The following is a 57,671-nucleotide window of genomic DNA, read 5'->3' on the forward strand; positions in this document are numbered from 1 at the left end:
TTTTTCTCACCAAAACTCTTCCTTAAATCCTGTAATACCAATTTCATTTATTCGTTCCTCGCTTTCGCACCATTTCGATTTTTGCAATTCGTTTGTATTCATATTCAATAGTAGTTTAGTTTTCATATAGATCCATCCCTTCGCATTTTTTCATAAAAGGATAATCAGACCAGAAACATCCCTTTATAATGTGAATCGTCTTACTTCGTGCTGAGAAGCTGCATGCGCTGCAGAAACCCAGACCAGATAGTCGATCTTGGGAAATAAGACAATCACTTTACTGGTATTCGATACGGATAGTTAATATACCTTGTTATATCTAGGAATAAAATCAGGACCACCCGTCCAACGGGTGGTCCTGATTCAACAGGTGTCTCCTGCTTATTTTCACAGACAAGCTTCTTGCTTAAGCAGTGCTGAACCAGCATCACTTACAGCTTTTGTACAACATAAATGATATTCATGCCAGCATCAAGAGTGCCGGGTAATTTGGTGAACTCGATTTCTTTTTCAACAATCAGCTTCCAAAATTCTCGATCCCTTCGGGCATTCTCCAAAGCAGCATCTCCCGCTTGTGTGTATAATCCGGCAGAGCTTCTCTCTTGAACACTAACCGGGAACGCAGCAAATAAAGCGTCCAGTTCACTGCTTCTCATCATATGAATGTAATGTTTGCTCGGAACGGGATAATGCTCCTCATCCTGTACACCTGTATCCATAATCCACCTTGAAGCTTCAAGACCGAACTGTTTTTTTTCATATCGGATGCCGTCAAGATAGTACAGTGAAGCACCGATGAAGCTCATGGAACCCACAATTAATGTGCCATTCGGTTTGAGAACTCTTAACATTTCTTGAATTCCATCCTTCTCTTTGTCGAGAAGATAATTGATTACACCGCCTATACATACAATGCAGTCGAATGAAGAATCCTCAAAAACACTCATGTCCAGCACATCCAAAACATGGTATGCCTTGATTCTGTGAATAAGGGATAGCTCGCGCATTTTGGATTTGTTAAATTCGATCTGATGACTGGATAAGTCAGCAGCGGTTAATTCAGCACACATGACTGCAAGATCTTTAGTATATCTTCCTGATCCCGCACCAATCTCTAGAACTCTGTCCGCAGATTTAACATAACGCTTCAAAATGTCCAGGTGGACCTGATATAGGAGTTCGCCTTGTCCATCTTTTTCAAGACGTGTCCATTCGTGATCACCATAATTGTCGTATCGGTTTCTTGGAATTTCGGGGTTGTAACTCATGAGAGCATCTCCCTTTCATTTCTAGTTTGAAAATCAAGATTGCGGCACTAATATCGCTAATATCGCTCTCGCTCATACAACCACCTCCTCCAAATCCGTCTGTACCTATTATACTAAGACCCATCCTGTTTATCATCCTGAATTTCCCAAAGTTAAATCGTTCTTGATTCATATCATCAATGCAGGACAAAGAACCGTTAATCCCTCTTAGCATTAACGGCCTCGCGTTTTTAATTTTGTTCAGTATGGTCCAATGCTTCGATGCCTAGAGCAAGTGCGCCGTATAAGCCTGCATGCTGCACCAAACCTGGCGGAACGATATATTGATCGATATTTTGCAGCTGTTCGGGTGCATTGGGCTTGCCTCCTGCAGATCGATCGGGCCGAAAGAACCAATGCCGATCGCAGCAACTCCTTGACCTCGAAAATATTCGATAACCTTAACGAGTGTGATCTCTGGGTGTTCTGTTGGGAAACTACACCAATCTTCTATGTGCCCTTGTGTATTCCTTATTCCGCATACAAATTTGGTTCCGCCGGCTTCAATCGCACCTATACGCATGATCTACCTTCCTCCACACAATTCGTAGATTTGGAGCGATGAGAAGATTAGGTCATCATGAACGCAAGCCATTGAAATTCCTTTCGCCTCCGCAGCCGGATAGATCAGGTCGGTAATGACGGCCTGACCATCATTGGCGAATACCTCGACCGATGAAGCGTCCACATAAATACGCAGGTGCTGCTCTCGATTCTGTGTTTGAATGTTTGCTGTATGACGTCCTTGAAAATGTTCGTGGAAATCGGCGATACCTGATCGGCTGCGATCAACGTAAACCACTTGTTTGCTGGCGTCCAGACCAATGACCGTTTGCTCCTTTTCACTACATCTCAATATAAATTCAACAGGCTGCTCCGAAGCCCATATAGCCTCCATTTCATAACTCTCTAATTCAAGTGTGCCGAGATAAGCCTGCGCCTCTTTTGCATTCACATTGTACAGAGACAGCTTTGGCGTTCGGGCTTGCTCCAGTTCACGAGCGGGACACTGTACCAATGTAATCTTCTCATGTATCGTTTCCAGGCGCAGTTCCCTAGGAATGGTCATGACGCCGCGGTAACCTTCGGTAGGCGTTTGATTGGCGTACATCCAATTGCTCATCCATCCCATAAACAGCCGCCTGCCGTCTTCTGCCGGAATGTCGGACCAACTGACTCCCGCATAGTTGTCACGGCCGTGGTCAAGCCAGCGCACAGTGAGGGAATCTTCATCGGGGGCAAAAGTCGAGCCATTGAAATTCCCGGTGAAATATTGCGTCCGGGACCCTTCCTTGAACGCAGGATCAGCACCAATGCTGACCAGCATGACCCATTTTTCCTGCTGTTTGTCCTCATCCACTGCCAGTGGGAAAAGGTCAGGACACTCCCACACACCGTCGTGTGAACCAATCCCTGCACCAAATTCACTCGCAAAAGTCCACTCCTTCAGATTGGGTGAGCGGTACAGACATACGGTCTGACCGCAGGCAATAATCATGACCCACGCCTTGGTCTGTTCATGCCAGAACACCTTCGGATCGCGAAAATCTACGAACGCTTCATGCTGCAGTACCGGATTCCCCTCGTATTTGTTCCATGTCCGGCCCTTGTCCTTGCTGTACGCGATGCTCTGCCGCTGCACTGGCTGATCGTTTGGCACTTCCATATGATGAGTGAAAATGGCGACCAGGCCCGGCTCCTCGTCAAAGAAACCGGATGTATTGTCCCAATCCACCACAGCACTGCCCGAAAAGATCATGCCATGCTCATCCGGCGCCAGAGCTACAGGAAGCTCTTCCCAGGTATACAGATCCTTGGTCACAGCGTGTCCCCAATGCATGGGGCCCCAAGTGTTACCATACGGATGATATTGATAGAACAGGTGGTACTCGCCTTGGAAATACACCATCCCGTTGGGATCATTCATCCACTTTTCTTTTGGTGAGAAATGATAGACACTGCGGTAATCGGTTGTTGAGATCGTAGACATGTGGTTTCTCTCCTCTGATCGAACGGTATGCGGTGACTTGATATCAAAACAGATGGTCTGTCTACAGCAAAGTCCCCGTGTTCGATTCGTTTATTGGGTATTATTGATTATTGCGGTCATATCCTGCCTGTTTAATTTGAAGCCATTCCTGCAGTCCAAGACGATCCAGCTCTTTCAGATAGGCATCCCACTCCTGCTCGATCTTTCCGTTTTGGTACCATTCCGTACGCATGCGCAGTACATAGGCGAACAGGTCAGTCTCAATGGTAGACAGACGGTCAAGCTCATCAATGGAGAAGAAGACGCTTGGGTAGACGTTATCTGCTTTCATATGCGGAACCATAACTCGATCCAGAAGTTCCATGCGCCATGCAGCATCTTCCGGTTTGGTTGTGTATTTGCCGTAATAACTGTCGAGAATCGCCAGCGGCCCGGCAATGCTGGTTTTTTGTCTCAGTTCGACCGGCGCGGCGCCTTCGAGCGGCAGATGTTTCAGCATGCCTTTGGCTTCATCCAGTTCAAAAATGTTCTGCTGTGTCTTGTCTCCGTACGTCCCCCAGTTATTTTGAATGGATTGGATTGGTTCGTACAGTTGGTCCACCCACTTAGCTGTGGATTCCAGATTTTTATTGCTGCTCGTGATGACCATACGTCCTCTGTCAAGTCCGATTCCATTCGTTCTTGTAACATTTTTTATTCCATCAGGACCGGCAAGCGGCGGCAAAACATCATACGTATCATTCATTCCTGTAATGTTGGCTTTATCCCAAGTGAAATACATACCGTACTTATGGTCCTTTCCTTTGGCCAGATAGGTATTCCAATCCTGCTGATAGGCTTCCACATCGACAAGACCTTCCTGGACAAGCTCGTGGATAAATTTCACGGCCTCCTTGTAGCCCTTATCCGCTGCCGTAAAGACCACTTTTCCATCGTCCGTCACTACCGTATGGTCCCAGTTCTCCCCAAGTCCAAATGCGGCAAAGAGAAAAGTCAGGTCTTCACCACCAGGTTTGTTAATAAAGGATAACGGAATTTCGTCTGCCTTCCCGTTCCCATTCGGGTCCTGCGTTTTGAATGCGATAAGCACTTTTTTTAATTCTTCTGTGGTCGTTGGCATCTTCAGCCCAAGCTTGTTCAGCCACTCTACATTGATCCAAGGCAAATTATCCACCGCTTGGATCCGCTGCTTGCCGCTTCCCAGTTCTTCGATCCAAGGAAAAGAGTAAATATGTCCATCCGGTGCTGTGATCATGCTTCTGTATTCCGGAGCTTCCTGAAGTACCTTTTGCAAATGGGGCATATATTGATCGATCAGATCTTCAAGTGGAATGATAGCTCCGTCTTTAGCCAGTTTCAGGAGGTCATAATCCCCGTAACCCGCGTCAAAAATGGCATCAGGCAAATCGCCGCTGGCTACCGCCAGATTTCTTTTCTCGGCAAACACATCGCTCGTATAATTTTTCCAGTTGATATGCACATTGGTCTTTTCCTCAAGTCTCTTGTTGATGAGTTTCTCGTTCGGATCGGCCGGAGCCAGTGGTGAACTCTGCGTTATAAAATTCAGCGTCACTTTCCCATCGGGAGACTGGGCTTCACTTGCAGCACCGCCCCCGCCTCCACCACAAGCCGAGAGCAGCAGTGCAGCAGACAGCATGGAAACGGACAGGGCTGTAACGGCTTTTTTGGACTTTTTCATTTTTTTCATGATGTGACCTCCACGTTATAGGATTGGATCTGGCTTGCGATATCTCAGGCTGTTCACTATTTGAGTGAACCTACCATGACACCCTTTTCGAAATACTTCTGAAAGAACGGATACATAATAATCAGCGGCAGACTTGAAATGACAATTGCAGCGTACTTGATCATCTCCGATAGCCGTTTGAGTTCTGCCATGGCAAGTTGGTCACTGATCATGCCTGGTGCAGCCTGATTCTGGATCAGAATCGAACGCAGCACGAGCTGCAGCGGATGCAGATTCGGATTGTCCAGATATATCATGGCATCGAAGTATGAGTTCCACTGCCCGACGAATGCATACAAGGCGAGCACAAATATGATTGGTTTGGATAACGGAATAACAATCTGGAAGAAAATCTTCATATCCGAAGCACCGTCCACGTTCGCAGCTTCTTTAAGTTCTCTGGGGATACCTTTGAAAAAAGTTCGCGATAAAATAATGTTCCATACGTTAACCGCTCCCGGAATAATGATTGCCCATACCGTATCCAGCATCCCGAGATTGCGTACGAGCAGATAGGTAGGAATGAGGCCGCCGCCGAAGAACATCGTGATGATAAATACAATCATGAAGAATCCTCTCCCTGCAAGCCTTTCCTCGGATAACGCATAACCTGCACAGATTGAAACTGCCACGGTCACGAAGGCAAACGATACGGAGTACAGGACCGCGTTGGCGAAGCCTCGAATCATGGCCGGATTGGATAAAATCATCTGATAGCCGTCCAGACTCCAGTCGGATACGTTAAAGGACAAGCCTTGGTTCAGCAGAACTGTTGGGTCCATAAAAGAAGCGATAACGATATAAATGAGTGGAACCACGACAACCAGTACGGCACACGTGAGAAAAATGGCATTCAGTGCGAGGATCAGACGATCCAGCCCTGTCGGTTTAATAGTCATGCGCAGCACTCCTTTCTAATAAAGGCCTTCGCCTTCGTTTAATTTCTTCACGATCAGATTGACGGTAACAAGCAGAATGACATTAATAATGGAGTTGAATAGTCCAACTGCGGCAGAATAGGCGTAATCACCGGATTGCAATCCCACCTTGTATACGTAGGTAGCAATAATTTCAGAAGATGGCAGATTCATGGATGTTTGCATGAGATACGCTTTCTCGAACCCGATGGACATAATTCCGCCCGCCGCAAGGATAAATACGATGGCCATAATCGGACGAATGGTCGGAAGATCGATGTGGCGAATGCGCTGAAGAAGATTGGCACCATCCAGATTGGCCGCATTGTGAAGCTCTGGGTCAACGTTGGCTAGTGCTGCAACATATATAATCGAAGCCCAGCCCGCCCCCGTCCAGATATCGGACAAAATGTAAATCCAGCGGAAATACTCCGGTTCGGACATAAACATGATCGGCTGCCCCGTAATCCATGTCGTTAATTGATTAATCGGACCTGTCGGCGATAAAAAGATAAATAACATACCCACAACCACGACAACGGATATGAAATTGGGCGCGTACAGAAACAATTGAATGTTCTTCTTCACGGCAGCTTTTCGCACCTGATTCAGCATGAGAGCCAGCAGAATAGGCACGGGGAAACTGAAGATTAATCCCAAAAAGCTGAGTTTAAGCGTATTCATCAAAATGACATCGAAATTGGGTGAAGCCAAAAACTTCTCGAAATGTTTCAAGCCCACCCACTCACTACCCATGATTCCCCTGATTGGACTGAAATCCTTGAAAGCGATGATTGCGCCATACATCGGAATGTATTTAAAGATCAAAGTCAGGATGAGAGCCGGAGCAAGCAATAGATACAAAAAATAATTCTTCTTCCACTGCTGCAGCGCTTGAACTATAGAGTTTCTCTCTTTGAGGCCTTTAACTATCCTCTTATTCGTGTTTGCTGTGTTATGCAATACATGACCTCCGTTCGTGATGAAATGTACAATTGCTCATCGTAAGGGCTTACAAAGTTTACAATTGCAATTTTTATACTTTACAATCTAACAACTAAAGACCGGTTTAGTCAATACGAAATGTAAAAATAAATTGTGCATTTGTTTGTTTATTTCAGTCCGAATAATCTGTTTATACCCTCATTTATTGCACATTAGATGAAATGAACAAATAGTAAAGTCTTGATGAATAAGGTCGTTAACATACACTTTGATTGATATTTTGCCGAATGTATTGGTATCGTTGTCGGTTCAAGAATCATAGAAAATGAGGAAACGCGAGTTTACAAATAAATATATAATTTGTGCATATGTAAATAACCAATTGCTATTTGCCTCAAAATACTATACATTGGATTAGAGCACTATTGAGATGATGAATTGACCATTAGAGGTGAGATAGGACATGGCAAAAGAGAAAGTGACGATACAGGATATCGCGGATGCTTTGGGCATCTCCAGAAATACAGCTTCCAAAGCACTTAATGATAGCGGAAACATTCCAGAAGAGACACGAAATCGGGTCATTAAAAAGGCGATTGAGTTAAAATATAAACAATTTGCATACGTGGAAAGCGAACAGGTCCTCGGCAAAACGCCCCGCAACATTGCCCTGCTGACGGAGAATCTGCCTAATACATCTCATTTTGGATCTTTATTGATCAGCGGCTTGGAGAAAAGAATCAGTTCGGAGGGGTATAACTTGTCCATCCATATCGTTCGTGAAGTGGATCAGAGTGACCTGGCACTGCCCAATAATTTTGATGCTGCTAAAGTGGACGGTATCATCTGCATCGAGTTATTTGATCCGGAATACACCCGTCTGATCACCGATCTTGGCATTCCTACGATCTTTATCGATTGTGCCGCGAACATTTGTTATCCGGATTTTCATGCGGACCTGTTACTGATGGAGAACGAACACAGTACCTATCAGCTAACCAAAAAGTTAATTGACAGCGGATGCAAAAGTATCGGATTCGTCGGGGATTACAATCACTGCAAAAGCTTCAATGAACGATGGGTGGGATATCACCGGGCTATGCTGGAATCAGGACTGCAGGTTGATCCGGCCCACTGCATTACAGACGATGATAAGCTCTTCTTTTCAAAGCCTGGTTGGATGATGGAACGAGTATCTGCGCTGGAGTCTCTTCCTTCCGCCTATGTATGCGCCAATGACTTCATTGCCGTCGAGCTGATCAGGGCTTTTCGATCGAGGCAGGTGGCGGTTCCGCAGCATCTTGTAATATGCGGCTTCGATAATGCGCCAGAATCCAGAATTATTGAGCCTCCGCTGACGACAGTTCATATCTACAGCAGCGAGATGGGCATCAAGGCGGCTGAAATGCTTTTATCCCGAATAGATAACCCCGCGCAGCCTTACCAGGTTTCGCATATCGCAACTACGCCTATTATTAGGGAATCAACTCCTGGCATCATGCCCGCCGACCCGGCGCTTGTAAGCAATTAAGAGTAAACGAAATGAAAACCGTTGATCATTCTTAGCCGACACCCACGTGATTTATCCATTTTTTTGGCACTGTGCGCAATAAAAAAGAAGTGGGCATTGTATAGATGGATGTCCCGCTTCTTAGTATTTTTTGTGGAGGGTTGTTCCTCGACAATTAAGATTAATTCAAATTCAGTATAGAGTATACATGGGTATTGAAAAAACTTCCGTTCTGATACATATAGTTCCTGAGAGTGCCTTCGTACTCAAATCCGAGATTCAAGAGCAAATGACTGGACGCTTCATTCTCGAGAAAAACGACTGCACCAATACGTGCCAATCTTAATTCTCTGAAGCCATAATGAAGGATCTCGGGAATGACTTCTGATGCATAACCTTGTCTCCAGTAGTCCGGGTGAATCTCAAATCCTAGTTCTGCCCGTTTGTATTTTTGAGACCACAGATTAAAACCGATCGTTCCAATGATACGCTCATTATCCTTAAGCTGTATTCCCCAACGTATCCCCTTCTTTTCCTGGTAGATCGTATGGAAGTGATTGATAAGGTTGGCTGCTTGTTCTCTCGTCGTAAAGAGATCTTGACCATAATATTTCATCATTTCTTGATTAGAAAAGAATTGATATATTTGTTCAACGTCTCCAAAATGTACTTCTCTTAAAATGGTCCTTTTTGTTGTGAGGATTGGGAACAATGTATATTCTCCTTTTGGCGCTTTTATGCACCGAATGTATTTTAGATATGTCTATTATTTCTTTTTTCTGAAAATATCAAATTTAATCACATGATCAAAAAGAAACGTGATTACTAGAGCTCCACCTCTTATTCACATATACGTTTGGAATACGTTATCTCCTCCAGTGCTTCCCTCATTCCACCACCATGCCCATATACCTCTTAAGATCATCTCTCGCGTGATCATGAATAGTCCAAGCTCCCAGATTCCAACTCATATACCTCAGTCCCAGATAGCGCGAGGCGATGGTATACATCTTATTAAAATACTGATCTGAAAAGATTATGCCTTTAGCAGCCAGCAGCTCCCGATATTTCTTCAATTGTTCCAGGGTACGACAGCGCAGGGGAATATCTAGAAACAAAGAGCCATATTTTGCTTCTTCCCAATCGATAAAGATGACTTCGGTATTGTTGTGAACCAGAACATTTCCTGGATTAAGGTCGTTATGAATTAAAGTTTGGCTGCGCTCATCATGTATTACACATGGGATGTCCTGCAGAATCGTACCAGCCGCAGCTTCTACTGCAGGTATGTATCCCCCAAAGACCTCTATAAATTCCGCGTTTTTCTTAGCTTCTTTCCACTGCGGCCTCCATCGCTCGCAGATCATTTTTTCGACATGGAAGATACCGGCTTCAGGTAACCATGAGAGCTGGCTTTTTTGATCAAAATTGGCGATATGAATGTGCGCCAAAGCCTCCATCTCATTCTCCTGAAGCAGACTAATGTTTATGTTGTTATAATTCGTTTCATAATCAACATCCTGTATACAGATAAGTGACCTCCCATCAACTTCCGAGCCATCAAAACCAGATGATAAACAAAAAGGCACGTTAGCTTTTTGAGCATAAAGCCATATCAGCACCTGTTGTTCGATTCTGGAAGCATATTTAGTAACGAGTGATACCGCCGATGTTTCGCCACATTTTTTAAGGAGTACACGGTGGCGCATCAATTCAATGGCCTGCGTGCCTGTATGGATTGGAGCAGCTTCAATACGTACAACTTCTGCTGCAGGATCTATCCATTTCTTAACCGTTCTTTGTATCAACATTTGAAGTTTTTGATCGTTCAACATGAATTCATCATCCAATCATATCGTATAATCCCTAATTATACCTCTTTAATAAAATTTATGTACCACTAAAGTGCAGATCGTTTGTATACTTAAAAAGCCGCTTAATGACAGCGGCAGTATCATAAAAGCTTATTGTTTCATTTCTTTACATCGATTATTTTCTTCGGGTGCCTAACACATCAAGATACTGTAAAATAAAGCATGGGGATTATGGTTCTTTGCAGCATAGGGGGGAAATGACATGTTGAAGGAAACGTTTTCAAAAGAAAATGCCTCTATTTTTCAGAAGCTGGCGCTTGGTCTGATTTTGATGTTTGTACTGATTATCTTGATCTTCTGGTGGATCTATCGATTAAACGTAGACGAAATTCAGCGTGAGCTGCAGAAGAATAAACTGGGCGAAGTACGCTTCATGTCTTCCCAGCTGTCTAATCAATTTGAGCAGGTATTAATGAATGCGCTGACATTATCCGAGGATCAGTCGGTTAGAGGGTATACGTATGCCCTCACTTACGGGAATGATTTTGCTAAATACAAAGCCAAGCTGGAGCTGATTGAGAAGCTGGCCCTTAACAGTGCCTCCACCGCATGGAACAATACGATCATTCTATACTATCCGGATGAGAAGGCTACTGTATCTTCGGATCGCAATTTTTCATTTCAGCCGTTCATCATGTCCGAAGATCCGTTGGATAAATGGATGTTACATATGAACAAGGATGGTACGGGGTATTATTCGCATCTTACCAAGGGACATCGAGGACCGATGTACATTGAGATCCGGATATCACTCGAAGTGCTGCAGAAAATGATGTCTGAATATACTTCCGGGACACCGATGCTGTATGATTCGCATTTTAAAACAGCCATTCGGGGAGCGGGTTCCTCACAACTTGCCGAAGCTGACACACAGGTTATTCCGCAGATCAGAGATGATAGCGGTTTCTTCGAAATCGCATTTCAGGATCAGAATTATTTCATTAGTTATATGAAAGCAAGTATTCTCGATTTGTACTTTATTGATTACCATCTCACCAATCAGCTGCAGCAGTCCATCTCACGTAACAATACGCTGTTTGTGCTGGCCCTTGCAGCGCTGCTCCTGCTCTCTCTGCTGTATACGCTGGCGCTGCGGAATCAGATCCAACAACCGATTATCCGTCTTCGCAAAGCAATCGATCGTTTTGACCGGGGAGATTTCTCCAGCCGTGTGGATGAAACACAGACTCTTGAATTTCGAATATTAGGGCGGTCATTTAATCGGATGGCCGAGAATACCCAAACGTTAATAGAGCAGGTGCTGCTTGGAGAGCTTTCGGTCAAAGAGGCCAGGTTGAAGCAGTATCAGGCCCAAATCAATCCACATTTTCTATACAACTGTCTGAACTATATTCAGAGCAAATCCAGTGTAAAAGACTATGAATCTGTGACCGCCATGACCCTGGAGCTGGCTGCCTATTGCCGTTACATTCACCGCATTGAAGATTTGGATTCTTCGCTGGGTGAAGAACTTCGGTTTGTGAATCATTACATGTCCATCATACATATGCGAAAAAAAAGTATTACCTGTGAGATTCATGTGCCCAAACAGCTTCTATCCATACGGATCCCTCGCATGATCCTGCAGCCGCTCGTTGAGAATGGTGTCAAACACGGGATAGAACCCTCCATGGGTCCCGGGAAAATTACGATTCGTGCAGAGCAGGATCAAGAGTTCATACGTATTACAGTTGCAGACAATGGCGTAGGCATGCCTGCAGAACGGCTTGCACTTATCAGCCAACATATGGATGAAATAACCCGTCCGGAAGAACAGATTGGAACAGGAGTCCGAAATGTGAATCAGCGATTGAAGCTCACCTACGGCAAACGGTCAGGGCTCTCGATAGAGTCCGGCTTATATGAAGGAACGGTGTGTATCATTACTATACATAAGGAGGATATTGCAGATGCATCAGATTCTGTTAGTTGACGACGAATCCTATGTGATTGACGATCTGGAGATCTCATTTCCATGGGATCAGTATCGTATTGAGCATATTCACAAAGCATACTCCGGCATGCATGCATTATCCATTCTGGAGGAACAAACGGTAGACATTGTGATCACGGATATTTCAATGCCTGTCATGAACGGACTTGAACTAATCCGGCAGATCAAGGCGGTAAAACCTAACCTGCCCTGCATTTTGCTTACTGGTTATGCCGAGTTTGAGTATGCCAAAGAAGCGACGAAATATGGTGTTGTCGAGTATCTATTGAAACCGCTGGATGTCGAAAAACTGGCCTCCTGTCTGAAAAAAACGGTACTGTCCATTGAAGAGCAAATCCGCAGGGCCTTGTCCTATGAACAGGCGATGAACTCATTTCGCGAACATCTTCCCTCACTCAAAGACAAGCTGCTGAATCACTTGCTGCAGGGGAATCGTTATACTGCAGATGTTCTTAACGACAAACTGGGCCGCTACCATCTACCCTTCCATGCGGAAGATGATGTGCAGCTCGTCCTGGTTCGGCTGGAAGAACAGTTTACGCGGCATACAACGAGAAGTCTGCAGTTGTTTGAATATGCGGTGACCAATATTGCCTGTGAGTTATTTAATACGGCTTTTCATACCTGGCACTGCAGGGATCATTACGATTATCTGGTCTTCATATTAAAGCCTGTTGGAGCTGGAGTCGATGAATCCAATGCTTCACCAGAGAGGAATCACAGCGAGCAGACCGTGAAGCAAAGTCAGGATCTTACACATCTTTCACTGCAGCTGCACCATAATGTCAACGAATATCTGAAAGGAGGCATTTCGGTCATCCTGAGCCATAAGGGCACATTCCAGTGTGATATCCGTGATATGTACGAGCAGGCCATATCGGCCCTTAAAAAGCAAGTAGGCAATGGTACCGGATACTTCCTCTCCCTTGAGGAAAATTACCGCTCTGTCTCTATACGTTCACTGCATATTTTGTATGAACCGCCAACCTTTAATCATCTGCTGGAAACAGGACAATGGGAGATGTTCAAGGAACGCCTGAACCGCATCAAGGCTGGGTACAGTGCGCTGCCTGAGCAAACCGAAGAACAACTGGACGAGATTCAGATTGTTTTGTTATCTGCCTATCATTACATTGCCCATAAAAATCATACGCTGTTATCCGATCTGGTTGGAAATGAGGCCATTCCTCGTGTCCCCTATCGTTCGGTATCCCAGCTTACGGATTGGGCTGAAAACATGCTTGATCGATTACAAGTGAAACTGGAAGAACAGTCTTTCGATGAACAGCATGACGTCATTCATCAGATCAAGTCGTTTGTCTCGGCTAATCTGCATTCTCTCAGTCTTCAATCGATTGCAGATCATGTATCGTTACATCCCGTCTATGTGTCCAAGCTGTTTAAACAATTTCAAGGCATAAGCTTAAGTGAGTATATTTTAAGTGTCAAAATGGATCTTGCTCTCTACCTGCTGAATCATTCGCAGGATAAAGTATATGAAATCTCCGACAAGCTGGGGTATGCCAACTCCCAATATTTCATCAAGGTGTTTCGCGATAAATTCGGCATGACACCGCAGGAGTACCGGGAGCAGTAAAGCGGAGTATCGTGAAGAAAGCCAACGTAAACAAACTAAAAAACCGCACTTCATGTACAAGGAGGTTCGTTTACCTCTGTACATGAGTGCGGTTCGTTTTTATTTTATCGTATCATACCAAGCATTGACTTCTTCCGTAATTTCTTTGCCTCCAGAAGACATGTACTGCTGCGCAAAAGTATCAAATTCATCAATCGGTGCCTGACCATAAATGATTTTGTTCAATACTTCTTTTTCCAGCTTGGTCAGCATATCGCCTCTGGAAACCTGTGTCTTTGTCGGAACCCCCGTGAACATTTGAGGCATTACAATATCTTTTTGATCAATAACAATTTTGGCCGCCTTAATCTGTTCAGGGATACGGTCCGCCAGGTTTTTCTCATATTGAGTGGTCGGCTCTTTACCATTCGCAAGGTCAGCTAGCGTATTCATCATCAGGTTAGGAATGATCGCTCCATCAAAGGTTAATGAATAACGGATCGCATCAATCCAGCCGCCCGGAATTTTATCGCTTTGCTGCTCTTTATATACCTCACCGTCAGGGCCAATATCATAATCATAACCTTTGGCAAACCCGTGTACGAACGTTGTGCTGTCCGGATTAGCCCAGTGATCAAACAGATAGTTCTGGTACACAAAGAAAGCGTCTTTGTGTTCCATATCTTTGTTAATCAGAACAGCACCCGTACTAATTGGTGTTCCGTGGCGTCCCATTTTACCGTCAGGACCAGCCGGAAGTGGATATGCTTTATATTCAGCATCCGGCACATTTTGCTGCAGATCCGGAATCGGCCAGCCTGTCATCCAATAAGGACCAACGATAATACCCGACTTGCCTGCAGTAAATGCTTCAGCGGCTTTGGGCTCATCATACAGCCCTGATTCTTTATCAATGTAACCTTTCTCCATCCACTCTTTCATCTTCTCCAGTGCCGGTTTCATCTCGGGCTGGATCGAACCGTATGCAAGTGTACCGTCGGCTGCTTTATTCCACTGATTCGGCATCGCTCCAAACATGCCGAAGATCCAGCCGGAGTCTGCCATCCATGTGTTCAAATTGTTTTTGAACCCTACAGAGAGAGCGACGGTATCCTTTTTCCCGTTTCCGTCCGGGTCTTGATTGACGAAGGCATCCATCACCGTTTCTAATTCATCTAATGTTGTTGGTGCCTTCAGGTTCAACTTCTTAAGCCAGTCTTCACGAATGTACATTACTGGATCATTATTGTAAGCGTTCTCCAGAATGGGGATTGCCATTCGTTTACCATCACGGATGTAAGGATTCCATACATTCGGATCTTCGGCCATCGCTTTCTTATACGTATCGGAAGCATATTTATCGAACAGTTCGCCCGCATCGATGAATTGACCAGATTCGATTAAATCACTGATTAATGTTTGGCTGCCGCGGAAAGAAATAATATCCGGCATTTTCTGACCCGATGTCAGCATGAGACGAAGTTTGGTCTGGTATGCATTATTTTGTTCACTGACCGTCCACAAATACTTGATGTCGATTCCAAGTGTGTCATGAGCCCATTTCGTGTGAACGTTATTTTCAATATTTTCTCCATTTTTAAACTTCAGACTGCTGGTGATCGGAAAAACAGTAGAGATGGTAACAGGTTCAACATACTTGCCGTTCTCAAACGGAGCGGAATAAAATTCGCTGCTGTCGCCGGACTTGGTTTCGGATGTGGAATCATTGCTGCACGCTGCGAGTACGCCAGATAACATTGCGGCAGCCATTAGAATGCGAAGCGGCTTTTTCCATGTTTTTAACATTTTCTCTCCCCCATATGGTTATATATTTGGCTAAATCTGAATTCGTGTTACTCCTTCACAGCACCCAGTACAATGCCTTTAACAAAAAAGCGCTGCAGCAGTGGGTACACAATCAAAATCGGAGCCATGCCAATGAAAATCTGGGCAGCTTTGATCGTGCGCTGTGAGATGTTCTCCAGATCCTCGGGACGCACAGACACTTTGCTGAAGTCCTGCTGTACGATAATGGTCTGCAGGAAGGTCGCAAGAGGATATTTTTCGTGATCGGTCAGGAAAATCAATCCATCGAACCAGGCATTCCAGTGTCCTACCATAGAGAACAGAGATAGTGTGGCGATGGCCGGCATCGATACAGGCAGAAATACAGAGATCAATGTTCGGAAGTAACCCGCACCATCAATGAAGGCGGCCTCCTCCAGCTCTCTCGGCACATTGCGGAAGAAATTCAGTAACAGAATCATGTTCCAGACGGATACGGCTCCAGGTAATATCAGCACCCACATCGTATTCAGCAAATTCAGCTTCTGGATAAGAATGTAGAACGGAATTAATCCTCCACTGAACAGCATCGTAAATACAAAATACCAAGTATAGATATTACGACGTTTGAAGCTTCGATTTTCCCGGGATAACGGATAAGCTGCCAGAATGACAACAATCATGCTGAGCAGTGTACCCAGCACGGTTCGCTGTACAGCAACCCATAGGGAACGGATGAAGTTCTCATTCGCTAATGTCTTGGCGTAAGCATCGAAGGTAAACTCAACTGGAAACAGTCCAACCAGATTCGCATTGGCAGCTGCTTTACCGCTGAAGGAGACCGCGAGAATGTGAATCAACGGGATAATACAGAGCAGTGACAGCAGTATAAGGAACGTATAATTGAACACGGTAAAGACTTTATAAGGTTTGGTTTTATGATACATGCCGTGAGGTCTCCTTTCTAGAAAATACGGTAATTCGCAAATTTATAAGCTGCACGGTATGCGATCACAATCAGAACGAATCCGACAACCGATTTGAAGAGTCCAACTGCAGCCGAAAATCCAAACTTCCCATCGATCAGACCTACCCGATACACGAAGGTATCAATGATATCACCTTTATCGTAAACGAGTGGATTGTATAGATTGAATATCTGGTCGAATCCTCCGTTTAAAATATTTCCGAGCGACAGCGTGCCTACAACAATCATGATCGGAATCAGAGCTGGAATCGTAATGGACCACGTCTGCTGCCATCGGTTCGCTCCATCCACTTCTGCCGCCTCGTACAGGGATGGATTAATGCCTGCCAGCGAGGCGAGAAAGATAATCGCGCCGAATCCGAATTCTTTCCAGATATCACTTGTGACCACAACAATTCTAAACCATGTACCTTCTCCGAGGAAGAAGATGGGTTCCAGGCCAAACACGGCCCCAAGGAACTGATTGATCATACCTTTGGTTGCCAGCATGTCCAGCAGTATTCCTCCAAGAATAACCCATGACAGAAAGTGCGGCAGGTAAACGAACGTTTGTATGCTCTTTTTGAAGGTTTCCTTCCGTACTTCATTCAGCAGCAGGGCAAAAACCAGCGGGGCAATCAGACCTCCAATCAGTTTCATTCCCGCAATAATTAAAGTGTTCCAGATCACCTGCACATTCTCCGGCATACTGAACAGGAATTGGAAATGTTCCAGGCCAATCCAGGATGATTTGGCGAACCCGAGCCAAGGCTTGTAATCCTGAAAAGCAATGACTAATCCGCCCATAGGTATGTACGCGAATATGAACGTCAGGACTACGGCTGGTAACAGCATGAGGTCCAGTACCAGCGTACGTTTGAAGCTTTTTTTACGCTTTGTACGCCGGGGACTCGGACGAATCACACCTTCTTGTACAGGTGCTGCGGATTCTGCATTATTCATTCGTGTGCTCCCCCTCTTTCTCTATTCTCTCCAGAGCTATCAGTCAAAGGTCTGCTGTATCTCCGTATAATCAGTATAGATTCGCTGCCTTCATGTCAACATGATAAAACGTTAGCTTTCATAACAAATTGTTAATATCAGCATGCTGTCATCCAGCGAATTGACAAAGCAGCTCATTTTAATCGAGCGTCAGATCGTTTCTTTGAATGAATAGAGCCCTCATACTGTGGATAATTCCATCCACAGATATGAGGGCGTTTTGAAGGCTGTGAAGTATATTCGTTATCATTTTCGCAGCATCAGCGTTCTCAAATTCAGGATATCAGCTCGAATATTCCGATTTGCCTTTTCCCTACTTTGAAATACTGCAGTCTTTTGAATTTCTCGTGTTTTAACTTTTGGTCCTTATTTGCGATAATGGCTGCAATTGATTTTTCCGTGTCCATCCATTTAGAAATCTGATCAAAAAAATCTGAAACAGGATTTGAACTATTCGTGATCCAATTAACCTTGTCCCCATAGGGTAAGTCTGTCATAACGATATTAAATGGATCATGGATATGCCTCTTCTCCGCAGTAGTAATATCGCCTTGGGCTATAACGATCTCTTTCAAAGCTGAGCATGCCGATTGTTTATTAAATTTCTCTAAACTAGCCAAAGCTTCTTCATGCGATTTTTTCTGATACAAGGCCGTTAATCGAGTTAACTCTTCTTTACGCCGTGCTAATCCACCTGCAGTTAACAGAGATAAGTTTCGTTCAGCCGTTCGAAGGACCTCGGGATTTATATCGGAAGCATGAATCTTATTTATAACATGACTGTGCATCAGCCCGATCACGGTCAACATATAGGCACCACCACAACAGGGATCATATATGGAATAAGGGCCCTTGATTCCTTTTGTGTCGAGTATGCTGAAGCATCTTTGAACGATCTCACTGGATAATCTTACTGGAAACGAGGTGGTGCCCTGAGCATTATACAATACTCTGCCGCTTGCGAAGTCCTCATAATTAAGACTGCAAGTTTCAAATAAGTACTTCATTTATTTATACTCCATTCAAATGCGATTTGAACAGCTCTCGTAAATCTATCTGAATTGCTAGGTCTCATGTAAGCAGTTTTCCTTAGGAAAAGAAGTATTTCTATGCATAAATCCTCTTTTTTTGGCACAATAAATAAAATAGTAAATGGAAATAAAAAAGCCGCGGGTGAACAATTGTTCACCCGCGGCTTCATTCCGTAAGTACGCTTAATAAGAAACGGATCTCCCCGTTTCTAAGCATGTTATACGGATGCAGTGATGATAATTTGTTTCTTGACGGATACACGAGCGAGAGCATGTCAAAGCACACCCTACCTAGTTAAGTAGTATGCCGCAACCTCGCTTATGTCATATTAGGTTGATTAACCCTTAATGTCCGTCAAAAATACCATCATCATCACTGCACATATCCCACCAATCTACTATTTGCCACAATTATATAAGCATGTTTTGGAATCGTCAACCTGCTAAACGATCTTGTCCTTCCACGCCGCCTCCAGTTCATCCCAGTTTGGTGTAGGAATCTCCGATCTGGCCCGCAGTTCGGTGAAAGAGTCATTCAAGGCGCTCAGCTCCGCATTTGTTCCATCGATCAATCGGCTAAACGGCAGCATAAAGAAAAGCTTCAAGGCCCGGCGAATGAGTCGTGGATAACGAGTAATCCAGGCAGCCTGCACTGCAGGTGTCAGAGGGTAACCAAGTGAATCCAGCACACGGAATCCCTCTCCCATCGCCGCAACGAATTGACGCATTCGTTTCTTATCACGAACAACCTTTTTCATCTGGAATTGATGGTATAGAATGACCATATTCATAGGCACGACCAGCACCATATGGTTTTTCAGCCATGCATCGATTTGATCTTGATCATTGAGTTTGTATTTGGTTCGTGAGAAGGCCTGTTCTAGCAAGGTGCGAAACGGAATCGGACCCTCTAGACTCCCGATAACCATCTCTCCATGGCCGCCACGAATGCAAATGACTCGCCCGTCCTTACGTGTACCGGCGGTAGTTTGGAATCCAAAAGCGACCTGTTTGGGCGACCGCCCGTGCGTACTCAGAAAGTCATGCATGGCATATGTGTCCATATTGTTGCCCACCAGTATGACGTGACGGCTATCGTTGTCAGCAAGGATCGGAAGCACCGCTCCGAAATCCGAATATTTCATCATGACAAAGATCAGGTCATATGTGTCATTCGGTTCTAATGATCGAATCACGCGAACGTAGTCGGTGGTTGTCTTGGCCTGCAGATAATGCCGGATGACCACGCCCTCCTCTTCCAGCTCTTCCGCTCGTTTTCCTCTTGCGAGGACAGTCACATGATGACCACCTTGTATTAGGACATGCGCCAGATAACTGCCCTGTACGCCAGCGCCATAAACCAGTATATTCAATTTCACTCCTCCTTTAATGAACAGGTGTTGTATATCTAACAGCTGTGCACTACAATCAAGGTAACATTCAGACTGATCTTGGAACAATGGTTAATTACATTCGCTTTTGTTCGATATTGAACAATGAACATCAAATGTGTTCAAGAAGGAGAGGAAAACTATGGATCGACGCATCGTACGCTCCAGACAAATGATTATGGAAGCCTTCATTGGGCTGCTGGGAGAGCAGGATTTTGAGAAAATTACTATTCAGGGCATAGCGGATCGGGCAAATGTGAACCGGGGAACCGTCTATTTGCATTTTACAGATAAATATGACCTGCTTGAGCAGAGCGTAGAGACGTATCTGAATATGCTTGTTGACAGCTGTTTACCGGAAGAAGGGCCAGGCGCTGGACTGTCGCCAGACTTATTAGTTCGCGCATTTGTCTATCTGAAGGAGCATGCATCGATTTATCGCGTATTAATCACCAGCAAAGGAACTCCAACGTTCAGGCACCGCATGACACAGATGATTAAGGGGAATATCGCTGTAGTAGTGAGCGGCATGAAGCTGGAAAGTGATATTCATAGAGATGTGCTGGCCCAATATTTATCCATCTCCATTACGGGCTTGATCGAGTGGTGGGTCGTTGAATCGATGCCGTACACACCCGAAGAGATGGTTGAACAGCTGAATAAAATTCTCACAACAAGACTGGAGCTGTGGTGAACCCCTACACCCAATAGTCGTATAGGCGCTAAAATTGTTTTTCTTCCATCACGGGGCATGACCTAGTTTCGATAGAAAAAAAGCCGCTCGTCAGCGGCTTACTACGGAACATCTACGACATGTTTGTTACTTCACAAATGGCCATTGTTCATCGTTCATGATTCCTGTTACTAGTGTTACTCTTCCGTGTATGATTCATTGCGCTGTGCTGTCCGTTCGATTCCATCAACAACCGTTTCAAACAGCTGGGCAGGAAGGTCGTGTCCCATCCCCTCAAGCAGCATAAACGCTGCATCAGGAATGGCCTGAGCTGTATCTTCGCCGCATGCGGGGACAAACATAGGATCATCGGAACCATGAATCACTAAAGTTGGAACATTCACTTTTGCCAGTCGCGCACGTCGATCACCTGAAATGGCAATAGCTGCAATCTGCCGTCCAACACTGCCCGGATTATAACCTCGGTGGATCTCCTCTCGAATGATTGATTGATATTCGGCTTCATCAAACGGGTAACCTTGACCGGCAATACGTCTGGCAAATGCTGTGCTGTGAAACAAGTATCCCGCTTCATCCTCTGCAGGATTTGGTGCTGGCCGAGTCATTAATGCCATCACATCCGGGGATGTTGGCGGAAGTTCCGGATTGCCTGTTGTTGACATTATAGAAGTAAGCGAAAGAACACGCTCTGGATAGGTGCTGGCTGCAAGCTGGGCAATCATACCTCCCATCGAACGTCCAACGACATGTGCCTTCGTGATCCCCAGTGCATCTAACAGGCCAATCGTATCATTAGCCATATCATCGAGTGTGTAAGGAATTTTCGGACGCTGTCCTGACATAAGTGTTTTGGCAAGTTCTTCAAAGTCCAAAGTATCGTGATGATTAAAGTGTGTGGATAACCCTGTGTCGCGATTATCAAAACGAATAACTCTAAATCCTCTCTCTGCCAGCATCTCACAAAATGGGACGGTCCAACGAATCATTTGAGTTCCCAGCCCGGCGATCAATAGAATGGCTTCATCCTTTTCACTGCCATAACTGTCATAGGCAATATTTATGTTGTTTACGTTCAGAATCTTCATTGTGATGAACTCTCTTCCTGCATAAATGCATTCGTGACTAAAGACTTAATATAATCTCTGAGATCGGGAGTCCACTTCTCAATCATTTCGTAAAAGCGATCTTCATGCCCGGCGTACAGTGCTCTCAGAGCCTCCTCGTATTGAGGTAAATCACCTGCCATTGCGGTCATAAAATGATACGCCGCTTCCTGTGCAGCTCTGACTTTACTTTCATTCTCTCCAGAGCGACGAGCTTCATCAACGAGTTTTCGCAGCGTTATAGAGGCTCCACCCGGTTGGGCTTTAAGCCAATCCCAATGCCTTGGCAGTAATGTAACTTCACCGGATACGACGCCTAATTTGGGGCGACCAACACTGCGAGCCGATTTTTCATTTTCTTTTGTACCGGATACCTGTTCAGGTTGGCTCTGTAGGCGCTCAAGCACCTCATCGGTGTTTCCACGGAAATCAAGGTCTATGGGTCTGCCGGTCGTATCGTTAAAAATAAGCAGTTCAGCGAACTTACTTTCCTCCAACGTATCTTTCACAACAGCAGCAACATGCTGTAATGTACCACTGGTTAAGCATTCTTTACCCACAAAAGCGGTACAGCTTGTTGGCGTATCGGAAACCTGCATGTAATCCCTCCTCTTTCGTTTTGTTATGAATTATATTACCCGGGTAAAAACATAAAGTCAATATTACCCGGGTTAAATTATCTAAGATGCTCATTAACATCACAAAACCATCTAATATTGATGCTATAATGTTCGTTTTTTAAAACAAACCAGTTTAATCTTTGTGTTTATATCAGGCTCAAATCAAGCAGACTCAAATCAAAAATAAAAAAACAGCAGTCTGCTCCTACTGCTGTTTGAATATGATCACTTATAGAATGGACGGGCACATGCGAATGGACTACTGCGCTCTAATCTCCCGAATAGGATTCCCCTCGAGGAATGCTTGGATATCCTCTAGTGCATGCTGATAATAAGTCTGGTAGTTGTATTGAGAAACGTAACCCAAGTGAGGAGTCGCGAGCAGATTAGGAATGGAACGAAGTGGATGGGTACCGGGCAGTGGTTCAGCATCGAATACATCAATACCGGCCCCCGCAATCCAGTTGTTATGCAGCGCTTTAATCAGTATATCCTGATTAACAATGGAAGCGCGGGAAGTGTTGATCAGATAGGCTGTTTTCTTCATGGACTTCAGTTCATTCTCCCCGATCAAATGACGAGTCCGCTCGCTCAGAATGAGATGAATTGAAACAATATCGCTTTTGGCCAAAATCTCTTCTTTCGTTGATGCGAACTGTGCACCCGCAGCTTCAGCTCGTTCCTGGGTGAGATTTTGGCTCCATGCCATAACATTCATGCCAAAGGCTTTCCCGATCAGGACCATTTTTGTTCCGATTTTTCCTAATCCAATCAGCCCCAATGTCTTACCGCTCAGATCCGAACAGACCGTGCTTTGCCAAGGTCCGCTGTTACGAAATGATTGATTTTCAGGAATCAGATTTTTGGTCAAAGCCAAAATCAAGGCCCATGTTAATTCTGTTGGAGGTTCCGAGCTGCTTGCTGTACCGCATACCTTGATTCCCTGTTCCTCCGCATATTTAGAATCAATAGAAGCATTTCGCATCCCGGTCGTAATCAGCAGTTTCAGTTTTGGTAATTGTGATAGCAGTGAAGCTTTGAAGGGGGTTCGCTCCCTCATGAGGATTATGATGTCATAATCCTTTAACGCGTGTGCAGCCTCGGCCTCGCTTTCGAAATGTTTGTGAAAGGATATAACGTTTACCTGATCTGATATTTGTGCCCAATCTGCCATTTTCAGAGCGATATCTTGATAATCGTCCAATACTGCACATTGAAGTCTCAAGGTGTACTCCTCCGTTCATGAGTTGAATAACAAAAATAGAATGCCTCTGCTTATAGACATGCAAAGACGACCTTTTCACGGTCCGTCCAGACGTCTCCTGTACATTATATAACAATGGGTTTCCATGTGCTGGGAATTCATATTAGATTGCGCATTTAAACTTTCTGATCTTATGTATATGATCTTGTGGATTAATAAACGAACATTTATATAAGGTCACAGTTATACTTGAGTGAGGCTGTTAATATTAATAGTCTCTACTCATGCTATGAATTGGTGTGGGGCCATTGAATAAAAAAAAGCATGACTCGTTAGAATCATGCCTCGGACAAGCGATTCCCTACATTTTATCACATAATCCAATGCGGGCTTCGAACGGCTGCAGCTGACCAGCGTAAGAAATCTCATAGTTGGTCAGCCATATCTCGGAGAGTTGAACGCCCAGCTCATCTTCCTTAAGCTCCACCATCTGTTCAGTAAGATTAATGAGTACTAAAACCTGCTGATCTTCCAATGTACGTGTATATGCGAAAATGTGAGGGTGATCAGGCAGGAGCAGGTCATAGGTGCCGTATATCAACGTGTCATGCTGCTTGCGGAGCCGAATCATCTCTTTATAAAAGTGAAGGACAGAGTTCGGGTCTTGAAGCTGTTTCTCCACATTGATATCAAGATAATTGTCATTTACCCTTAGCCAAGGAACTCCAGTCGTAAATCCGCTCTGGTTGCCTGCAGACCACTGCATCGGTGTTCTTGAATTGTCACGGCTGGACGCCCAGATGATATTCATGATCTCCTCGTGCTCCATGCCTTCTGCCTGCTTGATCTGATACAGATTTTGGTCTGCGATGTCGTTATAATCCTCGATGGAAGGGTAAGCCACATTGGTCATGCCAATTTCTTGTCCCTGATAGATGAAGGGCGTGCCCTGCATGAAAAAGTACATCGCTCCAAGTGCCGAAGCGCTCTCATACCAGTAATCGACATCATTCCCCCAAGATGAAACCTTGCGCGGCTGATCGTGATTTTCAATAAACAGTGCATTCCAGCCGATGCCTTCTAGTGATTTCTGCCACTTGGTCATTACATTTTTCAGTTTGGGAACATCCAGCTGCTTGTCTGTACTGTTATTCCATAGGTCAAGATGTTCAAACTGAAAAACCATGTTGAATTTGCCTCTGACTTCACAGATCCAGTCCAGCAGATCTTCTGAATCTTCTACTTTGACTCCATTGGCTTCGCCAACGGTGACGACATTATATTTCGACAGCGTCTCTTCTTTCATTTCCTGCAGATAGCGCTGAATGCCTTTGACATTCATATGTTTCTCGAATGACGAAATGTATTTGAAACCTTCCTTGGCCGGCATATCCAGCAGACCTTCTTCTTTGTGGATATGACTGATCGCATCCACCCGGAATCCGTCAATGCCTTTGTCCATCCACCAATTCATCATTTCATAGATGGATTTGCGAACGTCGGCATTAGCCCAGTTCAGGTCCGGCTGTTTTTTGGAGAACAGATGAAGATAGTACTGCCCTGAAGTTTCATCGTACTGCCAGGCTGAACCGCCAAAGATGCTTTCCCAGTTGTTCGGCTCCTCCCCGTTCTTGCCATCTCTCCAGATGTACCAGTCCCGTTTGGGATTATCCACGGAAGAACTTGATTCAATAAACCAGGGATGCTCGTCACTGGTGTGGTTAATGACCAGATCCATAATGAGCTTCATACCGCGACGATGTACTTCATCTAACAATTGGTCGAAGTCATCCATCGTACCGAATTCATCCATAATGGCGCAGTAATCACTGATGTCATAACCGTTATCGTCATTAGGTGACTTATACATCGGACAGATCCATATCAGATCAATACCCAGTTCCTGAATATAATCCAGTTTTGAAAGAATGCCTTGTATATCACCAATGCCGTCTCCGTTCGAATCCATAAAGCTCCTCGGATAGACCTGGTAAGCGACGGCCTCTTTCCACCATACTCTTTTCATTCCATCTCTTCCTTCTTTCTTCAATGACTAGGCTTTAGTTAGGTATGCTGCTTTTCAATTGTTCTGCATAAGGTACATTCTGGCTTCGTAAGCACGCAGCTCATTGTCTGGCAGCATATCTGTGTAATTGGCAAGCAGCAGTTTGGCTGAGGATGACAAATGTTCCTGAAGCGGAAGCTGCACCGTTTCTCCCCGGAAGTTACAGACAACCATGATCTGATTCTCATGTAATGTGCGTGTGTAAGCAAATACATCCGGATGTTCCGGGAAAATCAATTCATAATCGCCATATACAATGACCTCATGATCTTTTCTAAGCTGAATGAGCTGTCGATAATAATGGAAGATGGAGTCCGGATTTTGAACATTTTCCGCATCATGGATCTCCGTATAATTCGGATTGACTTTAATCCAGGCCTCTCCTGTCGTAAATCCTGCTTGATGGGAGTCATCCCACTGCATGGGTGTTCTCGCATTATCACGCCCTTTGGCGTAGATCGACTCCATTACTTCATGTTCGGGATATCCTTTCTCCATTCTTTCCTTATAAAAACGAAGCAGTTCAATATCCCGATACTCCTTGATCTCATATTGAACATTCGTCATGCCCAGCTCTTCACCTTGGTAGATGTATGGTGTTCCCCGCATGCCATGCAAAAGGGTTGCCAGCATTTTAGCAGATTCAACCCTGAACTCCCCGTCATTACCCCAACGTGAAACAATTCGAGGCAGATCGTGATTGTTCCAGAACAAACTGTTCCACGCTTCGCCTTTGAGCTCGGTCTGCCACTTGGACAGCACATCTTTCAATTCCATTAGATCTAGAGGTTTGAGATCCCACTTCCCTCTCCCCTCCTGCTCATCCAGACCGATGTGCTCGAATTGAAATACCATGGAAAACTCACTGCCATCAGGGTTGCTGTACAATTTTGCAATCTCCGGCGTGGCTCCCCATGTCTCTCCTACGGTTAACAACTCCTTCCCTTTCTGGAATGTTTCCTTACTGAGCTCCCTGATATATTCATGCAGAAGAGGCCCGTTTCCTGTAATTTTGAAATCCGCTTCTTTCCCGATCAAATCTATGACATCCAGGCGGAATCCGCCTACACCTTTTTCGATCCACCAATTGATCATGCTGTAGATGTCCTGACGGACTTTCGGGTTCGCCCAGTTCAGGTCCGGCTGTTTGACAGAAAATAAATGCAAATAATACTGTCCAATCTCGGGCACCCATTCCCAGGCTGAACCGCCGAAGGTAGATGTCAGGTCATTAGGGGGTGTTCCTTCAATCCCGTCCCGCCATACATAATAGTCATGGTACGGGTTGTCCTTCCCTTTTTTAGCTTCTTGAAACCAAGGATGTTCGTCAGATGTATGATTCAGGACCAGATCCATAATGATGCGTATGTCTCGTTTGCCGGCTTCATGAATTAAAGCCTCCATATCTTCCAGCGATCCAAACATCGGATCAATATCCTGGTAATCCGAAATATCATAACCATAATCATCTTGAGGAGACTTGCAAACAGGTGATAACCAGATCGCACCGATCCCGAGATGCTGCAAATAATCCAGCCGAGAGATAATGCCTCTTAAGTCGCCGATTCCATCTCCATTGCTATCTTGAAAACTGCGCGGATAGATTTGATAAACGACGGTCTCTTTCCACCATTCTTGCTGTTCCATGTTTCATTCCACCTCTCTGACGCTGCCTAAAGGCTGTGCCTACGGTTATTTTAGTAAAGTTTCAATGCGGTTGTATATTAAGATACTCACGGCTGCAATCTCATGGCAGGATGTTATTCCTTAACCGATCCAACAACGATCCCGGTTACAAAATACTTCTGAAGCAGCGGATAAATCAGCAGTAGTGGAATAACAGCAACGACGATCTTGGCTGCATTCAAATTTTTGTTGGATATCTCCGTAAGGCTGCTGAGCTCGCTGGAGTTCGTTCCGGCTTGGAGCAGATCCGCAATATTGACGTTAAGTGACTGGATATAGGTCATAAGCGGATAATTGCTTATTTTCGTCATATAGATCAACCCGCTGAAGAAGTCATTCCATGTACCCACGATACTGAATAAGGCCACTGTTGCAAGTGCGGGAATGGATACGGGAACGTACACTTTGAATAAGACCTGAAGCGGATTGGCTCCGTCAATGAAAGCTGCTTCCTCAAGTGCTTTAGGAACGGCTGAGAAGAAATTCATGACCAGAATGACACTGAATATGGGTACTGCTCCCGGCAAAACAAGTGCCCAGATTGTATTCAGCATGTCCAGATTTTTAATCAGCAGGTAGCTGGGAATCATACCGCCGCTGAACAGCATGGCAAAAATCATAATGTTCATATAAATGTTTCTGCCTTTGAACTCTCTTTTGGATTTGGACAACGGATACGCCATTAGAATAATCAAAATCATGTTCAGCGCAAGCGAGAGTGCCACACGAAGAATGGATATGCCGAAGGAGCGCCAGAACTGGGCATCATCGATAATTCGGGTATACGCAGCTGTTGTAAAATGAACAGGAACCAGACCGACGGCGTTCGCGGATACCGCTTCGCTGCTGCTGAAGGAAATCGCAACAATATTCCATAACGGCAGAAGGCAGATCAGCGCAAGCATAATGACGATGGCATAGATGCACACCCGGCCCATTCGATCTTTGAAGTTTGCGGAATATGACACAGACGTTTGCCTCCTTAGAATATTTTACGATCGGTATATTTTTTGGCGAGCTGATTGGCAGACAGCAGCAGGACGATGCCGATTACGGATTTGAACAGACCTACAGCCGTTCCGAAACTGTACTGTCTTCCGACCAGGCCAATCCGATAAACATAGGTATCCAGAATGTCACCTGATTCATACACCACCGGATTATAGAGATTATAGATTTGGTCAAAACCGGCGCTTAATATATTCGTCAGACTCATCACACCCATGAGCAGAATAATAGGCAGCATGCCTGGCAGCGTAATATGCCATACTTTTCTCCACCAGCTGGCTCCATCCATACCTGCAGCTTCATATAAGCCTGGATCAATGGACGTAATGGCTGCCAGATAAACGATGGAACTGTAGCCGAATTCCTTCCACACATCCGTCCCAATAATCAGCGGCTGAAACCATGTGTTGCTGCCTAGAAAATTAATGTGCTGCAGTCCAAAAAAGGTCAGGATCTGATTCACAATGCCATCCAGACTGAACATATTAACAACGACGGACGCGAGCACGACCCAGGACAGAAAGTGCGGTAGATACACGATCGTCTGGACTGATTTTTTAATCGTTTTCATCCGAATTTCATTAAGCAGTACGGAGAAAATGATCGCCATTATTGTGCCGATCAGAATCTTGCCCAGAGCGATCACCAGTGTATTGCTCACCACTTGGGCAATATCCGGCAGCTTGAACATATAGACAAAATGTTTTAACCCTACAAATTCGGAGCCGAACATACCTTTGGCAGGAATATAGTCTTGAAAGGCCGTAATCACACCAACCATCGGTACATAGCTGAATACAAGCAAAAACAAAATGCCCGGTATCATCATCATATGGTACATCGTACCTGAGCGGATGCGGCCATTAGTCTTGTATAATCGTTGTTTCATGAACTATTCTCCTCTCCTTATGAAGAAAGGCTGCGCATTCGGATTACGCGCGCAGCCCTGCAGCTATCCATAGATGATTATGGTTTTGCGCCGATCTCGGCTTCGATTTCTTGAATAATCTGCTCACCGCCTTGTTTCTTCCAATTGCTCACGAATGTGTCGAAGTAATCGAGTGGTTCAGAACAGGTTACAATTTTGATAAATGATTCCTGTTCCAGCTTGGTCAGGTTAGCCCATGTCTGTTTCATGCTTGGGGTCGTTCCCGAAAAAGCAGGAGTCATCCACACGAACTTGTCTTCTTTGGTCAGCTTGTCGATCAGTCCCACACCGTTAATGCGTGAGTGATATTTCGACCAAGCTGTAGTGTTATCCGTGTCCATATCACTCAGATATGTTTTGATGCTGCCAATATTGTTTTTGGATTCGGTTGTACGAACCTCATCCAGGCTGATCTCTCCCTTAATCCCGCGCACAACGTCCGAATAATCGTCCAGCAGCGATGTCGCCGAGTTAACTTCAATATTGAATGGGCGGGTAGAACCGTCCACGCCGGTCTCTTGATACTTGGCCGCTTCCGGCATCGTTGTGGCCACGTCTTTGTCATTGGCCAGCTTATCGTAGAACAGGTTCAAAATTTTCACCGCAAGTTCGGGATGCTCGTATCCTTTTCTCACCACAATAAATTGATTGGAAGGATTAGCATGTGCGATGTTAACCTTACCATCTGCATCCTGCAGTGCATAAGCTGAAAATTTGGCGTTTTTATCCATCTGTTTGACGCTGATCAATCCCCAGTCAGGAATATGCCAAGGTCCGAAGGCAATGCCGCTCTGCCCGTTTGCATACAGCGCGGTAATATCGTCAAATGTACGAGTTCCGAATTGAGGGTCGATGATGCCTTCTTTGAACCAGTCTGCCATAATTCCGAGCAGCTTCTTCGTTTCTTCTGTCGTTGAACCGTAGAGGATTTTACCGTCGTCTCCTCTCATCCAATACTGCGGAAATGCCTGCTGCGTTGAAGCTGCTCCCAGCATCGTATACGCAGAGCCGTTGTAATCCGTTGTATTCAACGTGTTAACAAAAGGAATACCGACCGGATTGCCGGATTGTCCCGGATCTCTTTTCAGGAATTCCTGTGTCGTTTTCTCTACCTCTTCCAGTGTTATGGCTCCGTCTCCATCGGCATCAAGCTTGATGCCAAGCAGATCCACCCAGTCTTGGCGAACCCAAACCATCGTTGGCGCAGAATCCAGAGAAGTCGCGGGAAGTCCCATCAAACGCCCGTCAATCGTTGCGTTGTCCAACGCACGACCATCGTAGGAATCGTAAATTTTCTTAATCTCATCCGTGGCATATTGATCATAAATGGTTGTTAAATCCTCGATCAGATCATTGTCAACCAGTTCCTTGAGCTCATCTTTGGAATCGACACGCATCATATCGGGCAGTTCCCCGGATGCAATCGCAAGCGAGACTTGGCGGCTGTAATCCTCACCATTCGCTTCGAACTGATCTGTGATTTTGGCATTGAAGGTGTCTTTGACCAGCCGGGTATAGGCGTTGTTCTCATACGTATCTCCCGCGGGCAGCTTTGGATTAGCCGTGGTCACTCGTCCCATCGTTACGTTTATTTCGTCTTTATACGCACTGAATGGATCGCCCGGTGTTACTTCATATTTGCCTGCTTCCTCTGCAGTAGGAGCTTCTGTCTTGGCTCCACATGCTGCCAAGGCAGCAACCATCAAAGCAGACATCGACAGCACAGCTAAACGTTTGGTGAACAGATTGCTTCTTATCGATCGTTTTGTTCTCATCTTGTTAGATTCCCCTTCAATCTGATTTCGTTTTTTGTGTACGCTTTCATTATAAGGTGGACTCCGTTCCTCCCGGGATAGGGATTACACGCCCCTTTAGATAGATTAATGTTAACAGTTCTCAGGTGGAATTCCCTTATACCATTCGCCTGTGAACATTCGTCCTACCTGCTGTCATCCATTTGTCTACCCGCCCCTGTGTTTACATTTGAAAAGAAAAGCCGGCAGCTCCTTGGTTAAGGATACTGTCGACCTGTAAAGATGACCTCGCTTATCATTTTGAAATTTTAAGAACGTAATGAATCCTCTGTATCCGATCTGTTACTTCGTTTCTCGCCAGCATGTCGATATTCGCTTGGCAGCAGACCTGTCATTTCACGAAAAATCCGGCTGAAATATTTCTCATCCGTATACCCGACTTGCTCCGCAATCCAGGAGATGGTGTGATGTGTACTGACCAAATATTCTTTGGCTTTCTCTACCCGAACAAACCGGGAATAATCATTAAAGGTGCGTCCCATCAGCTCTTTGAAGCATTGACTGAAATAACTTCGGCTGATGTTGAGCTGTTGTGAAAGCTCGGAAGCAGTATGTGCTTGTGTCAAATCATGCTGTATGATAATCACTGCATTTTTTACAGCCTCTATAATTTCAGGTGAATACGCCTGCTGTTGATCAGCCTTCCGAATATTGGCTGCCGTCTGCTTGATCCAGTCCTGCACTTCGTGCCAGGAATGGAATGAATGGATCATGGCGATTTTACCGAGTGAGGTGTGGGCAAATAAGCGATTCCACTCCATGACAATGAAATAAAGCAGCCCTGTTAGCTGCGCTTTCTGCAGCTGCAGTGCTTTAAATTGAGCAATAAGCCGGTGATAGTCCTGTTCTCGGTGTGCCCAGGCTGTTTGGAACCAGCTTTGCTTCATTCGGTCCAGTTCTTCATCCAGGGGTTCTTCTATCTGCTGGTGCTCATCCTTCATCGTAAGATGCATGACTTGCTGATCGGGAGAGTAAGCGTAGAATAACGCCGTCTCCGTGTAATTCATAATCCAGTTTTTGATCTGCGACCACGTTCGCCCCTGTACATCAGACAGCACTAATAGTGTGCTGTTTGGAGCTTGAAGCTGTGTTTTCTTAACCCGTTCATACACCTGCTCTTCCTGTTCCTTACGTGCTGCCCACATCCAGCTGTTCCGTTCAATTTCCCATCGAACCTCAGAATGGTCAGTCGAATGCAGGTGATCGCCCCACGACGGTTCGGATTTGCGATCCTGTGATATAAGAGCATACACGGTTGAATAATGAACATTCGTTTCATCGGGCGAAGGAAGTTGGCGAACGGTCTTGGCTGATCCGCCCATCCGTGTATGGATGCGCTGCAGCACATGCTCGAACTGCTCTTTTTCCAGCTGCACTTTAGCGATATAGTCGATTGCGCCCAGCCGAAGTGCTTCCTGGATATAATCGAAATCCTGATGCAGGGTTAACACCACAATATGAAGCTCCGGATAGAGCTGCTTCGCGGCTCTCATCAGTTCAATGCCGGACATCACCGGCATCGCCAGATCCGTCAGCATCAGATCAACGGGATGGGATTGCAGAAATTCCAGCGCTTTCTGTCCATTGCTCGCTTCCCCTATAACCTCCATATTGAATTCATTCCATGGCATCGCTGAGCTGATGCCTTTGCGTACCAGTTTATCGTCATCAACAATCAATACTTTAATCATGATGAGTGTCTTCTCCTTTTATAGGCAGTTTCAACAGCATACTTGTCCCCGTTCCCGGTTCACTTTGAATGACCAGCTGTGCTTGATCGCCATACTGGGCCTGCAGCATACGATGAACATAATTGAGTCCAATGCCCATTCCTACCTTTTCCTGTTCGGCTTCTCGGTTGTTCAGCAGTTTCTGAATCGCTTCCTCACTCATGCCTGAGCCGTTATCCTCGATCAAAATGTTCAATGTCGACGTATAGGTGACCTCGATCTGAATAAATCCATCATCGCTCAGCCCATGATAGAGCGAATTTTCGACCAGCGGCTGCAGAATGAAGCGGGGTACGGGAATCTGAAGTACCTGTTCATCTGCGGTAATGCGCACATCGAATTCAAAATCATAGCGAATCTGCTGTAGAATCAAATACTGCCTTAACGCATCAAGTTCTTCCTGCATGGTGGAGACCTGCCCCAATTTACCAAGGTTGTAATAGAGCAGCTTGTTCAGTGCCTGCACCAGCTTGTCAATCTCTCCTTGTCCGTTCATTACTGCCAGCCAGTGCACTGTATCCAGTGTATTCATCAGAAAATGTGGATTGATCTGATAGAGCAGCTTCTCTACCTCCAAGTCGGCACGGATCTTTTCTTTCTGCTGCACTTCCGTAAACAAGTCACCAATCTGGTGCTGCATATTGGAAAACTCGCTGAGCAGAAAATCAAACTCGGGAATCTCCGTACGAGCCTGACTGCCTGTCGTTTGCGGATTACTCGACATGCTGTTGATCTCGGAATGAAACAGACTGAGAGGTCTGTACACCATCTTCCACAGCAGCCACGCAAGAAATACGGTAAAGCCTAGGAAAAATAAAGCAACCAGCAGAATCCGGACCAGCCATTGATTTTTCTCCTGTTGGTATTGATTCTGTGAAATGACGGATACAACACTCCATTTTTGCGGAGAACTGGTCTTGAACCAGTGGTATCCTCGCGATATTCCGTCTTGGGCAGACGCTCCTGTTAAGGTGTTGAAATTCTCTCCCACACGAATGGTCCCTGGGATTTCGCTGTAGACGGTGTTTCCTTCGGCATCAAGAATGAGATGGGATACGGTAGTGTTGTGCTGATTGGCACCAAGAATATCCTCCGTCAGACGGAAGCCGGATTCAACATAAATATACACATCTTCTCTGCCTGGCAGCTTTACCTTTCGCATGGCGGACAGAACAAGCTCGTCATTGAACCGATTCATACTGATGTGCGGACTGTGATATTGGATGCCATAGGATTGAAAGAGAGCGGGCAGCGATTCGGGAGAAAACTGATCTTTGATCGGAAAATTACCGAATTGAGTTGTGCCTTCTTTTTGAAAATAATACAAGGTCAAACCGATATTAGGATTGGTGAACGTAACAACACTTAACTCACTCTTTAATTCGTCTCTCGCTTCGATTAATTCAAAAATATCAGAGGAGGGGTTCAGAAATTGCTGCAGTCTCTTGCCCGCAGTGCCGCTGTATGATAATTGCTGGGTCACGTGATTCAAGTTGGTGATTGAGTTTTCCAAAGAGGAGTTAACCTGCTGCAGACTGCTTCGGATGCCATCATCAATTTTATTGGCGAAAATCGAATCGATCGTATAATACGAAATGGCAAAAATACTGATAAAGGGGATAAACGCACTGAGGAAAAACAACAGAAAGATTCTTTTCTTTAGTGTCATGTTGATATTCTCCTTGCTAAATGAAACAGCAAGCCTCCTGCTGCGGAAGCTTGCCTTTGCTTTCATAATTATAAAAGGTTATCTAAATAAGTCAAACGCTTTCACGCCGAATCGAAATTTATCTCGATGGCATTAAACAGAAATGGCTTCCCCTCCAAATAGCGCCGGATAATCGCTTGGGCATAGGGGTACTACGCCAAGAGGAAATCCGCTCTGCTGCTGTATGATGTATTTATAAGTCAACATAACTTACAGCGATCGAATTAGGACCTGTATGGGAGCCGATGACACATCCGCCCTCAATAATGATGATTTCTTTAAAATGGTTGGCTTGCAGCAGAGATGCATGCAGCTTTTCAGTCATTTTCTCAGCAAAAGTCTGAGCGATTACGAGTACGTTTGGACAGATCTCATTTTTCCGTGTAACAATCTTTTGTACAACCCCGTCCAAGGCTTTCTCCATTTTCCCGCGGTACTTCTGTATGGAGCGCACCTCTCCCTGGATGATATTCAGTACAGGTCGCACTCTGAGTACATTACCAATCAAATGTTGTAAACTGCTCACCCGTCCGCCTTTATATAGATAATCCAGTCGGTCCACTAGAACCTCAATATGGACTTTCTCTCTTACATTCTCGATATCTTGAATGACCTGCTCAAGCGAATGTCCGGCTTCAAGTGCTTGCGCTGCCCGTATAACCAACATGGCATAGCTCGCAGATAAGTGCATCGAATCCACGATATGAATTCGACCAGCCGGAAATTCAGATGCTGCAATATGTGCATTTTGATTGGTGGAAGACACCTTGGATGACATACTGATGAACAAGATTTGATTGCCTTCGTTAAGCTCTCTTTCGAAGACAGGAACAAAATCGGAGGGTGACGGTGCGGCTGTTTTGGGATTGATCCCTTCTCGATCCGAACGTTGGTATAACTGTCCTGTAGTGATTTCTATGTTATCCTTATATGATTCTGTGCCCATAACGACATATAGAGGTACAACACTGATATTGTACTTATCCATGAGTTCTTTTGATAAATCTGATGTGCTGTCAACTATTATTTTAATGTTCTGATTCATTTTCATAGTTACATCAATCCGATCTTATAGGATTTTGAAGCGATAAATAAAAAAAATAATATCATTTGATAATAAAGTATATCATTTTATGATGTGAGTCAAATTTACTAAACAGATCAGGGATAACGCAGCCAGATGTTCACATGGATGTGATCAGCCTCACATACCAGGTATGCAGCTCATTCCGATTGGGGACTAATATGTTTAACCAGATCCGTCAGCTTGGTTGTAAATTCTTTAACCATTTTGGGAATCGTTTCATCCGTTCTTGTGATTCTGCCCAATATAGCTGTACCGTCCGAGCTGAACTGATGTATAGGAACGGTGACTAACTGCTCCTGATAGATGGAAGACAACGCAGTTACGATAAAGTCGGGAGCAATAGTAACTGCATTTCCCTTAACAACCATCTGACACAGAGCATCTGTGTTATTGGTGATCAAAGATATACGGTTACCATCACTGGCAGACATTAAATGGTGCGCTATTTGTTCGATATGTTCATCTTTATACAGAACAAACACCTCATTTTTCAATACTTGAGGAGATATCGTTTTGTAGAAACGCAGGGGCGATTGTGTATTCATGATTAACACAGCACTGCCTTCAACAATAGGGACCCATTCCAATGAAGTATTCTGCTGGCTTCTACTGTAAGAAAGCAATCCCATGTTGGCGTATCCATCCTGAACGTGTTTTATTACGGTTTGGGTATCTCCTTCGATCATCTGAACTTTAAGTGCGGGATACGTATGCATAAGTTCTAACGTAGCTTGAACCACTTGAGGAACCAAACCTGGAATGGTGGAGATCGTGATGCTCTCGATATGTTCTTCTTTAAGGCTTAGCAATTCGTGATGCATATGATCTAAGTTGTTGAGTATAGCTGCGGCATGCTGCAGCACGAGCTCTCCTTCTGCTGTGGGAACAACTCCCTTTTTGGTACGATGAAAGATAGTGGTGTCTATCTCTTCTTCCAATTGTTTAATGGACTGACTGATCGTTGGAACTGTCAGATGATGAACACTTGCGGCCTTTGTAAACGAACCCCACTGTGCAGCAGATATCAGATATTGCAGCTGTGAAATATTCATTCTATCCTCCATATCTTTAAATATTTATTTAGGATACAAATTATATTTAAATATCATTTATGATTATATTCAAGTATTCTTTATACAGGAGGTTGATATTATGCGAAGCATACGAAGTTTTCTAGTAGAAATGCTGCTGAAGATGACGAAACAAAAGCTTGATGCAAAAGAATTTATGGAGCAGCGAAGAGAAATGAACAGCATCCCTTACGAAGTACCTACCAAACTTAAACATAAGTATAATATAACGAAGGAACGCAGCCTCCCGGTAGATACGTATGTGTTGAAATCTGATTCACAATCGGACCATCGGATCGTTCTATATTTGCCTGGCGGAGGATATGTTGAGCAGCCCTTGACATGGCATTGGCATTTTTTGAATCAACTGAGGAAGCAGTTACATTGTACGGTGTACGTTCCTGTTTACCCTAAAGCACCGGACTATCAGTATATGGATGCGATTGAGAGTGTACTCATGGTTTATCAGCATCTATTAAAAATAGCTAAACCCGAAAACATCGTCATCATGGGTGACTCTGCAGGTGGTGGCCTGTCACTAGCCTTTGCGCAGTATTTATTAGAACAAGGACTGCCGCAGCCCAAGGACATTATTCTGTTGTCACCGTGGCTTGATATAACATTAAGCAATCCGGCAGTACTCGCCATGATCGATAAAGAACCTATGTTGAACTGGGATATGCTGGTCGAGGCCGGGAAAAGATACGCCGGTGAAACTCCGCGCTCCCATTACTTGGTCAGCCCCATCCATGGAGAGATTAAAAATTTGGGTAAAATTTCATTATTTATTGGAACACATGAATTTTTCCTTCCGGATGCCCGCAAATTCAAAGAAAAAGCAGCCCGCCAATTCGTTGATATCAACTATTTCGAGTATCCAAAAATGAATCATGTCTTCCCCGTATTTCCTATACCAGAAGCCAAAAAGGCACTTGGACAGATTGTTGAGATTATTAATAGGCAGATATTGTGATCACTAACAATTAGGTGCTGCAGTTCCTTGCAAATATTTACGAAGAGCACAGAAAAAAGCCGCTGTAGAGCGGCTTTTTCGGATGCTTCGCGCAGTTCCCGTAGGTATTCCTTTTCCAATCAATTCCAATATCTAACATTTCTATTCCGCTTATTGATCCAGCGCAGCCAAGCGGGTGGAGGGGTGAATGCTGCGAATGAGCAGGATTCCGTCATACTGATCTCGGGGAATCATTTTCTCATCCAATACTCCCCATGCCTTGACAGTACGAGGTGTATACATCCATTCGGTCGCTGGATTTAACTCTTCGTCTCTCATGTTGATAAATCGGGCCGCACCCATGTCCGTTCCCACAATATCCTCAAGACTGCCCTTCTCATGAGGGAGAACTTTCTCCTCTACCCCGTTGTTTTTCTTCGAACTTCCTTCTTGGGCAAATAACCCGATTACATAATTTGCCTGTTTGAGGGAGTAAGGCAGCAGCTCTCCCATCGTCGGATAAGGATTGTGGTCAAAATCGTACCCGTTATGCTCTGTAATCATCGTCGAATTGTTTTTACGTATGTGATAGTTATGACCCCATATGATTATTTTCTCGTTTGGATAGACATTTTCAGCAAGCCAAGTAAGGTTACCGGCCATGACGCGGTCTCGTTCATAACTCGCCATTTGTAACTGTTTCTCAGGGTCAATTCCGGCAAACATCTTAACGATGTGAGGATGATAGTTATCCAGCATATCCAAGCGGTTTTGTAACACACGCTCAATCAAAGGCACGAGGTTGGTCTGATCGGCCTCAGCTTGATTCAATTCATCTCGGTGTTCTCGTACGAATTGTTGAAGAGCTTGATACTTTTCTTTGATCTTCTTTTTTTGCTGATTAAAATCATCGATTTGGTTAATCTTGTTCATTTCCTTATACCACTGCTCCGTCTGGGCAAAGGCTTTGGCTTTACCTGGATCTACTTGGTTGAACCAATGCTGAATATAAGTAATAAAAGAATGGTCTGCGCCTTGAGAGTCAAAACCAGTCAGGATTAGCGGATGATCGGTTTTACTCTGCTGCGCGATGTATTCGAACAGCGGCAAGTTCTCTTGTACCTGCCATACGCCATAGATGGAGCTTTTCATAAATTGTTCTGTTGTCATATGATGTCTCTGTGCATACGCCACAGCACTATCCGAAAGATTAGACTCGAATGCAATCACGTTATAACCTAATTCCTCATGCAGGAATTTGACGAGCCGGACTTTCATCGAATTGTATTCGGATGCCCCATGCGAAGCTTCACCGAGACTGACCATGCGCTTATCCGCTAGAACAGATTTCAGGAAAGTTAAGTCGGTGTAAGAATCATCTTTTTCAGGTTTGACTGATGTTAACGTTTTCGCATTTGAGCGGATATGGTCCTGCCAGGTTAGATCGGATGACATCTGAGTCTCTTGAACCGTTGTAGGCAGTCCTGTCATGTAGGCGGTATCACCAGTACCTGCCATACTTAAGCTGCAGACCGCTGCTGTAGATAATAATACCTGTTTGTACCATGGTTTCATTAGGCTGACACTCCTCTGCTTTGATGGAGTCCAGCATAACATTCCTCGTTTAAAGCCAGTCCACTTGATGTTTAAGGTTAGTTTAAGAATGGAGGGACGAAGATTAAAAATCTTCCGCAGCAATTGAACCTGACATCATCAGTTGTAAAAAATGGGGGAAATCTTCCGCCACTTTTGTAACCTCTTCAAATTCAGGTTCTTCCCCGCGCACAACCGCACCAGTTTCACTGGATAGATCAATGGCATAATAGGAATAACCATCATGAACAGACATCATTATCGGCAGATGCTGATCCCACCAACTCGTGATTTCGGATTTCCACACATCATCGTTTGCAGCTGCTTCGAGGCTGATTAATTCATATTCATTCCAGTGGAATTCCGAATTGGAACTGTTATTGTAGTCAGCCTCGCACAGGAACCAGGTCTGCTCGCTGGTTGACATGCATTGGCTGACCAAACGTAAGAATGAGGCATACTCGTCGGGAATAATCTTGTATCTGGCAATCCATTGTTGATTCAGGTGGAGTTCAGGTTCTGACTTTAGGGTTACCATCCAACCGCTTAATTCAGCCCATGTGATGAAATCCAGAACGACTTTATCCATACAGCACCTTCTCTCTAGGAAGATTATTTCCGTACAATCCAGCGCAGCAGCACCGGTCAAACGTCATCTTTAAAATGGAAATGTTCGTGATGGATCGAATTCATTCCTGCCAGCTTCCCCGTTTTCTTGTGGTAAAATGCAAAGTTTTGATTCAGCGGCAGCTCCAGCAGTTGATAATTGTGGTCGCGGGGTAAAGAATCGATTTCTTTCAAAGCTGCCTCTCTCGTGCTGTACATGCCGATCGGATAGAAATTAGGGAAATGTGCAGATGCCTCTGCTGCGAATATTCCCCAGATGAAATCAGTCAAATGGAGTCAACCCTTTCCTCTGTAATGATCTACCGCCGCCTGCTCAATCGCAAGTCCTTTCGTGTACCGTTCCATAAACCGGGCAAAACCGTTCACATCCGAAATGTCTGGATCTATCCTGATTGCTTCCACGTCATTGAACACTTTCAGGTTGAGGTAATCTGTCAAGCTCTCGTTATTTTCCTTATACATCATGTAGGAAGCCAATACTGCTATACCCCATGCACCGCCCTCACCAGCAGTAGGCATAACAGATACCGGAACGTTAAGTGCAGCTGCGCACATTTTCTGGCCAATTAAGGGCGTTTTGAATAATCCGCCATGTGCCAAGATATGGTCAATCTTTACATCCTCTCTCTCCGTTAAAATGTCCATACCGAGCTTTAATGCGCCAAATGCACTGAACAGATGTGTTCTCATAAAATTAGCGAGTGTAAATCGGCTCTCTGGCGAACGAACAAATAAGGGACGTCCTTGGGTTATGCCAGTAATCTTCTCTCCCGAATAGTAACCATAACTCAGCAAACCGCCGCCATCCGGTTCTGCTTCGAGCGCTTTATTGAACAAAACATGAAATAAGTGACTGGTGTCGGCTTTATATCCCAACGCTTCACAAAATTCATGAAATAATCTGACCCATGCATTAATATCACTAGTGCAGTTGTTGGCAAGAACCATACCTACAGGGCGTCCATCAGGTGTAGTCACCATGTCAATCTCGGGATATACCCCTATATCTTTATCCAGAACAATCATAGCAAAAATTGATGTACCTGCAGATATACTGCCGCTGCATGTCTGAATACTGTTCGCAGCCACCATACCTGTTCCGGCATCCCCTTCCGGAGGACAGAATGGAATACCGGCTTGAAGATCACCATCCGGGTCGAGGAGATTCGCACCAACGTCATGAAGATAACCCGCATGTTCACCAGCTGAATAGACAGAAGGTAGAATGTCTTCAAGCTTCCAGGGGTAATCATTACGGCTAATTAGTTCGTTGAACTGCTCCATCATCTCTTCATTGTATCCTCTTGTCGACCTATTGACCGGGAACATGCCTGAAGCATCCCCCACCCCGATCACTTTACGGCCTGTTAGAAGAAAGTGAATGTAACCCGATAATGTTGTCATATATTTAATGTTCTTTACATGTTCTTCATTGTTTAAGATAGCTTGGTACAGATGCGCAATACTCCAGCGCTCAGGAATTTTATATTGGAATTCCCGGGTTAACGAAGCTGCTGCCGTACTCGTTGTGAGATTACGCCAAGTACGAAATGGAACTAACAATGCTGCTGCTTTATCCAGAACAAGATAACCCTGCATCATGCCGGATATTCCGATAGAACCAATTCTGTGCAGACTCACTCCATAGTTCTTCATAACCTGCTTTTTTAATCGAGCGTACACTTCCTGTAACCCTTGAATCATCTCATGTGCATGATAAGTCCAGTTATGATTAATCCATTGATTTTCCCAATCATAGCTGCTGGAAGCAATGATTTCGAATTCATTATTGATCATAACGGCCTTGATTCGTGTCGATCCAAATTCAATACCAAGCGAGGTGTTACCGCTGACGATCGCTCGTTTCAGATGTTGATCCATTACGTGCGCGCACCACCTTTTGGGAGAGTGATATCATATGAACTGAATAACTTGGTGTGATAATAACATGTTTTGCGGACTTTGTATATTGGATAAACTAAGTTTTGGTATGAAATGCTGCTCACTCTATATCGGGTCTTGTATTAGGTGCACAGATGTGTCGGGGCTGAAAAAGCATTATGGAGGCCGCAGAACAAGCTTGTGGGAAAATTAAACAGGGAGTGAACAAACGGCATAGAAGCAGCAATCGCCGCAAACCTGTGCAAACGGTAGGATGCGGCGATTTGTACTGTGAAGTTGTGTAGTTTTGGTAACTTGCTTCTCAGTTCTTTTGTGGTTCATTACCCCGATGAGCTTCTACAGCTTTTCTTCCCATGTTCATGGACAGCTGTACACTAATCATTAGCAGTACAATGACCAGCATGGCAATAATAGAGATATAAAACTGTCCGCTGAGATCAAAGATCCGTCCTATAACAAGTGGGCCGAAAGCGCCCATGATATAACCTCCCATTTGTGACATGGCTGACCACGTTCCTGCTTCTTCAGGCGTATTTGTTGCCATGATGGGCAGCATCAGCGCTAGCGGAAACAATCCACCAGCACCGATACCGAGAAAAAGCACTGCTGGAAGCATCGGCACTGGTGACAAGAGTAACACAAGACCGATGAGTTCAGACACACTGCACAAGACAAGCCATTGTTTGATCTTCCCGGATCGATTTACAAGATTCGGAATCAATAACGCGACAGGAACTTGAATCAATGTGAATACGGTTAGAAGCAGCGCTGCATGTTGTGAACTGTATCCAAAGCTGAGGGCAATGGGTGAAATCCATGCCGTCAAGCTGTAGAACATGCTGGCCATGAAACCAAAAAACAAGGTAAATTGAATTGCTTTTTTATTACCCAACGGTAATCTGAGACGTTTTATATCGCTTCTGGAAGGTTTGTTTTTTCGAACAAGCCCAATCCAGAAGAATACTGCAATAATCCCCAAAATAGCCCAACAGGACAAAGCAAATGAAAGATTATGCTGACGTTGCGTGTAGATCGGAATGGTCAACCCAGATGCCAGGGCCGCTCCAATTGTCATGGATACGGAGTAAATACTGACTATGCCAGGGTTTGCCGGGAAATACTTTTTAATAAAGCTGGACAACAATGGCCCGGCAAGACTAATACCAATCCCACCGACCAACGCGGTAACGATCAAAATAGTAACCGATTGATCTGCACTGCGGAGTGCAGTGGCGAGTGTAATGAGAAGAAGCGAGATGAAAATAGTTCGCTCCAAACCGAGACGCTGACTTAACGTTGTGGTGGCCGGGGCGAACAGTCCCATGCACAGGACGGGTAATGTAGTCATCAGACTTGCTGTTAATGCGCTGATACCCAGTTCCGTCTGAATCATACTCATCATGGATGCCACAGAAGTGATGATGGGACGCAGATTCAATGCTGCGAAGAACAGAGCTAATACATAAAATATTTTTTTCACCTTTCTCTTCCTCCTGAATCTTGTTGAATTAAATATGAGTATAAAGCCGCCCCATTCATTGATCAATCCAATAAATCGTATTATTATGATAGTAAAATACTATCATTCTGCGAAGGAGAAAAGATGGATACTCGAAATTTAACATATTTTATGGCGGTCTTCGAGCTTCTTCATTTCACGAAGGCGGCAGAACTTCTCGGGATTTCACAGCCTACGTTAAGTCAGCAGATACGTCTGCTTGAGGCTGAAGTGGGTATGCCTCTTTTTGATCGAATTGGCAAAAAAGTGGTTGCAACCGAGGCAGGCAGACTTCTACATCAATACGGTATGAAAATGATTCAGGCTGAAATGGATGCAAAAAGTGCGATTCAAGAGCTGCGATCGGAGAAACGAGGAACTGTTCGACTTGCTGTGTTACCCTCTGATCTTGATTTTCAACTCGTCCCGCTGTTTGTGGAATTCAAGACAAGGTACCCTGACACGAAATTACAGGCTTTCTCAACGATCTATGTACGAGACGAAGTATTAACACATAAAGTGGATCTTGGCATCGGGCTGCGTGGTCCTACCGATAGACGACTCGTGCAGATTCCTTTGGGGAGCGAGCCTTATGAATTATTTGTTCATTCTTCGAGTGATCTTGCGAGTAGACATGAAATAAGCCTTGAAGAATTGACGCAGCTTGCACTGGTCATGTACCCCAAAGGCTATATAGGTAGAGATTTGGTGGATGAGGTTTTCCGGGAACAAGGTTTGGAGTTAACTACGGTGATGGAAGCCGGTTCCGCATCCTCCCTGCTGCAGCTTGTAGCAGCAGGGATCGGTGCGACAATCCAGCCGAGAGAGCTGTTAAAGCAGCATTCGGGCTGGGAAGATATTGTAACGATACCTATTGCGGGTGCCGCACCTGTTCGGCACATGGAACTAAGCTACTATGCAGATCGATTCATCAGTAAAGCGCAGCAGCAGCTAACGGAATGGCTGATCGGATTTTTCAAATCTAGAACGGATTGACTCTCAAACCTCAAACTGAAATCCAGTTCAATTTCACGTTTCAATCGGGGTGATTACTTTATTAGGTACCCACCCCTTCTCGCCTTCTGCAGTGAGTACGAGACTCCATTCATTCAGTTCCAGCTCTTTTTTTACAATCATACCCGGTATAACGTTCAATTCATGCGCAGAGTAGTCCTCTTGAACACTCGCCAAAAGCTCTTCATTAGGTGAACTTAGTATTTGTTTTGGCACCCAGCCGCGCTTTTTAGATTGGACCGCTTCACAAAAAATCCAGTTGGGAAATTGAGTATCTTCCTCCCCATAATGTACAATCTCTCCTCTGGTTAATACAATGGGATCTGGATAATTCGACTGATGTGAATGAATTACTTTATACGGATTCATATGTATTCCCTCCTGCTGTGCCGTGCTGTATTTCACATAAAAGTGTTGTGTGTGGCTAAAGGTATTATATCAAAATGTAACATAACTCTAAATATAAAGTGTTCATTTTCTATAGAGCAGCGCCTAGATTACAGCGAAAATATACGCTAAGCCTTCGGTATTAACGGCTTAGCGTTTTGGGGTTGTTTTAACTTCGATCGTCCAAGTGATACAGCCAGATCGGAGGATGATTCAACTTTCAATGTTTTTCATTAGTCTCCATGTTTAATCTTCGTTATGAACGGTAGGTTGTCCATAAGCGCAGAGGAAGACACGTACACCTTCAGTAATAATACGTTTGGTCTGTGCTTCCTCCAAAGCACCCGTTCCACCCGGTCGATTAAACACCAATAAAAACGTTAATGCAGCAAAGTGTTTTGCTGCCATTTCAGGATCGGGTACATGGAGCAGTCCGGTTTGTCCAAACTCGGTAAACCTCCTAATAAGCTCCTCTTCTGCTGCGTTATCCAGCTTTTCCAAAAACGAGGATGGCAGGTTGTCCGCTTCCACCGTGATCAGACGGATTAAAGCGCTGTAATCCGACGAGCCTTTAGCAGAAGCGACGAATTGTTCGCAGAACAAACACAGCGCCTGTTCCAGATTCTCGAACTTCCTGAGGTAATCTGAAATGCCCTGCTTGATCAGTTCCAGCACTGCCTCACTCGTTTCTTCCGCAACAGCAATCAGTAGGTTCAGTTTGTCCCCATAATAATCATAAACGGTTCGTTTAGACACCCCCGCCCTGGCTGCGACTGCATCAACGCTGGAACGATCAAACCCGTCTGATAGAAATAGATCTCGTGCTGCCGCAATAATTTTAGCTCGTTTCTCTGAAGAGCCTTGGCGTATTTTTTTGTTTTCCGTATTCTCCATCCTGACGTTCCCCCTTATAGGTATAGTATCAAAAATGAGTTCCTCTTTACAAACTACACTGTACGGTGTAGTGTAATTAATGCAGTGCTCTAAATGAATGATCAGGGAGGAATTTATTCATGAAAACTACGCAGTCTGTTGTTGATGTGCTCATTATCGGAGCTGGACCGACAGGGCTTACATTAGCCTGCGACCTTGCTCGCCGCAGCGTCGATCATCGTATTATCGAACGCAGTATTTCGTATAATGCAGCATCTCGTGCCAAAGGAATCCAGCCCCGCTCGCTGGAAGTCGTCGATGATTTGCAGGCTGTTCATTACATTACGGACACAGGTGTCGTAGATTTGCCTGTTCGTTATTATACGGAAGAAGGCCGGAGTGCGGATAAGCGAGCTATAACCGTCTCAGCCAGCGCCGAACTTGAAACACCTTACCCTGATCCGGTCTGGATTGCTCAATTTGATGTAGAAAAAGCGCTGCGCGAACAATATGGGGTACTCGGCGGCCAAGTTGAATTGGGGGTTGAAGCCGTAGGACTTGTACAGGAATTGGATAGTGTTGTGGTAACCGTTAACACACCGCAGGGAGAAGAGCATATTCGAGCTCGTTATGTAGTCGGTGCTGACGGAGGCAAAAGCAATATCCGCAAGTTTATTCATCTGCCACTGGTTGGAAAAACACACGATCAAGAGCGGTGGTATCTTGGCGATGTACGTCTGGAAGGTCTGGATCGTGATCATATTCATATCTGGACTTCCCCCGAGGGAATGATTGGGGTGACACCATTACCGAAATCCGACATTTGGCAGCTTCAGGCTACAATTTCGGCAGAAATTGAGGAACCAGAGGAGCCGTCGCTCGAAGTGTATCAAGCTATGTTTGACCGACGGGCGGGTGCCAGACGAGTTCAGCTCACGGATGCCTCCTGGCTCTCCATCTACAGAATCAACGTAAGAATGGTTGAAACTTACCGCAAAGGCCGAGTTTTCCTCGCTGGCGATGCTGCTCATGTTCATTCCCCGGCTGGCGGTCAAGGCATGAATACGGGGATACAGGATGCGTACAATCTCGGATGGAAGCTGGAAGCCGTTCTGCGTGGAGCGGATAACGCTCTGCTTGACACGTACGATGAGGAGCGGCGTCCTGTTGCACGAGCCGTGCTTGAGGACAGCACCAAAAAGATGGGAGGGGTCTTGGGAACGGCGACTGAACGCGGAGCTTTATCCCGAACGTTAAGCGCCATTTCCGACGATTTGACGACCGGACTGCTTGTTTCCTATCGTTCAAGTTCTCTTACCCGCCCTACTCTTCGCACAATTGCTGCGCGTACAATGCCTGGGGATCGGGCGCCTAACGCCGAGAGTCTGCAAGGCATAGGGTTTGCAGGCAATCTTTTTGACCTGTTTCGAGGGCCGCACTGGACTCTTTTGGCTTTTGTAGACGATACCAATCAGCTCAATTGGAAGAACTTCGCCTACGACGAACTCCATGTGCACTGCATCCTGCCGCCGCATGCACAGGAGACGGCAGGCATCATCGACGCAGCAGGGAATGCTTATCGAATTTACGATGCAGTAAACGAAGAACTTGTATTGATTCGTCCCGACGGTTACATCGCACTGCGCACTTCCATTGCAGACTGTTCATCAATTCTGCAGTACTTGAATTCGATATTATCACCCAAGCTCATCTGAACAGCGACAACGATTTGAACTCTTCATGATCGATATTCCTGACGATAAATAAAGAAGATGGCCCCCTGAAACACCGGAGCCATCTTCTTTGATATTCAAACCATTTTATAACGGAAATAGTCAAAATCAGCATGTTTGCGTGTCCCGCCCAAATCCTGCGCACAAAGACCGATATAAGTCCCGGTGAACCGGATATACTCTGGAGATTCGTCACACAGATGTGTAATATCTGTCCACTCACCCACTTGAATCCAGGAGTAATCCTCGTCCGAGCTGTAGTAAAAACACGCCTGATCATGATCGATCACAGCTTTGAGGCGAATTTGATTTCCCTGCTGCAGCGGAATGTCCTCCTCCAGAAGCTCATCATACAGCCCATATCTGGATTGGATGATACCCAGGCACAGCCCTTTTTCTTCATGATGGGTTACCCGGAGGTAGAGATAGTCTTGAGTGTCGTAATACAGTATCAGTCCGGCCATCTGCTGTGGATGATCTGGAGCGAATTCCAGGCACGTCTCGGCTTCACATTCAAAACCCTGCAGTCTGCGAGCAACCATGCTCTGTCTGTGCGTCGAACTCATCGATTCCATTCCATACAGGCGTAAGCAGCCGGGACGTTCCGTCAGAGTAACCCAACTTGGGTCCGGCGGGATACGAAGGGTATTCCAGTCTTGACGAAGCTCGGCTTCTTCAAATTGATCCATCTCTGCTGGTGGTTCGAATGGGTGCGGTTCTAGATTCGGTGCTGTCACCTGAAGCTCAGGGTATCGTTCCCCGCTGGCAAGCCGAAGCCATCCGTCTTCACTCCAGGTACAGCGCTCGCAGCGCTGTCTCACGTCCAAGGATGCAGTGTTTCTCCTTCACAGGTCTGCCCACCAGATGTGCCATGTACCATTCACCTGTGGGTGTCTCGACGAGACTGCCGTGGCCGGCCTTTTGCAGCGGTAGATCTGTTCTGCCGTGTGAAGTGAGCATCGGATTAGCCGGATCGACCTCATAAGGACCCTGTAACGTTCGTGAACGAGCAACCGTAACCGCATGCTCATAACCGGTTCCACCTTCAGCTGTGACCAGATAATAATAGCCCTGGCGTTTATACAGATGGGGCGCTTCGGTCAGTCCCAGTTTCGTTCCTTCAAAAATGTTAATCGCGGGGCCAGTCAGCTTCTGCTCCTGAACCGAGTATTCCTGCAGTACGATGCCTGCGAAGCGGTTTTTGCCTTTGCGGTGATCCCAGATCATGTTAACCAGCCATTTACGTCCATCTTCATCATGGAACAAGGACGGATCGAAACCGCTGCTGTTTAGATAGATTGGATCGGACCATGGCCCTTCAATATCCGATGCGGTCACAAGGTAATTGTGAGTATCTTTAAAGGCACCAACCCTGCTCTTCACATCGGTATATATCAGATAGAACACGCCGTTATCCCAGCTGAGACAGGGCGCCCATACGCCTCCTGAATTAATATTCCCCTCCATATTTAATTGGGAAATTCGCGTCAAGGGTGAAGGCAGCGCACGCCAATGAACCAGATCCCTGGAGTGATGAATGCGTACACCCGGGAACCACTCAAAGGTGGAAGTGGCGATATAATAATCCTCCCCTGCCCGGCAGATGGAGGGATCGGGATGAAAACCGGGCAGAATGGGATTGGTGATCATCGGATTGATCGTATTCATGTAGAGAAACCTCCGGTAAATAAGTAATTAACGTACATCGGTATAAAATCAGTTCATTCGTGTAGGAGCTTTAAGTACTGTCCTTTGTTCAGTGCCATCCCAGTGCCTTTTTGCCAGCCTCCAGCGCAGTAACGATCCGGTCAACATCGTACACATTGCCTCTCCACGTACCTCCGCTGACAGACTGCAGCGCCGCCCATAAGCGTGTATCATCAGGCAGTGCTCCATCTGGCCGCATATCCGGGTGAAACGGCCTTTGTGCCAGAATGAGGGCTCCTTCTTCAGGGGAAACCTCCATTCCTTTCGTACCTATAAAGTTAACACTGCCATCCAGCGTACCCCGATCCACAACAATATCAATTAAGTCGCCATTTCTCAGTTTACCAATGGGCCCGCCTGCCAGCCCTTCAGGACCTACATGACCAATACAAGCTCCTGTGGAGACGCCAGAGAACCTGGCATCGGTGATCAGGGAAACGTATTTGCCAAACGATAAATGCTTAAGTGCAGATGTCAGCTGATAAGTCTCCTCCATGCCGGTTCCTGAAGGCCCGCGCCCAAGCAGCACGATGATGTCCCCCGCCGCAATTCCGCCTGTCTTGATCGCACGGATTGCTTCCCGTTCCGTAGTAAACACTTTCGCTGTACCCCGGTGACGGTATACACCATGCTCATCCAGAACATCCGGGTCGATCGATGTGGACTTGATAACGGAACCTTCCGGAGCAATATTTCCTGTCGGAAATGTCACCGTCGATGAAATCCCCAGACGCTGCGACTGCTCTGTACTCATAATAACGCTGTCCGGGTCAATCCCGTCCCTTTCCTGCAATTGCTTCCTCATTACATGGCGGCGTTCGGATGTCTCCCACCAATCCAGTACATGACCCAACGACGTGCCTGTTACGGTAGGTACAGATTCATCCAACAAACCAAGGCGTCTGAGATGAAGCATGACCTCGGGTACACCGCCGGCTTGGAACACACGAATGGTCGGGTAAAAGATGGGGCCGTTAGGCAGCGCACTTACCAGTCTGGGGACATGTTTGTTGACTTGAATCCAGTCCTGCACATTAGGCAGTGTTAAACCAGCCGCATGAGCAATCGCGGGGATATGAAGCAGCAGATTGGTAGACCCGCCGAAGGCGGCATGCACGACCATGGCATTACGAATCGACGCATCGGTAATAATGTCGGCCATCCTCGTTCCCTGGTTCTCCATGCTGATCAGTGCACGAGCAGACTGCCTAGCCATCTCCATCCAGATGGGCTGCCCGGAAGGGGCAAGCGCAGCATGGGGTACTGTCATACCCAAGGCCTCAGCCACAACCTGAGCGGTTGCCGCAGTCCCCAGAAACTGACATCCACCGCCTGGTGTAGCACAAGCCCTGCACCCTAAGTCCGCCGCCATTTCAAGCGAAAGCTCTCCATTCGCGTACCTTGCACCGATGGTCTGAATTTTACCTGCGTCCTCCCCATCCGTAGGTGGAAGAGTAACACCGCCAGGGACAATAACACCCGGCAGCTGCGGCATACCTGCAAGTGCAAGCATCATTGCGGGCAGTCCTTTATCACAAGTGGCAACGCCGAGCACACCTTTTCGTGTAGGCAGGGATCGAATCAAGCGGCGGAACACCATCGCAGCATCATTTCGATACGGCAGCGAGTCGAACATGCCTGTTGTTCCTTGGGATCTGCCATCGCAGGGGTCACTGACATAACCGGCAAACGGGATACCGCCCCGGCTGGACAGCTCTTCTGCGGCCGCCTTCATCAGCAGTCCCACTTCCCAGTGACCCGTGTGATAACCGAGCGCTGCCGGACTGCCATCCTCATTTCGAATACCGCCCTGTGTACTCAGAATCAGATACTGTTTTCCGTTTAATTCTCCAGGTTTCCAGCCCATACCCACGTTCTGGGACATGCCGAACAAGTCACCGCTTGGAGCGTTACGCAGTAAATCATCCGTTAAAGGCAGACGTCCCGATACCCCTGGAGCATGAGCCGTTATCTCGTAAAGATCAGACGACTTTCCCTCACGTTCAGACGCCTCACTCTCCAAATTAGACGTCTCTTCCCCCATAATTGATAGGATTTGTTCGTACATGATACCCTCCCCGCAGTTTAAGACTTGACAAAGACTGTTTTGATCGCGGTGAAAAATTCTACAGCCGCTTGTCCCTGCTCTCTGGAATGTGAACTGGACATCTTCATTCCGCCAAACGGAGCCTGTAACTCGACACCGGCCGTCTCGGCATTAATTCTCACAAGTCCAGCATCCATATCGCGGATAAACGAGAGCATAGACCCGACATTTTGCGTATAAATCGAAGCACTTAATCCGTAGTCACTGTCATTAGCCAGCGCTATAGCTTCTTCAATAGAATCTACCGGCATCAGTGCCAGTACTGGGCCAAATATTTCTTCCCGGGCAATAGACATATGAGGTTTGACACCTTCGAATACCGTTGGCTGTACATAAAATCCGTCTGCAAGCTCAGGAGTATCCGGTTTGTTTCCTCCAGCAAGCAGCACAGCACCTTCATCCTGACCTTTTTGAATGTAATGCAGCACGGTGTTAAGTTGTCCTTCACTAGCGCATGGGCCCATCCAGCTCCCAGCAGACATCCCGTCACCCAAGCGGATTTCCTGAATCTGCGACAGCAGTTTTTCTTTAAATGCGTCATATATTTTCCGTTCGATAATAACGCGGCTGGTAGCCGTACATTTTTGGCCCGTTGATTTCAGACCACCGCTAATCGTTCCCTCGACAGCCAGATCCAGGTCTGCATCTGCCGCAATGATAACCGGGTTTTTGCCGCCCATTTCAAGCTGGTATTTGGCTCCACGAGCGAGTGCTGCAGCTCCGACCCGTTTGCCGACTTCATTGGAACCGGTAAACGTAATTCCATTCACATCGGGATGCTCGGCAAGCGCGGAACCGATGACCGACCCTTTACCACATATAAGGTTAAGAACTCCCGCCGGGAGACCTGCTTCTTCAAAACATTCCAATACCTTGGCTGCCGTAACCGCTGTTTCCTGAGCAGGTTTAAGCACAACCGTGTTGCCGTAGATCAGCGCAGGTGCTGCTTTCCAGATCGGAATAGCTACCGGGAAATTCCACGGTGCAATCACACCTACAACACCAAGCGGTACACGCGTTGTGAACATTAAGGCCTCGCTATCTGTAGACGGAATGACATCACCCGTTTTGCGCATGCCTTCTCCTGCGTAGTATCTTAAGATCGCCACACCGCGCATCGTTTCGCCTTTGGCTTCCGGGAAGGTTTTGCCCATCTCTCTTGTCATCGCTTCTGCTACTTCATCAGCTCGGCGTTCAAGCACATTTGCTGCCTGAAAAAGATAGTTACCGCGTTCAGCACCCGTTAGTTTCCGCCAGGACTTTGCCGCCGTTTTGGCTGCTGCTACAGCCTGATTCAAGTCATCCACGCCAGAGGCAGGAACATGCCCCACGATTTCTTTTCGATTCGCCGGATTGAGGCTGGGTTCTGTTTTGCCGGACTCCGCCTTCACCCATTCACCGTTAATAAAATTGTTATAGGTCTGCTCTAACTGAAATGCACTCATGATCTTCATCCTCTCTATTCGTTGAATTAGGTTCTCTGAAATGGTCTGATCCTTTACTCGTTTCCAATGACCGGGTTAACAAGGGTGCCGATACCACTAATCGATATTTCAATACGGTCACCTGGGTTAAGCGTAAAATCATTAGGCGGTACAATATTTGTACCTGTCAGGAGTACCGTGCCGTCGAACAGATCATTATCTCTTGCTAAAAAGGATACCAGTTCATCCAGCTTCCGGTTTAATTCACTCGTGCTGGCCTCACTTTTGACAACCAATTCTCCATTCCGATATATCTCGCAGACAATATCCAGGTCATATGGATTCTGCACCGTTTCCGCCAGTCGGATTGCTGGACCGATGGAGCAGGAATTGCGCCATATTTTGGCCTGTGGCAGATACAGCGGGTTCTCCCCTTCAATATCCCGGCAGCTCATGTCATTGCCTGCAATATATCCGACGATACTGCCATCTGCGGCGAGTACAAGCCCAAGCTCAGGCTCGGGAATCTGCCAAGTGGAATCACTGCGGAGCGTAACCGCTTCATTCGGTCCAATGGTCCGGGCCGCTGTGGATTTGAAAAAAATCTCCGGACGTTCAGCATCGTAAACTTTGTCGTAGAACGTATTGGCATCCAGCTTGCCATCCGTCGCTTCGTAATTCCGCGCTTCCCGGCTTCGCTGATACGTCACACCGGCTGCCCATACTTCGGGTGCTTCAATTGGATTGACAAAATGCAGGGATGTCCAATCATCCGTCAGTTTGTTTGCTGGCTTAAAAGCGCTTTCAACAAGCTGGACTGGTGAAATGCCCTGCTCTCTTGCCTGATAGATCAAAGTCATGAAATCGGCCTGCGGCAAACGATAGGCTTGTTCATCATCCGTAACGGCTGCCAGCCACTTCTGTTCTCCATCCAGAAATCGAATAATTCGCATGTAAACCTGCCCCCTGTTTTCCCCTTCGGGTTGATAGTACTAACTTACCATCAGGTACGATGCATGGCGATGCTATAATCAATCCGACGATTTACCCTTTTCACGCATTGTTTTTCTGTTAAGATAGGATTATAAGTTTCACAAAAAGATAATAAAGGTGAAGCCTACGCTTCGGATGCATCTTTCTTTCATAAAGCTTTTAGCTTCGGTTTTTCAGGTTCTTTCTGTCCTCTCCGATTTTATGTAAAGGACTAGTTCAACAATAACCAACCGTTATAAAAGGTACAGGACTAAGGAGGTTGAGCTGCCGTGAACAAACATACAGAAGCGATGTATTTAGGTCGTCTGCCGGATGTTCGCATGTCGTTTCAATTAATGGGGCTGCATGCCAGGAAGGCGGATTCAAACTGGACATATCCATCCCATGAGCATTCGATGTATGAAATCCACTGGATGATGGAGGGGCAGATGAGTATGGTGATCAATGGTACGGTGTATGATCAGTCCAAGGGAGATCTGCTGTTTATTCGGCCCGGGATGACACATTCCTGCACGGGTGCGGGACCGGAAGGTTTCACCTATTTTTCGGTTCATTTCAGCGTTCATGATACGCCCTTTTGCCGGGAACTTAACCGCAGCAGAGACACTTATTATCCGGCGGATTCCAGTCTCGCATTAACGATATCTCCTGTTTTGTCTACCTTATACGATCTGGCTGCTGAGCACATGTCCAATTCATTATCCTCATCCAAACAAATGAGGGTGCATGCCGCTGTATTTGAACTGCTCGGTTCACTGGTTGGACAGTTATCTCAGACCACATCTGTTACACTATCGAGAAAAGAAATGATTGCCCAACAGATCGCTGAGCACATTGAGGAATCCGTAAGATACATCCATCTGCACGGCGAGATTCAGGAAGGTAACCGGACCTGGATTCAGGATATCGCCAAATCACTGAACTTAAGCACCTCGCAGGTGAATCGCATTTTTCGGGAGGTCTACGATCAGGCGCCGCGTCAATATTTATCAGAAACCCTTCTGAATGAAGCCCAGCGACTGTTAAAGCAAACTGATCTGAACGTGGATCATATTGCGATGATGCTGGGGTACAAAACCAATGCTCATTTCAGTCGTCAGTTCAAGCGGTGGACAGGTATTACGCCCAGTAAATTTCGTATGCATGCCCAGCAGGGCGCAGCCGATCATGCGCATCATGGAGAAGGGGTCAAAGCTCATGCTGAGCATGAGTTAACATGAAAAAGCAGCTCGCGGGTAATTGAACATCACCACAGGCTGCTTTGTTCTGCAGATTAAATTTGCGCTGTATTTTATTCGAAAACCTGAATTAACTGAGCGTAAAGGATGCCAGACTTGCGCTTCCCGTTCCCCGGTATGTCAAATATAAAGCCTGCTTGCCGTCCGGAATGGCCGCAGCAGCTGTATAGGGTTTCCACTCGTTGGTGAAATGTACCGGGATTGTTCCCAGAACGGGACCGTCCCATGAGGTTTTGACCTCGAATGTTCCGCTGCAGTATCCACGCACCTTGATCGTCACTTGATGAACATCTTTACAATTGAAGTATTTAAAACCCGCCGTGGCCGACTCCGTCATGTTCGCAATATAGCCTGTTTCTTCGTCGCCATCCCGGCCATCCTGGGTGATTTTCGGAAAACGGCTGTCCAGCCAAGCGCCTGCACCGAAACCTCCCGTGTACTGTTGATCATCTTGTGTAAACAGATTGCATGCGAGATATGCGGGATATTCCCCTTTACCTTCGAGAGGTCCATCGTTTGAACCACAGGAGGTCATTTCGACTTGAGGAATGGATCCATCCGGTTCAAAAGAAATCTTCTCGATACATCCCTGCCGATTGAATGCATCGCCGTTCGTATGTCGGTGATAGAAAATATACCAGTCTGCGCCGATCTCTATGATGCTGCCATGGTTGTTGCCGCCGTAATACATAGGTTTGCCAGCTGGCTTATACGTATCGATATGCAGATCGCAGTTGCTTACAATTACGCCTTGATATTTGAATCCTCCGGTTGGAGATGTGCTGGTCGCGTAACATAACTCGTGCATTACAACAGAGGAATAGACCAGATAGTAGATCTCGCCCCTTTTGCGGATCGAAGGTGCTTCAAAGAATTCATGTCCTTCAAATCCGCTGCCCTCACTATAGGGTTGACTTGGTGCAATAAATACGGGTTCCTCTATAATGGTAAGCATATCAGGCCCAAGCACCGCTGCCATAGCACCATGTCTGGAGCGGTCACCTGGCGCACAGAACCCGGTATACAGATAAGTCCGCTCTCCTTCTGTCATCACACCGGGGTCAAACTGCGGCTCATCCCCTTCTCGTTCTCCGAGCCGGGTACCGTCAGCATATTTTACATAACCATAGAATTCGTACTTACCCGCAGGTTCACTGCATACGGCAACCGAAACCACAGGCACTTTATCGAGTACATAATATAGATAATACCGACCATCGGGACCTCTCGTGACATCAGGGGCATATAGACACATATGACCATCCGGATTCAGTGGATCATCTGTTTTTCGATAAATGACGCCCTCATTCCGCCAATTCCCAAGGTCATCTACGGGTGCAGACCAGCACACATAATCGTTCAGGCAAAAAACATGCCCGTTAAAACGATCATGTGAACCGTAAACGTACACTCTGTCGTTAAATACGTAAGGTTCCCCATCCGGCACGTATTCCCAAGACGGAAGATATGGATTCAGACCTTGTTTTCTCATTACAATGCACTCCTTGTTTAAAATCATTGGTTTAATTACTTCCGCAAATGATGCGGCTGTACCGAAAAATCTTCCTTATAATAGGATTAGTTCGATGTTCTGAAATCGTTGTTACTCCACAACATGTTTGGTAAAGGTGATGAAATAATGAATACTATTTTTTATGCTGAGTATGACGCTGCCCACCACAGTCAATTTGTGTTTGATATTCCCGAAGGTCATGATTGCTGGCTGCTGGTGGTCACACAGACTCCCGCTCTGTTCTGGGTAGATGGTAAACTTCAACCCTATCCGTCCCATTGTGCTGTTCTCTATGCACCTCATCAAAAAATATACTACCGCGCTTGTGCAGAACAGTATGTGAATGACTGGATTCGTTTTGACACGGATGAGCTTTATGTAACGGATACTTCTCTCCCGCTGGGGAAGCCATTTCCGTTAGATGACCCTGAATATTGTCGCAAGCTGTTTCAATTGCTGGTTGCTGAGCATTCTTTGCAAAAAGACTATCGGGAGTCATCCATAGATTATTTGCTGCGAACACTGTTTAACAAACTGCTGGAGTCTTGTGATCAAGAAAATATTGGCCCGCAGCATTACCCTCTCATGAAACTTCGGACAGCGATCCACAACCATCCAAGTCATCCATGGACAGTTGCTGCTATGGCCAAGACCTTAAATATCAGCCCAGGCTACCTGCAGTCCATTTATAAAAAATCCTTTGGGGTGTCCTGCATGGATGATGTCATCCACAGCCGAATTCGATTGGCCAAAGAGTATCTCGGACATCATCGCTATACGGTTGTGGAGATAGCTGACAGGTGCGGATACCGCAATGTAGAGCACTTTTGCCGGCAGTTCAAACAGATCACGGGTGTATCCCCTAAACAATTCAAGGAGCATCGACCTGATCGAAGTTTGTAGGCACAAACACTAGGATAAGTGCTAACACATATAAAAAAACACAAACATAAGCTCTAGTAACAACATAAATAGGGTGTTCTTAGTATTTCATGTTGGTAACGCTTTCTATTATTAAGTTAAGGTTTTGCCTACTCGGCTGCAATGATTTATCCTGAATGATTATTGATCAATTCTCAGGTTTGATTGGATGTTGGCGCAAAAAGAGAAATTCATGATATCACATTTTATTAATACCGCTTCGTACTTTCTTAAAATCATCATATGTATACGTTCTAAGTATAGTTATTTAATGTACTGCTAGGGTTTAACATTTGTGTCACGCTGGACAGGCTTAGACTTATTCGGCGTCGGATTGTTAAGCTTTTTGCGCTTTTGAAAAGTGATATAGGTCGTAATGATTAAAAGTGCGGGAAATCCGATATAAATCAGGATGTATAAAATAATAGGTCCAAAAACAAGAATAATAGCATCTGACGGGCCGTTATATATGCCGT

45 protein-coding genes and 2 pseudogenes (1 of these 47 only partly in view) are annotated in these 57,671 nt (G+C 45.6%); 9 read left to right on the forward strand and 38 right to left on the reverse strand.

Going from position 1 to position 57,671, the window contains the following annotated elements; translation table 11 throughout:
• The 7 genes and pseudogenes from ABXS70_RS11110 to ABXS70_RS11140 form a co-directional block, all read right to left on the reverse strand.
• Positions 1 to 47, reverse strand: partial view of an ABC transporter ATP-binding protein gene (locus ABXS70_RS11110; RefSeq protein ID WP_342556182.1) — the 5' portion only. Its footprint begins 700 nt before the window's first position; only the first 47 of its 747 coding nucleotides appear in the window; the start codon lies at positions 45 to 47; its stop codon lies off the left edge, out of view.
• Between the two features lie 384 nt (positions 48 to 431).
• Positions 432 to 1,268 carry a class I SAM-dependent methyltransferase gene (locus ABXS70_RS11115; protein WP_342556181.1) on the reverse strand — a complete coding sequence of 279 codons (837 nt, stop codon included), beginning with the start codon at positions 1,266 to 1,268 and terminating at the stop codon, positions 432 to 434.
• A gap of 349 nt (positions 1,269 to 1,617) precedes the next feature.
• Positions 1,618 to 1,830: pseudogene (locus tag ABXS70_RS11120) on the reverse strand (ROK family protein); the annotation flags it as partial.
• Positions 1,831 to 1,833: 3 nt separating this feature from the next.
• Positions 1,834 to 3,297, reverse strand: coding sequence for a glycoside hydrolase family 32 protein (locus tag ABXS70_RS11125; RefSeq protein ID WP_366295813.1), 1,464 nt, complete (start codon positions 3,295 to 3,297; stop codon positions 1,834 to 1,836).
• Between the two features lie 100 nt (positions 3,298 to 3,397).
• The gene (locus ABXS70_RS11130; protein ID WP_366295815.1) at positions 3,398 to 5,005 is read right to left on the reverse strand and encodes an ABC transporter substrate-binding protein; all 1,608 of its coding nucleotides are present in this window, start codon (positions 5,003 to 5,005) and stop codon (positions 3,398 to 3,400) included.
• A 56-nt stretch (positions 5,006 to 5,061) separates the two neighbouring features.
• The gene (locus ABXS70_RS11135; protein WP_366295817.1) at positions 5,062 to 5,943 is read right to left on the reverse strand and encodes a carbohydrate ABC transporter permease; all 882 of its coding nucleotides are present in this window, start codon (positions 5,941 to 5,943) and stop codon (positions 5,062 to 5,064) included.
• A gap of 15 nt (positions 5,944 to 5,958) precedes the next feature.
• Complete coding sequence (locus tag ABXS70_RS11140) at positions 5,959 to 6,894, reverse strand: ABC transporter permease subunit (protein WP_366296614.1); 936 nt, start codon at positions 6,892 to 6,894, stop codon at positions 5,959 to 5,961.
• 475 nt (positions 6,895 to 7,369) lie between these two features.
• On the opposite strand from ABXS70_RS11140, the gene ABXS70_RS11145 reads away from it, so the two are divergent.
• Positions 7,370 to 8,437: a LacI family DNA-binding transcriptional regulator gene (locus ABXS70_RS11145; protein WP_366295819.1), complete on the forward strand. Its 1,068-nt coding sequence runs from the start codon at positions 7,370 to 7,372 to the stop codon at positions 8,435 to 8,437.
• 160 nt (positions 8,438 to 8,597) lie between these two features.
• On the opposite strand, the gene ABXS70_RS11150 is transcribed toward ABXS70_RS11145, so the two are convergent.
• Together ABXS70_RS11150 and ABXS70_RS11155 are read right to left on the reverse strand one after the other, a co-directional pair.
• Positions 8,598 to 9,128, reverse strand: coding sequence for a GNAT family protein (locus tag ABXS70_RS11150; protein ID WP_366295821.1), 531 nt, complete (start codon positions 9,126 to 9,128; stop codon positions 8,598 to 8,600).
• A gap of 175 nt (positions 9,129 to 9,303) precedes the next feature.
• A complete protein-coding gene (locus tag ABXS70_RS11155) occupies positions 9,304 to 10,251 on the reverse strand; it encodes a phosphotransferase (RefSeq protein ID WP_366295823.1) in 948 nt (315 codons plus the stop codon).
• Positions 10,252 to 10,492: 241 nt separating this feature from the next.
• Here ABXS70_RS11155 and ABXS70_RS11160 point away from each other — a divergent pair, with 241 nt between their 5' ends.
• Entirely contained in the window at positions 10,493 to 12,223 is a 1,731-nt protein-coding gene (locus ABXS70_RS11160) for a histidine kinase (protein WP_366295825.1), read from the forward strand.
• The gene (locus ABXS70_RS11165; RefSeq protein WP_366295827.1) at positions 12,201 to 13,841 is read left to right on the forward strand and encodes a response regulator; all 1,641 of its coding nucleotides are present in this window, start codon (positions 12,201 to 12,203) and stop codon (positions 13,839 to 13,841) included. Before ABXS70_RS11160 ends, ABXS70_RS11165 begins: the two co-directional genes overlap by 23 nt.
• Before the next feature lie 99 nt (positions 13,842 to 13,940).
• Here ABXS70_RS11165 and ABXS70_RS11170 read toward each other — a convergent pair whose 3' ends face one another.
• The 5 genes from ABXS70_RS11170 to ABXS70_RS11190 all read right to left on the reverse strand — a co-directional run bounded on the left by ABXS70_RS11170 (position 13,941) and on the right by ABXS70_RS11190 (position 19,978).
• Positions 13,941 to 15,626, reverse strand: coding sequence for an extracellular solute-binding protein (locus ABXS70_RS11170; protein ID WP_366295829.1), 1,686 nt, complete (start codon positions 15,624 to 15,626; stop codon positions 13,941 to 13,943).
• 47 nt (positions 15,627 to 15,673) lie between these two features.
• A complete protein-coding gene (locus ABXS70_RS11175; RefSeq protein ID WP_366295831.1) occupies positions 15,674 to 16,552 on the reverse strand; it encodes a carbohydrate ABC transporter permease in 879 nt (292 codons plus the stop codon).
• A gap of 17 nt (positions 16,553 to 16,569) precedes the next feature.
• Positions 16,570 to 17,427: an ABC transporter permease subunit gene (locus ABXS70_RS11180; RefSeq protein WP_342556341.1), complete on the reverse strand. Its 858-nt coding sequence runs from the start codon at positions 17,425 to 17,427 to the stop codon at positions 16,570 to 16,572.
• Positions 17,428 to 17,849: 422 nt separating this feature from the next.
• A complete protein-coding gene (locus ABXS70_RS11185; protein ID WP_342556171.1) occupies positions 17,850 to 18,581 on the reverse strand; it encodes a hypothetical protein in 732 nt (243 codons plus the stop codon).
• A 467-nt stretch (positions 18,582 to 19,048) separates the two neighbouring features.
• Positions 19,049 to 19,978 carry a 2-dehydropantoate 2-reductase N-terminal domain-containing protein gene (locus ABXS70_RS11190; RefSeq protein ID WP_366295833.1) on the reverse strand — a complete coding sequence of 310 codons (930 nt, stop codon included), beginning with the start codon at positions 19,976 to 19,978 and terminating at the stop codon, positions 19,049 to 19,051.
• Between the two features lie 160 nt (positions 19,979 to 20,138).
• Between ABXS70_RS11190 and ABXS70_RS11195 the strand changes: the two genes are divergently transcribed.
• A complete protein-coding gene (locus ABXS70_RS11195; protein WP_366295835.1) occupies positions 20,139 to 20,690 on the forward strand; it encodes a TetR/AcrR family transcriptional regulator in 552 nt (183 codons plus the stop codon).
• A gap of 176 nt (positions 20,691 to 20,866) precedes the next feature.
• On the opposite strand, the gene ABXS70_RS11200 is transcribed toward ABXS70_RS11195, so the two are convergent.
• From ABXS70_RS11200 to ABXS70_RS11255, 12 genes are all read right to left on the reverse strand, one after another.
• The gene (locus ABXS70_RS11200; protein ID WP_366295837.1) at positions 20,867 to 21,775 is read right to left on the reverse strand and encodes an alpha/beta hydrolase; all 909 of its coding nucleotides are present in this window, start codon (positions 21,773 to 21,775) and stop codon (positions 20,867 to 20,869) included.
• A complete protein-coding gene (locus ABXS70_RS11205; protein WP_366295839.1) occupies positions 21,772 to 22,392 on the reverse strand; it encodes a DUF2239 family protein in 621 nt (206 codons plus the stop codon). Before ABXS70_RS11205 ends, ABXS70_RS11200 begins: the two co-directional genes overlap by 4 nt.
• A gap of 280 nt (positions 22,393 to 22,672) precedes the next feature.
• A complete protein-coding gene (locus ABXS70_RS11210; protein WP_366295841.1) occupies positions 22,673 to 23,638 on the reverse strand; it encodes a D-2-hydroxyacid dehydrogenase family protein in 966 nt (321 codons plus the stop codon).
• A gap of 340 nt (positions 23,639 to 23,978) precedes the next feature.
• Positions 23,979 to 25,643 (reverse strand): alpha-glucosidase, encoded by a 1,665-nt coding sequence (locus ABXS70_RS11215; protein WP_366295843.1) that lies wholly within the window; start codon positions 25,641 to 25,643, stop codon positions 23,979 to 23,981.
• A gap of 54 nt (positions 25,644 to 25,697) precedes the next feature.
• Positions 25,698 to 27,329: an alpha-glucosidase gene (locus tag ABXS70_RS11220; RefSeq protein WP_366295845.1), complete on the reverse strand. Its 1,632-nt coding sequence runs from the start codon at positions 27,327 to 27,329 to the stop codon at positions 25,698 to 25,700.
• Positions 27,330 to 27,442: 113 nt separating this feature from the next.
• Entirely contained in the window at positions 27,443 to 28,336 is an 894-nt protein-coding gene (locus ABXS70_RS11225; RefSeq protein ID WP_342556165.1) for a carbohydrate ABC transporter permease, read from the reverse strand.
• A 14-nt stretch (positions 28,337 to 28,350) separates the two neighbouring features.
• Complete coding sequence (locus ABXS70_RS11230; protein ID WP_366295847.1) at positions 28,351 to 29,265, reverse strand: ABC transporter permease subunit; 915 nt, start codon at positions 29,263 to 29,265, stop codon at positions 28,351 to 28,353.
• Positions 29,266 to 29,342: 77 nt separating this feature from the next.
• Complete coding sequence (locus tag ABXS70_RS11235; protein WP_366295849.1) at positions 29,343 to 31,079, reverse strand: extracellular solute-binding protein; 1,737 nt, start codon at positions 31,077 to 31,079, stop codon at positions 29,343 to 29,345.
• 287 nt (positions 31,080 to 31,366) lie between these two features.
• Positions 31,367 to 32,809, reverse strand: a complete 1,443-nt coding sequence (locus tag ABXS70_RS11240) for a response regulator (protein WP_366295851.1) — start codon at positions 32,807 to 32,809, stop codon at positions 31,367 to 31,369.
• Entirely contained in the window at positions 32,802 to 34,517 is a 1,716-nt protein-coding gene (locus ABXS70_RS11245) for a histidine kinase (RefSeq protein WP_366295852.1), read from the reverse strand. Before ABXS70_RS11245 ends, ABXS70_RS11240 begins: the two co-directional genes overlap by 8 nt.
• A gap of 232 nt (positions 34,518 to 34,749) precedes the next feature.
• Complete coding sequence (locus tag ABXS70_RS11250) at positions 34,750 to 35,607, reverse strand: DegV family protein (protein WP_342556160.1); 858 nt, start codon at positions 35,605 to 35,607, stop codon at positions 34,750 to 34,752.
• A gap of 173 nt (positions 35,608 to 35,780) precedes the next feature.
• Positions 35,781 to 36,695, reverse strand: coding sequence for a LysR family transcriptional regulator (locus ABXS70_RS11255; RefSeq protein WP_366295854.1), 915 nt, complete (start codon positions 36,693 to 36,695; stop codon positions 35,781 to 35,783).
• 82 nt (positions 36,696 to 36,777) lie between these two features.
• On the opposite strand from ABXS70_RS11255, the gene ABXS70_RS11260 reads away from it, so the two are divergent.
• Positions 36,778 to 37,686 (forward strand): alpha/beta hydrolase, encoded by a 909-nt coding sequence (locus ABXS70_RS11260; protein ID WP_366296616.1) that lies wholly within the window; start codon positions 36,778 to 36,780, stop codon positions 37,684 to 37,686.
• 150 nt (positions 37,687 to 37,836) lie between these two features.
• Here the strand turns inward: ABXS70_RS11260 and ABXS70_RS11265 are convergent, their stop codons facing one another.
• The 5 genes from ABXS70_RS11265 to ABXS70_RS11285 form a co-directional block, all read right to left on the reverse strand.
• The gene (locus ABXS70_RS11265) at positions 37,837 to 39,240 is read right to left on the reverse strand and encodes an erythromycin esterase family protein (protein ID WP_366295856.1); all 1,404 of its coding nucleotides are present in this window, start codon (positions 39,238 to 39,240) and stop codon (positions 37,837 to 37,839) included.
• Between the two features lie 103 nt (positions 39,241 to 39,343).
• Positions 39,344 to 39,847, reverse strand: coding sequence for an SMI1/KNR4 family protein (locus ABXS70_RS11270; RefSeq protein ID WP_342556157.1), 504 nt, complete (start codon positions 39,845 to 39,847; stop codon positions 39,344 to 39,346).
• A gap of 56 nt (positions 39,848 to 39,903) precedes the next feature.
• Positions 39,904 to 40,155: a hypothetical protein gene (locus ABXS70_RS11275; RefSeq protein ID WP_342556156.1), complete on the reverse strand. Its 252-nt coding sequence runs from the start codon at positions 40,153 to 40,155 to the stop codon at positions 39,904 to 39,906.
• Positions 40,156 to 40,161: 6 nt separating this feature from the next.
• On the reverse strand, positions 40,162 to 41,766 hold the full coding sequence (locus ABXS70_RS11280; RefSeq protein WP_342556155.1) for an FGGY-family carbohydrate kinase: 1,605 nt from the start codon (positions 41,764 to 41,766) through the stop codon (positions 40,162 to 40,164).
• Positions 41,767 to 42,088: 322 nt separating this feature from the next.
• Entirely contained in the window at positions 42,089 to 43,267 is a 1,179-nt protein-coding gene (locus ABXS70_RS11285; protein WP_366295860.1) for an MFS transporter, read from the reverse strand.
• A 123-nt stretch (positions 43,268 to 43,390) separates the two neighbouring features.
• Here ABXS70_RS11285 and ABXS70_RS11290 point away from each other — a divergent pair, with 123 nt between their 5' ends.
• Positions 43,391 to 44,281 (forward strand): LysR family transcriptional regulator, encoded by an 891-nt coding sequence (locus tag ABXS70_RS11290; RefSeq protein ID WP_342556153.1) that lies wholly within the window; start codon positions 43,391 to 43,393, stop codon positions 44,279 to 44,281.
• A gap of 33 nt (positions 44,282 to 44,314) precedes the next feature.
• Here the strand turns inward: ABXS70_RS11290 and ABXS70_RS11295 are convergent, their stop codons facing one another.
• Both ABXS70_RS11295 and ABXS70_RS11300 read right to left on the reverse strand, forming a co-directional pair.
• Positions 44,315 to 44,668 carry an SH3 domain-containing protein gene (locus ABXS70_RS11295; protein ID WP_366295862.1) on the reverse strand — a complete coding sequence of 118 codons (354 nt, stop codon included), beginning with the start codon at positions 44,666 to 44,668 and terminating at the stop codon, positions 44,315 to 44,317.
• A 264-nt stretch (positions 44,669 to 44,932) separates the two neighbouring features.
• Positions 44,933 to 45,580 (reverse strand): TetR/AcrR family transcriptional regulator, encoded by a 648-nt coding sequence (locus ABXS70_RS11300; protein ID WP_366295863.1) that lies wholly within the window; start codon positions 45,578 to 45,580, stop codon positions 44,933 to 44,935.
• Positions 45,581 to 45,699: 119 nt separating this feature from the next.
• Here ABXS70_RS11300 and ABXS70_RS11305 point away from each other — a divergent pair, with 119 nt between their 5' ends.
• The gene (locus ABXS70_RS11305) at positions 45,700 to 47,274 is read left to right on the forward strand and encodes an FAD-dependent monooxygenase (protein ID WP_366295864.1); all 1,575 of its coding nucleotides are present in this window, start codon (positions 45,700 to 45,702) and stop codon (positions 47,272 to 47,274) included.
• Positions 47,275 to 47,369: 95 nt separating this feature from the next.
• Here ABXS70_RS11305 and ABXS70_RS11310 read toward each other — a convergent pair.
• The 4 genes and pseudogenes from ABXS70_RS11310 to ABXS70_RS11325 form a co-directional block, all read right to left on the reverse strand.
• Positions 47,370 to 48,960 (reverse strand): annotated as a pseudogene (locus tag ABXS70_RS11310) (glycoside hydrolase family 43 protein).
• A gap of 88 nt (positions 48,961 to 49,048) precedes the next feature.
• On the reverse strand, positions 49,049 to 51,067 hold the full coding sequence (locus ABXS70_RS11315) for a YjhG/YagF family D-xylonate dehydratase (RefSeq protein ID WP_366295866.1): 2,019 nt from the start codon (positions 51,065 to 51,067) through the stop codon (positions 49,049 to 49,051).
• Positions 51,068 to 51,084: 17 nt separating this feature from the next.
• Positions 51,085 to 52,551, reverse strand: coding sequence for an alpha-ketoglutaric semialdehyde dehydrogenase GucD (gene gucD / locus ABXS70_RS11320; RefSeq protein WP_342556147.1), 1,467 nt, complete (start codon positions 52,549 to 52,551; stop codon positions 51,085 to 51,087).
• Positions 52,552 to 52,604: 53 nt separating this feature from the next.
• Positions 52,605 to 53,483: a fumarylacetoacetate hydrolase family protein gene (locus ABXS70_RS11325; RefSeq protein WP_366295868.1), complete on the reverse strand. Its 879-nt coding sequence runs from the start codon at positions 53,481 to 53,483 to the stop codon at positions 52,605 to 52,607.
• 309 nt (positions 53,484 to 53,792) lie between these two features.
• Here ABXS70_RS11325 and ABXS70_RS11330 point away from each other — a divergent pair, with 309 nt between their 5' ends.
• Positions 53,793 to 54,743, forward strand: a complete 951-nt coding sequence (locus tag ABXS70_RS11330; RefSeq protein WP_366295869.1) for an AraC family transcriptional regulator — start codon at positions 53,793 to 53,795, stop codon at positions 54,741 to 54,743.
• Positions 54,744 to 54,831: 88 nt separating this feature from the next.
• Here ABXS70_RS11330 and ABXS70_RS11335 read toward each other — a convergent pair whose 3' ends face one another.
• Positions 54,832 to 56,253, reverse strand: a complete 1,422-nt coding sequence (locus ABXS70_RS11335) for a family 43 glycosylhydrolase (RefSeq protein WP_366295871.1) — start codon at positions 56,251 to 56,253, stop codon at positions 54,832 to 54,834.
• Between the two features lie 147 nt (positions 56,254 to 56,400).
• On the opposite strand from ABXS70_RS11335, the gene ABXS70_RS11340 reads away from it, so the two are divergent.
• Entirely contained in the window at positions 56,401 to 57,177 is a 777-nt protein-coding gene (locus ABXS70_RS11340; protein WP_366295873.1) for an AraC family transcriptional regulator, read from the forward strand.
• Positions 57,178 to 57,671: the final 494 nt, after the last annotated feature.

Source organism: Paenibacillus sp. AN1007, from assembly GCF_040702995.1.
Lineage (GTDB): Bacteria > Bacillota > Bacilli > Paenibacillales > Paenibacillaceae > Paenibacillus.

Coding starts and splice junctions, on each gene's coding strand:
- ABXS70_RS11130 (WP_366295815.1), bottom strand. CDS start 5,005: ATGAAAAAAATGAAAAAGTCCAAAAAAGCCGTTACAGCCCTGTCCGTT.
- ABXS70_RS11230 (WP_366295847.1), bottom strand. CDS start 29,265: ATGAAACAACGATTATACAAGACTAATGGCCGCATCCGCTCAGGTACG.
- ABXS70_RS11240 (WP_366295851.1), bottom strand. CDS start 32,809: ATGATTAAAGTATTGATTGTTGATGACGATAAACTGGTACGCAAAGGC.
- ABXS70_RS11255 (WP_366295854.1), bottom strand. CDS start 36,695: ATGAATATTTCACAGCTGCAATATCTGATATCTGCTGCACAGTGGGGT.
- ABXS70_RS11315 (WP_366295866.1), bottom strand. CDS start 51,067: ATGTACGAACAAATCCTATCAATTATGGGGGAAGAGACGTCTAATTTG.
- ABXS70_RS11175 (WP_366295831.1), bottom strand. CDS start 16,552: ATGTATCATAAAACCAAACCTTATAAAGTCTTTACCGTGTTCAATTAT.
- ABXS70_RS11245 (WP_366295852.1), bottom strand. CDS start 34,517: ATGACACTAAAGAAAAGAATCTTTCTGTTGTTTTTCCTCAGTGCGTTT.
- ABXS70_RS11325 (WP_366295868.1), bottom strand. CDS start 53,483: ATGCGAATTATTCGATTTCTGGATGGAGAACAGAAGTGGCTGGCAGCC.
- ABXS70_RS11170 (WP_366295829.1), bottom strand. CDS start 15,626: ATGTTAAAAACATGGAAAAAGCCGCTTCGCATTCTAATGGCTGCCGCA.
- ABXS70_RS11125 (WP_366295813.1), bottom strand. CDS start 3,297: ATGTCTACGATCTCAACAACCGATTACCGCAGTGTCTATCATTTCTCA.
- ABXS70_RS11265 (WP_366295856.1), bottom strand. CDS start 39,240: ATGAAACCATGGTACAAACAGGTATTATTATCTACAGCAGCGGTCTGC.
- ABXS70_RS11290 (WP_342556153.1), top strand. CDS start 43,391: ATGGATACTCGAAATTTAACATATTTTATGGCGGTCTTCGAGCTTCTT.
- ABXS70_RS11195 (WP_366295835.1), top strand. CDS start 20,139: ATGGATCGACGCATCGTACGCTCCAGACAAATGATTATGGAAGCCTTC.
- ABXS70_RS11180 (WP_342556341.1), bottom strand. CDS start 17,427: ATGCTGTTACCAGCCGTAGTCCTGACGTTCATATTCGCGTACATACCT.
- ABXS70_RS11165 (WP_366295827.1), top strand. CDS start 12,201: ATGCATCAGATTCTGTTAGTTGACGACGAATCCTATGTGATTGACGAT.
- ABXS70_RS11280 (WP_342556155.1), bottom strand. CDS start 41,766: ATGGATCAACATCTGAAACGAGCGATCGTCAGCGGTAACACCTCGCTT.
- ABXS70_RS11155 (WP_366295823.1), bottom strand. CDS start 10,251: ATGTTGAACGATCAAAAACTTCAAATGTTGATACAAAGAACGGTTAAG.
- ABXS70_RS11335 (WP_366295871.1), bottom strand. CDS start 56,253: ATGAGAAAACAAGGTCTGAATCCATATCTTCCGTCTTGGGAATACGTG.
- ABXS70_RS11270 (WP_342556157.1), bottom strand. CDS start 39,847: ATGGATAAAGTCGTTCTGGATTTCATCACATGGGCTGAATTAAGCGGT.
- gucD (WP_342556147.1), bottom strand. CDS start 52,551: ATGAGTGCATTTCAGTTAGAGCAGACCTATAACAATTTTATTAACGGT.
- ABXS70_RS11160 (WP_366295825.1), top strand. CDS start 10,493: ATGTTGAAGGAAACGTTTTCAAAAGAAAATGCCTCTATTTTTCAGAAG.
- ABXS70_RS11340 (WP_366295873.1), top strand. CDS start 56,401: ATGAATACTATTTTTTATGCTGAGTATGACGCTGCCCACCACAGTCAA.
- ABXS70_RS11145 (WP_366295819.1), top strand. CDS start 7,370: ATGGCAAAAGAGAAAGTGACGATACAGGATATCGCGGATGCTTTGGGC.
- ABXS70_RS11300 (WP_366295863.1), bottom strand. CDS start 45,580: ATGGAGAATACGGAAAACAAAAAAATACGCCAAGGCTCTTCAGAGAAA.
- ABXS70_RS11115 (WP_342556181.1), bottom strand. CDS start 1,268: ATGAGTTACAACCCCGAAATTCCAAGAAACCGATACGACAATTATGGT.
- ABXS70_RS11205 (WP_366295839.1), bottom strand. CDS start 22,392: ATGCAGGTTTCCGATACGCCAACAAGCTGTACCGCTTTTGTGGGTAAA.
- ABXS70_RS11295 (WP_366295862.1), bottom strand. CDS start 44,668: ATGAATCCGTATAAAGTAATTCATTCACATCAGTCGAATTATCCAGAT.
- ABXS70_RS11250 (WP_342556160.1), bottom strand. CDS start 35,607: ATGAAAATGAATCAGAACATTAAAATAATAGTTGACAGCACATCAGAT.
- ABXS70_RS11215 (WP_366295843.1), bottom strand. CDS start 25,643: ATGAAAAGAGTATGGTGGAAAGAGGCCGTCGCTTACCAGGTCTATCCG.
- ABXS70_RS11135 (WP_366295817.1), bottom strand. CDS start 5,943: ATGACTATTAAACCGACAGGGCTGGATCGTCTGATCCTCGCACTGAAT.
- ABXS70_RS11235 (WP_366295849.1), bottom strand. CDS start 31,079: ATGAGAACAAAACGATCGATAAGAAGCAATCTGTTCACCAAACGTTTA.
- ABXS70_RS11185 (WP_342556171.1), bottom strand. CDS start 18,581: ATGAAGTACTTATTTGAAACTTGCAGTCTTAATTATGAGGACTTCGCA.
- ABXS70_RS11305 (WP_366295864.1), top strand. CDS start 45,700: ATGAAAACTACGCAGTCTGTTGTTGATGTGCTCATTATCGGAGCTGGA.
- ABXS70_RS11200 (WP_366295837.1), bottom strand. CDS start 21,775: ATGAAGATTCTGAACGTAAACAACATAAATATTGCCTATGACAGTTAT.
- ABXS70_RS11220 (WP_366295845.1), bottom strand. CDS start 27,329: ATGGAACAGCAAGAATGGTGGAAAGAGACCGTCGTTTATCAAATCTAT.